Below are 57671 nucleotides of genomic sequence, written 5' to 3'. Positions count from 1 at the left end.
AAGTCCACGCAAATTTGGAAAAGTACTTTTCGCTCCAAGACCTCTGCAATCAAAAACAAAATCAAATGGATAAGATTTCTCTCCTGTTTCTATCTCACCTGGATGAACACGGGAAACAAAACTATGATCTCGCCAAATAGCGCCGTGCTGGCAAAGATGCTTTTTAAGTTCCAGCAATAACGTCTGATTATCAAGTTGTGCTTCTTTGGGAAAATAATAAGCCATTTTCAACTGACCCAGTTCTGGTTCCAGTTGGCTTAATTCATTTTGAGTCAGCAACTGATAACAGGAGTCACTTAATTTATTCACAATTCTGCCACTAAATTGTTGCCATTCAGCTTTATCTTGAGGATGGTGTACCACAAGACATCCTTTTTGGCGAAAATAGACGGGGGCAGCTAATTGATTCAGAACAGATCTCCATAAGGTGTCAACTGACTCCATTCCCAAATTAAAAATCACTTGCTCCGCTTTATCGAGTTCTGACATTGGTGCCAAAAGGCCTGCTGCTGCATTACTGCAATTATTGAAAAAGGATTCTGCCTCAAATAATGTCACTTGCCAGCCTTCGTTTTGTAAACGTAAAGCCAATAGACACCCCATAATTCCAGCACCAACAACAGCAACATTTTTCATGTAATTAGAATCACCTTTCTCAATATATTGGTAGCCTGTTTGCAACTGCATCCAGGCTACAATCTTAATTTCATTCACTAACACAACACGCAATAGGTTCCAGATCCGAATGAGGTATCTTAGGGAGCAACTCATTCGTATAACAGGCATTTACCGCAAATGACTCATCGATAATTCCCAAATGCTTGCCGAAACGACCTACTTTATTCCAATCACGCTCCACATTTAAAAGAGTACGCGAGAAAAAGGGTAAACTGCGGATGAAAATTGTATGATACATAGGAGTTCGCAATTGAGGCTTCATCCTGCATAAAAGTTCATAAGCTTCATCGGGATTTTCGGTGGTAAAAGCAGCACCCCGTTGTGTGGCATTGAGAAATCCTTTAAGAGTTTCAGTTTTTTTGAACATGCGTTCTGGCACAATAAATTGAATGGAACAAAAGCAGCAACAACCTAAGCCAGCAAGCTGATCGATGCGCAGAAATACCGTTTCACTTCTTAAATGTTCTAATTCAACTTTTTGAAAATTAATAAAACCAATCCCTGTATCAACGATGTCACGACAAATCGCATCAGTAACATTCATGCCGATGCGAACTGTTTCATAACTTGAGGGATCAATGCCAGCTAATGTTGCCAAATTATCGATAATGATTTTGCCAAACTCACCAATATAACCAACTCGTTTACCAACAATATCCTGAAATGAGCTAATACCACTGGATTTAAGTGCAATCAGACCTGTAGGAGGTTCATCCAATAACGTACCAATTGAGGTAACAGGATAGCCTTTTGCACGAGCCGCTAAGGTATGAATCATGGCTTTGACCCCAAAATCAACATGCCCCATACCCACAATTTCAGTCACATCGCTTGGATCGCTAGGTTCTAAAATTGCGAGTTTTATACCTTCTTGTTGGTAATAGCCTAACGCCTGGGCAACAAAAATAGGGGTATGGTAAGGGTTTGCATACCAATTAAGTAATAGGGTAGTTCTCGTAGATAACGCGCTCATGCCATAGCTCCTTGTATTAATTAATAAAATAGGATGGCTAAAGATATCGCGTTAAGACTTAATAGAAGAAATGAATCTGCATTGAGCAAACAGTTAAATAACTCTTAAAGACTGGTATACCATACGGTATAGAGTACTCCAGGAGATTAGCTGTTTTAAAAATGAATACAGATTTAAGGCGTTCTTACGCTGGTATGAACCAGATCAAGTTCAACGGGTATTTCTCAGACGTTTATCACGACACCCCGCGCCATCAAATTGACCGTAATGCTAGCTGGTATGGGAAAAACTGTCAAATATTATCAGAGGCCCCTCATCCGCCCTAACGGGCACCTTCTCCCCAAAAAGGGGCGGAGAAAGGAGAATGATTGCTCCCCTCACTATTCATGGAATAAGAATACCCCATATCCCCTCTCCCATTTATGGGAGAGGGCTAGGGTGAGGGTTAAAAAGTCCTCAACTCACCCCAAATTCTGCACATAAAACACATTATGCTGGATCAAAAATCGCTGACATAATAAAGGAGTATGTTGCAATAGATGATGCAAATAAGCCCGAGTAAATTGTTGCGAACACGTAGGGCAAGCACAATTCGCATCGATCATTTCAAATTGCATTTGTGTTTTTGAATCCATTAGATCCACAGTACCTGTCTTGCTGTATACTTTTCCTTGCATTGCTGCCTGAGCTGGCTCATCCGTCTCAATAAATCCTATTCCCCGATGACGCAAACGTTGGATTATTTCAGACTCAAAACATCCCATAACATAACGTGGGATATGGGACCATTGCTCCAATTTCACCCAATTTGACTCATTCAAAATCTTAAAATATACCCCATGCGGTCTCATAACAACATGCTGTTCCAAGTCATCACCATGAATAAATGGAACAATTGCATCATCCCAATCATCCCAAATTTGTGGAAAATCCCGCATGATATTTTGGGGTAATAGTACTGCATCGGGTTTCAGATGCTGGATAAGTCCGATGAGTTCTTCTAGGGTAATTTTGACTCGGGAACCATCATAGGGAGACTTGAGAACATAAACTTTTTCTTTATTGGCAACAAGTGACGCTGCATTGATTATCATCCTCCCAGGACATGCCAGATAATGGGCTAAATCAGATATTTTTTGAAGCGCAACCTGACCAGGTTTATACAACAAACGCTCCAAAGAATAGGATGCGGCAGATACCTTTACCTCTTGCCAATTTGCCGTTGTAAGGCACAAACCTGCTTCTGAAGTTAAAACAGGTATAAAATTTTGTACTGCAGCCAACATTACTGATCTCCTGATTTACAGCAATAAACTTGTGTCGCCATAACTAAAAAACCTGTACCTTTTTTCAATTGCTTCCTGGTAAAGCATCATTGCTTGTTTATGGCCTATAAAAGCAGAAACCAGCATTAATAAGGTGGACTCAGGCAAGTGAAAATTAGTCATTAATCCATCGCAAATCTTAAACTCATATCCTGGGAATATAAAGATGTCTGTATCTCTGCTACATGGGGTCAGCGCCCCATTTTGCGCAGCACTTTCTAGACTACGTAAAGTGGTTGTACCTACTGCAATTACTCGATTTCCTGCAGCTTTAGTGGCATGTACTGCCTCACATAATTCAGGGCTAATTGTAAATCGTTCACTATGCATTTTATGATCTTTAATATTATCACAACGAACAGGTCTAAATGTTCCAGCTCCTACATGCAAAGTAAGATACGCTACAGTAACTCCTCTTGAGCGTACGCTGGATAATACATGCTCATCAAAATGTAGACCAGCTGTGGGAGCAGCAACAGATCCCTCATATTTTGCATAAACCGTTTGATAACGATTCTGATCCAAGGTTTCATCACTTCGGGTAATATAGGGTGGTAATGGAATATGCCCTATACCATTCAATAAGTTCAAGACATCCATATCCGCTTGGCAAAGAAATAAATCATCCTGTCGATCAAGGACTTTGATTTCCTTACCCTGTTCCAACTGAATCGTTGATCCCGATCTCAGCGCTTTACTGGCCTTAATATGAGCTAGAAAGGTAAACTCGCCAGTAATACGCTCAACCAATAACTCCACTTTTCCTCCAGTAGTTTTATGGCCATAGAGTCTGGCTGGAATTACCTTGGAATCATTCATTACCAATAAATCGCCAGGGTTTAAAAAGTCAGCAATTTCACGAAACTGGCGATGACCATATTCACCGTTCTTACGATTATAGATTAAAAGACGTGAGTCACTGCGATTAGCTAAGGGATACTGCGCAATGAGTTCTGGCGGCAAATCAAAGTAAAAATCTTGTTTATTCATAGAGCAACCTGAAAATAAATTGCCGCTATTATACACGGATTACGACCATTCATCACTCCTGACGAACAAGAGTCATAATTAAGGATTCAATGAATGGTTTTGGGTTCTGCAACCATGAACCCAAAACCTGCTATCTACATTTTATTGAGATAACTCAATAGCAATACTTTGTCTTTACAATTTTACAACAGGGTATAAGGGAGTAAACGATGTCTGGGAGTTTAAAAGATGGAGATCCTGAACTTCTGAAGAATCATCGGAAAATACCTTAGAATGGATTGGATTAGTATCTTTCCCATATGTAGCTTTCTTTTGGGGAAGGAAGTCACTGCCCATTTCGGAATAAGAGCCTGTTATTTCAGAGCCTACATCCTGCTTTTCTGAACCCGAAGATTTTGAAGTACGAGCATTCACCGCTGCTTTAACTCCCATCCCAGCCAAACCACCAATGAGTAAAAATGGTGAACAAAGTACAGCGCCTATAGATTTCATAACGCCTTTAAAACTCAATCCATCTTCATTAACAACTCGTGATTTAATCATGTCAAACACATTTTTATCACTGCTATAGCATTCTTTAGCGCTAGAATACAAAGAAACCAAACCTAAAGCCCCATATAAGACAAGGGCACCGATTCCAAAAGTTGCAGCATTAAGAGCAATTGCACTCGCAGCACCTGCTCCTGCAACTCCTGCAGAAGCAGCCATTGCCCCCATAGAAAACTTAGCTATCAACGCAAAAATGATAATTGGAAGAATGATAAAAGAACCTATGAGTAGTGCCCCAGTGCCTGCGTAATTGCCTTGATTATAGTGATATCTATAACGGCCAGTATTGGAACTTGATACCGGAAATCGAGGAGCATGCGGTGTTGTGACTTGAACATGAGGGGTATAAGATCTAGTAACAACGTTGGGGGCATGATGATGATTATGATGATGACCGCCTCCCGAATGAATAACACCAGTAAATTGATCATGACGATGATGATTTTGATACGCCACTTTTATTCTCCTTTTGTTTTTATTAAATTCCAAACTTGAGGCAAGAAGTATAAAAAAGAAAACTTAAGGTTTTATTAATAAAATCACCGAATCTTTACAAAATAATTACATTTCTTTACATAAAGATTATATGATGATTAATAGAAAAACAGACAGTATCCAAATTAATCCACTCGCAACATAAGGATGCTGATATCCCTTAAAATTTTTTCTTCGGGACAGAACATCAAGAATAAGAACCGGAACCACAGAAAGAACAGTTAACATAAATACCAATACTACTGACACCGCGCCCTTCTCAAAAGGCATTATACGCACTAAAAAATTTAATACATCATGTAATATTTCTCGTGCGTAAAATATTCCCCATAAAAACCAGAAATTAAAAGTATAAATAAACCAGGATGCAACAAACATTGGTATTAATAATTTGGCTCCTTTTATAGCAAAGAGTTTTTTAAAGGCCTTGATAAATTCTTCTGAAAAGAAAACCGTAATGGCACTAAAAAGAACAACCAAAGCTAAGGTTAATAACATTTATCTGTTCCTTTTCTCAACATCTTCTAATACCTCCCAGCGCTCATAAAGCTGGGCTAATAAAGTTTCATCTTCAGCCAATCCTTGATTTATCTTTGTAATCACTTGAGCATCTTGTTGGTAAAATTTAGGATCAGCCATTTGTAATTGTAACTCCGCTATTTTTCCTTCCAATTGCTCTATTTTTTGTGGTAATTGTGCAAGCTCACGTTGCTCATTAAAACTTAATTTATTTGTTGCCGTAGTTCGTTTTACAACCGGTGCTTTTGTTACCTGATCACGCTGTTGTTGTTTCTTATGCATTTTATATTCATCATAACCACCAACAAATTCATTAAACTGCCCGGCTTCCTCATAGACCAGAACACTGGTAACGACCTGATTAATAAAGGCTCTGTCATGGCTAATTAATATTAACGTTCCAGGATAATCAGCTAACATACCTTCCAGGAGCTCTAAAGTTTCAATATCTAAATCATTAGTAGGCTCATCCATCACCAACAGATTGACCGGTTTAGCAAATAGTTTTGCTAGTAATAATCTGTTTCGTTCGCCGCCTGAAAGCACTGAAACCGGTTGATTAAAACGCTCGGACGAAAATAAAAATTCACGCAAGTAACTGGCAACATGCTTTTGTTTGCCATTAATCGTTACATAATCTGCCCCATCACCAACATTAAACATGACGGTTTGATCCTCATGTAATTGCCGGCGTAATTGATCGAAATAAGCCACACTCAATGATGTACCAAGCTTTATCTGGCCAGAATCTGGTTGTAGTTCTCCAAGCAATAGTCGCACTAAAGTCGTTTTACCACATCCATTAGGACCAATGATTCCAAGCTTATCCCCCCGGTTTAACAATAAGGAGAAATCACGTAAAATTGTTTTTTCTCCCAAGGTGTAATTAACATGGCTTGCTTCAATGACTACCGAACCTGAACGAGTTACATCCAGAGAAAATGCTTTGACCTTACCTAATTGGTTACGACGTGCTTTATATTCTTCACGCAATGCCTTCAACGCACGAACTCGCCCCTCATTTCGAGTTCGTCGTGCTTTGATTCCTGTACGAATCCATACCTCTTCCTCAGCCAGCTTTTTATCAAATAAATCATTTTGCTTTTGCTCGCTTAGACGAATAGACTCCCTTCTATCCAGATATGTTTCATAATCACAATCATGCTGGTACAACTTTCCTCTATCAATTTCTACAATCCGATTGGATACTTGACTTAAAAACTCTCTATCATGAGTGACCAACAGCACTGAACCTTTGAAACTTTTCAAAAATGACTCCAACCATTCAATTGCTTCAATATCCAAATGGTTTGTCGGCTCATCTAATAATAATAAATCTGGAGTAGCGATAAGCGCAGCGCCTAAAAGCACGCGTCGCTTCATACCCCCAGACAAGTTACTCATACGCTCGCGAGTATCTATGCCTAAACGACTGGCCATAGTCTCAATTTGTGGCAATTTGTCCCATGCATGTAAATTATCCATTTGTTGCTGGCAGATGGCTAATTTATCCATATTACCAAATTGGGATAATTCATTAAAACGGGATAAAACCTCACCTACTTCACCAAGGCTTTTCACTAGAAAATGATAGACTGATTCTTCTTCTGCAATTGGAACTTCCTGCGTAAGTCCAGCAACACGCAATCCAGAAAGTTGATTGATTTGTCCATTATCAGGAATCAAATCTCCCTGCAGGAGTTTAAGCAGAGTGGATTTACCCGCCCCATTTCGTCCAACTAATGCGATACGATCCTGAGGTTGGATCTGCCAATCTGCATTATCCAATAACTGATTACCCGCAATATTGAGGGACACACCATGAAGGGAAATTATACTCATACACTAACTCTGACTCTAAAATATCTAGCCTGTATGAAGCGAAGCAGAGCTCGGTTTTCTTATTATGGATTTCCCGGGTTACAACTTGCGCCTCGTCGAGGCTACTTTATAAATGAATTACTTCGATGATAAAACCATTATACCATCCATCTCAACTTGTGCCCCGCGTGGCAATGCAGAAACTTCTATCGCAGCTCTTGCTGGATAAGGTGCAGCAAAATAACGACTCATTGCTTCATTAATTAGTGGAAAATGACGTAAATCAGTAAGATAAACATTCAATTTCGCTATTTGCGCCAAACTGCCGCCAGCCGCTTCGCAAACTGCTGATAAATTTTCCAAAACCTGAGTAATTTGCAGTTTAATATCTTCACTACATAGTTGCATCGTTGCTGGATCAAGTGGTATTTGTCCTGAAAGATAAACTGTATTACCACACTGGATGGCTTGTGAATAGGTTCCAATAGCCTCAGGAGCCAATTTTGTATTTACAGGTCGCATTAAATATCCCCTTGTTTTTTTCTATAAAGACGCATTACTACTTTATTTGCTCGTAATCGACGCATAACACGAGCCAAATGCGTTCTATCGACAACGCTAATTGAGAAGGTTACCGCATTATGTCGACCATCACGCGGATCGACATTAATATTTCCAATGTTTGATCCTGCTTCAGCAATAGCAGTTGCCAATGCCGCCAATACTCCACGCTCATTCACTACATCAACAGTAATATCAACCCAGTATTCGCCTTCAACCTTCTCATCCCAACGCAAGGCAACAAATTGTTCTGGATTGGTTCGTGAGTTTTTTAATGTAGCACAATCGCTGCTATGAACGATAATTCCTCTGCCTTGTTGGAATTTTCCAACAATGTTATCACCAGGAATTGGCTGACAACACTCACTAAAATGCACCACCATTCCTTCTGTTCCCTTGATTGCCAATGGTCGTGTTTTAATTCCTTTGTCCAACTCATTGGAATCTTGAGTAACCACCAATCTTTTAGCAATTACCATCGGCATTTGATTGCCTATACCAATCGCATAAAGCAAATCATCCATCATTTTATAATGTAAATCGCTTAATAGTGCCTGTAGGGACTCTGGTGGTATTTTAGCATAATCACTAGATAATTCGTTCAATGATTGCTCAAGAAGGCGTTTGCCTAAACTAATTGATTCTGTATTTTGTTGGCTCTTCAGAAAATGACGGATATTTGATCGTGCTTTTCCAGTAACTACAAAGTTTAGCCATGCCGGGTTAGGATGCGCCCCCTGCGCGGTAATAATCTCAACTGTTTGTCCATTGGATAAGGGGATGCTGAGTGGTACCAGTTTTCTGTTTACTTTCGCTGCGACACAACTATTACCTACTCCAGAATGGACTGAATAAGCAAAATCAACTGGAGTCGCCCCTTTGGGTAATTCCATAATATGGCCCTTAGGGGTAAATACGTATACTTCATCGGGAAATAAATCAATTTTGACATTTTCGATAAATTCCAACGAACTTCCCGTGCTGCGTTGCATTTCCAATAAACTTTGTACCCACTCTCTTGCGCGTAATTGTGCTTCATTTACTTCGAGACCGGATGATTTATAAATCCAATGTGCGGCGACTCCATTATCAGCTACTTTATCCATATCACGAGTGCGAATTTGCACTTCCAAAGGGACCCCAAAAGGTCCGAATAAAGTTGTATGCAGCGATTGATATCCATTCGCCTTTGGTATTCCAATATAGTCTTTAAAGCGTTGGGGAACTGGTTTATAAGTACAATGCAACGCACCTAAAATACGGTAACAGGAATCTATATCTTCTGTAATAACACGAAAAGCAAAAACATCGGTAATCTCGGTAAAAGAGGCTTTTTTCTGACGCATTTTTTTGTAAATGCTGTATAAGTGCTTTTGTCTACCAAAGACTTGTTCATAAGGAATATTTAATTGTGCCAAAGCCAGTTGCAAATCACGTTCAATAGTTTGGGTCAATTCACGTCGATTACCGCGAGATTTTTCAACTGCTGATTTAATTGCCCTGTAGCGCATAGGATATAAAGCCTGGAATCCCAAATCTTCCAAGCCTACATAAATTGAATGCATCCCCAAACGGTTGGCAATCGGTGCATAAATTTCCAAAGTCTCTATGGCAATACGCCTGCGCTTTGCATAAGGCATTGCACCAAGAGTTTTCATGTTGTGCAGGCGATCTGCCAGCTTAACGATAATTACACGAATATCTTTGACCATGGCCAAGACCATTTTACGGAAATTTTCCGCCTGGGCTTCTGCCTTTGATTCAAATTTGATTTTAGTTAGTTTGGTAACACCATCTACCAGAGAAGTAATTTCTTCACCAAATTGGCGTGTTAAATCTTCTTTACTCACTGAAGTATCTTCCACCACATCGTGGAGTAAAGTAGCCATTATTGTTTGATAATCAAGTCGCATTCGAGCGAGAATAAGGGCTGCTGCTACAGGGTGGGTAATATAGGGTTCGCCAGAACGACGCATTTGCCCTTGATGCGCTTTCTCAGCAACCAAATAGGCTTGGTAACACTTTTCAATTTGCGACTGCTCAAGATAGCATTTCAGCTCTTCATCGAGCTCCTTAAAGTAGCTCACGCAGTACTCCCTAGTATCTAACATGACCATACCCCTATACCCCTAAATTCACCCTATTAAGGCATCCCCGAATAATCATTATCCTCTCTATGATTCGTAGCTAGGGTGAAAAAGCGGAATCCTGGAATTTTTAGTTACTCAAAAACCTGGGCTTCGCGTCGCTTCGCCCAAGCTAGATAAATAGTTTACCAGTATCCCTAAAAATTACTCTTTATCCAAAATTTCTGGGGTAATTAAACCTTCTGCTATTTCACGTAAAGCAACGACTGTAGGTTTATCATTTTCCCACTCAACCATGGGTTGATCTCCTCGAACTGCAATTTGGCGTGCACGTTTCGTGGCTACCATAACCAGCTCAAATCGATTCGCAACATTCTTTAAACAATCTTCAACTGTAACTCGTGCCATAAATCATTCTCCGGTAGCAAAACCTTGCATTTTACTGCGATGATAACAGGAAAGAAAGTAATTTTGATTGTTTATTTATCTGTCGCTTAATACATAAGCGGTTTGCAATCACAATCGCCCCTAGCTCCATCGCCGCTTTTTCAAAATTATCATTAACAATTAAGTAATCAAATTCAGGATAATGACTCAGCTCATCTTGAGCCTTTTTCATTCGGTCACTAACCACATCATCTTTATCTTGTCGTCTATTTAGTAATCTTTGTCTCAAGACTTCCAAAGAGGGTGGCACAATAAAAATACTTACTGCCTCAGGAAAAGAACGTCTGATCTGAGCCGCTCCTTGCCAGTCTATATCCAGAACCACATCGATACCATTTTGCAATCGTCTTGTAATTTGCTCCATCGAGGTTCCATACAAATGATTGAAGACCCGGGCATGCTCTAAAAAAGCACAATCATCAATCATACGCATAAATTCATTTTCATCAGTAAAAAAGTAGTCCACTCCATTTCGTTCTCCAGGTCGCATTGCTCGCGTTGTATGCGATACGGATACCTCAATGTCGTCCATAGTCTCAATTAACCTTTTTACTAAACTTGTTTTGCCTCCCCCTGAAGGTGCTGCAACAATAAATAAATTACCCGAATAATCACCCACAATAGTACTCACTCAATATTTTGAATTTGCTCACGCATTTGCTCAATTAAAACTTTCATTTCCACCGCACTCTTGGTCAATTCTACAGAGTCAGATTTTGAGCTTAGCGTATTCGCCTCCCTATTTAATTCTTGCATTAAAAAGTCAAGACGTCGTCCTGCGATTTTATTGCAATTTAACGTTCGACTGACTTCATCAAGATGAGTCTGTAGTCTATCTAATTCTTCGCTGACATCAATACGCGTCAAAATTAAAGCAATTTCCTGCTCCACACGTGACTCCTGAACTTCAAGCTTCACGGAGTGCAATCGAGTCAACAGTTTATCTTTTACTTGTTCTGTTTGCGTTAGTACTATAGAGCGGGCTCGCTTAACTTCTTCACCTAATTCACTTAATCGTGCTTCTATATGTGCTTTTAGTGCGCTCCCCTCTGTTATACGCATTTGTTTTAGCTGCTCAATTGCGTCCTTAAATAAAGAAAGCGCCTGCTCTCCTAAAACATCCGCATCGGGCACACTGGCTTGCACCACACCAGGCCAGGATAAGACACGACTAACACCTAAATCATTCGGCAAATGATGTGATGTAGAAAGTTTTTCACTTAAAGTTACTAATGCATTAACCATGCCTATATTTATAAGCATAGACTGATTATTAGAACTTGTATCTTGATATTTCAGCTGACACTCCAATTTGCCACGATTGATTACATCTCGCAACACATGACGCAACTGAGGTTCAATAAATCGGAATGATTCAGGTAAACGAAATGAAACATCCAGATATCGATGATTAACAGACTTGATTTCCCAACAAAAATGACCTTCTTCGATTTGCTTTTGCACTCGTGAGAAAGCCGTCATACTTTGAAGCATATAGAATACCAATGAATAAACCTTGCGCGAATATACCCCAATTTAAAGCAATTGGACAGAGAAAAACCTCTTGATATATACCTTAGCTGAGCGACCTTAATGACCAATATTAAATCAGTTTGGCAATTAATTAAAGTCCTTTGCGTGAAATCCCTTCGAGATTTTATATCCAATTTATCCCGGATTAATCTTTTTTAATCCGGGATTAAAGAATTATTTACTTGGGGATGAACCTGTACTTGATTCCGATTGCTGATTTTGGGACAACAGCTCGCTCATTTTCTCATTCATCCAACTCATCAGCGTTACTGCAGACATTACCCGTAACCCTCGGGGCAGTCCACCATTAAAAAAACCATAAACGCCATATTCTGCATGGATTTTTTGAGTCGTTTTGAAAAAACCTGACGGATTTTTAGCAATTGATGATTGCTGAACTGTCTTTATCACATCAAACTTTTGTGAAGCAAATGTTGCACCTATTCCTGCCAATATACCTGCAAGTGAAGAAGCAACAAAATCATTTGGGCAATACTCTTTTATCCTGACTTTCAATGCAGGAGTTACCGCCAAAAAAAATGTAGAAAACATCCCCTCTCTCAGCATCGTTGCCATCATTCCAGTATAAAGACGAGACCATCCACCTTGCTTTACCAGCTGCGTACTCGCTGAAATAAAACTCGTTTTTTGATGGGTCATAACCATTTCAGTTGGACAACTAATTACCGCAGAACCAACTCCCGCAGCAAATGCACTGATCAGTTTTTGAGTATCAGATAGTTCATATTTATTCTCAAAAAACCATTTTTGGAAGAAACGGTTCAAACCTACTTGTACTGCTGTAATTGGGACCATGCTGGCAGCATTTGGCAATATACCTCGATACAATACTTGTGGATTTAGAGTAAAAGACTCTCTTTTCTGCATTCGAGTTTTTATCGACCACAAGGGGTGATCAACGAACACTTCAAAAGCCCCAGTAACACTTCCCGAGAAAATGCTTTGAACTACACTTAGATTGTTTTTCTTTTCTTTAAAGCGCAACTCTTCTTTATGCGCCTCAAATTTAGTTTGAGTCATAATATTCTCCGATAGCTTATGTCAAATTGAATTCATTACCCGCTCACATCCTCCCTAGAGAGGCGCGGATAACAAAAAGACCGCTCTAGGGGAAAAGGGGTAAGAAAAGAATCACTAATAAAGAGGAAAGGTTTTGAGAATCTACTAAATCGCAGACAAACAGCGCATTTGCAGATAAATCTGCAGATAAAGCCACACTGTGTTCATGACTGCGGTTGTACATAATGAGATTTTTTTATAAAAGAGAATTCAAAATAACATAATGAATCAATGTTAATCAATATGAATATAAATAAATTTTTGGCACTGAATTGACGCTTGATGTAGATTATTTGGTCGATACCTTGCCTATAATTTTCAACCTGCTGCTACCTGGAAAAATCCATGTTCAGCCTAATCCATGTTTGTTTTATTACATACTTTAGGATGCAACTCACGGAGTTAAGCGTTATAATTCCCAATTTTTAACGAGGATTATCCTATGCGCCCAAGTAACCGAGAAGCCAATCAACTACGTTCTGTTAAAATAACCAGAAACTATACAAAGCACGCTGAGGGTTCTGTCCTGGTTGAATTTGGACAAACCAAAGTATTATGTAACGCATCGGTAACCGAAGGTGTTCCCCGTTTTATTAAAGGTAAAAACCAAGGTTGGGTTACTGCTGAATACGGGATGCTTCCACGTGCCACACACAGCCGTACTGAACGCGAAGCAAGCAAGGGTAAACAAGGCGGCAGAACGATGGAAATTCAACGTTTAATCGGTCGTTCTCTAAGAGCCTGTGTTGATCTAAAACTCTTGGGTGAAAATACAATAACACTTGATTGTGATGTAATCCAGGCTGATGGAGGCACAAGAACAGCAGCCATTACAGGTTCCTGTGTCGCCATGAGAGATGCAATAACCTGGATGGTCGAGCGAGAAAAAATTCGCAGAATGCCTGCATTTAATTATATCGCTGCAGTTTCTGTGGGACTCTATCGAGGTCAAGCCGTACTTGATTTAGATTATGCTGAAGACGTTCTTGCTGAAACAGACATGAATGTAGTAATGACCGAAGCCGGACATTTCATAGAAATTCAGGGAACTGCCGAAGACAGACATTTTAATCGCGATGAATTAAACAACATGCTGGCACTTGCCGAAATTGGTATTCCTCAACTAATTGAACTACAGAAAAACGCATGAAAGCCTTTTAGAACTATCGCAGTCTCACTGCAATAAAGTTAAGGATTTTTTGTCATTCCCGCGAAAGCGGGAATCTATTTCTTCATGAAAAGCTAAGCCTCTCTAAAAAATGGATCTCCCTCTTCGTGTAGATGACAAGGGGGGTAGTTAAAATCGCTTAACTTAATGGTTCTTCCTCCTTGCCTTCATGAGGCCAATACTTTAAAACAACGATTTATCAATAGCCACTTCATGCGCTGTATGAGATGAGATAATATTTTTTTTCACCAGTTCTGTTAAATGCTGATCCAACGTTTGCATTCCCTTGGCTTGACCCGTTTGAATGGAAGAATACATTTGCGCTACTTTATCTTCACGAATCAAGTTTCGTATCGCCCCCGTACAAATCATAATTTCCAAAGCAGCAACCCGTCCCCCACCATTTTTTTTCAATAAAGTTTGTGCTACTACAGCTTGCAAAGATTCAGACAACATGGAACGAACCATAGATTTTTCCTCAGCGGGAAACACATCAATAATTCTATTGATGGTCTTGGTTGCCGAATTGGTATGTAAAGTGCCAAATACTAAATGTCCAGTTTCCGCGGCAGTCATTGCCAAACGTATGGTTTCCAAATCCCGCAACTCCCCTACCAGAATGACATCTGGATCCTCACGTAATGCAGAGCGCAAAGCAGCATTAAAACTAAGCGTATCACGATGAACCTCACGCTGATTCAGCAGACACTTCTTACTTTGATGTACAAACTCAATCGGATCTTCAACCGTTAAAATGTGATCATAACGATTTGCATTGATGTAATCGATCATGGCAGCCAAAGTCGTACTTTTCCCAGAGCCTGTTGGACCAGTAATCAGCACTAACCCTTTAGGATAACTGGCCATTTCTTCAAAAATGGATGGCAATCCTAGATCATTCATGCTTAAAATATCAGCAGGAATAGTCCGAAAAACTGCTGCGGCTCCGCGTAATTGATTAAACACATTCACCCTAAAACGGGCTAAATTTGTTATTTCAAAAGAAAAGTCGACTTCTAAAAACTCTTCAAATTCTTTTCTTTGCCTGTCATTCATTACATCGTAGATAATTTTCATTACCTCTTTATGCTGCATGGCAGGTAAATTGATTTTACGCAAATCCCCATCCACTCGAATCATAGGGGGCAAACCCGCGGAAAGATGTAAATCTGATGATTTATTTTTTACAGAAAACGCTAGTAGCTCTGCTATGTCCATTGCTTAATTCATCCTGATTAAATCAATATTAGATTGGACTTTGATGACCAATCTCAAATCCGATGTTATTAGATTAGCTCACGAAGTGGTACTCGGCAAACATTGTTTCTTTTGCTATTGTTGAGATTTTCCAAGGTGTATCAAGAGATCATGAATTTTTATCAAAATCTAAATCAAATTAAACAATTAATCGCACAAACTGAACTTGAATGTGATAGGAACCCCGGGAGTATTCTATTGCTCGCTGTCAGCAAACAACAAAGCATCGAGGCAATCAGGGAGTTATTTCATCTTGGAGTCACTCACTTTGGTGAAAGCTATTTCCAAGAGGCACAACAAAAAATAAATGCATTAAAAAACATGCCTATATGTTGGCATTTTATCGGCCCCATTCAAAGTAATAAAACCAAAGGGATTGCCAATTCGTTTAGCTGGGTTCACAGTATTAGCCGCTTCAAAATTGCTCAATATCTGAATGAATACCGCCCAATCGAATTAGGTCCGATCAATGTTTGTTTACAAATTAGCCTGATAGAAGAAAAAACCAAATCAGGAATCCCCCCAGAACATGCTGCAGAGTTAGCCTTGGCAATCAGCCAACTTCCCCATCTCAAACTAAGAGGGTTAATGACTATTCCTCCCCCACAACATGATATGCGTACTCAATATGAGTTATTTATGCAGCTTAATCAATTGATGCATTCGCTCAATCAGGAACTTGGGCTAAACATGGATACCTTGTCTATGGGAATGAGCGATGACTTAGTCCCCGCAATTAAAGCAGGTGCAACTATTGTTCGCGTTGGGCGAGCATTATTTGGTGAGCGACAAAAATAAAGCGACACGATATAATCCTGAAAAATTAGTTGAATGAATGCAGTATAGGGGAAAATATATGTCTGGGATTATCGCAGTAATGATCTTCGTTGTTTCTTTATTTTTTTCACTAGTCATTTTCAGTTTATGGCTTCGTATCGCCCTACGCTATTTACGTGTTAGCGCCCTTCACCCAGTACACCAGCTTATTTATAAAGCGACCAACCCCATAGTCAATCCCATTCAACTGATATCGAAACAACCCTATAAACCGGGACAAAAATATGATACGTCCGCTATTATTACTCTAGTTCTGGTAGAACTGTTAAAAATTATCTGCATTAGCCTTCTTGCTTTGCATGGAATAATTCCTATCGTCTTCATATTCATTTACATCATTGCAGACTTAATCATTCAACCTTGTGATATTTTATTTTTTGCCATCCTCGTGCGCGTCATCATGAGTTTTGTTAATCCAAATTGGCAGGGCCCCGTAGCTGATCTTTTACGCTTGCTCACAGAGCCCTTGTTAAAGCTTGGTAGAAAGATAGTTCCAGATATTTCAGGTTTTGATTTTTCACCCTTTATCATCCTGGTTTTATTAAAAATTATTACTTTATTTATTAGCGCGAACCTACCCTGGAGATTATTATAAAAGCGACTATACTTAATTTTAAGCAGAGGATTATCAGGATTAAATTATGAAATTGACGCTCCTCAGTAGTACTGGCTTAGGATTGCTCCTCGTACCTTTTAGTCTGTTTGCTGATACACAATCTTATTACTGCCCACAAAATCATGGATACATTAATGTAGGAATGACTCCTGATGAAGTGATCGCAGCTTGTGGACAGCCTATAAGCCAACAGGAATCCAATCAACCTGTTATGCAAAAAATTCCCGTACAGCAACTGATTTACAATAATATGGGTACAAGTACTGCTTTCTATGGAGTATGGAATGTACCTACAGGTAGTGGCGGAGTGCAGCTTGAAATAGATATTGTGAATCAAAAAGTACGATCCATTAAAATGAATGGTTCTGATAGCAACGCGATTTCCGTTTGCCAGGGAGCAAATATTCAAGCCGGTGACCCAGTACAAAAAGTATATTATGCTTGCGGTAGTCCTTCTATAGTAAATAATTCTTTTATCAATGAAATCGTACCCACAGCAACAAAACCTGTAGTTTGGATCTATCAGCCGGGGCAGTATCAACCAACTGTGTCTATGACTTTTGTTAACGGTAAACTACAATCCATTCAATAGAACTACGGCACAAGTAATTCAATGCTTTAAGTTTACTTCAGTTGGTTTTTCTATTTTTTGACAAATACCAATTCAACACTATGGTAAGTTACAAAAATAAGATAAACTCTCAAAATTTTAGTGCAAAGACGCATTATTATTGATACGTTCTTTGTTTTTTCGAATATTTATTGGGGTAAGGCTCGAAATGACGGCAAGTATAGATGAAATTACTATTGCATATGGCGAAAATGGAACAGAAACAGTTAAAGAATTGGATAAGAAAGTATTAACTCGTGGGGCATGGACTACAATTATGTTCAAGTATCAAGATTGGGATAATGCCCAAAATGACTACGGCCCAGTTAAATTTTCAATTCGACGTTATCAAAAGCGTAACAATCAATACTGGCAAAAATCTAAATTTAATATTTCCAGCACCGAACAGGCACAAAAAATCATTGATATTCTTGGTGATTGGCTGAAATAATTCACACCGTTGATTTTCCTATTTGAGTTTTAAAAATGTAGTACATTTAGACAAAAGATTCCTCTACCTCCAGATTGTATTTCGTTTTCTGCATTAATGATGCATTTCTTATGTAACATCCTGTAAATATAATATTTTCCCTTAATAAAAAATCGACCTGCTGGAGGTTTTGTTTGATTGGAATATCCGTGTGCCCACAAAACAACCCTAAAGAATTTTTTTTGTTCTAATTAATCATATTTCTTAAGGTTCAGTTAATTTTTGGTCCGTATAATGAGCTCTCATATTCAACAATTAATATAAGATATAGCTATGCAGTCTAAAAGAGAGTCTTCAAATACAAAATCTAGGCAAACTATAGTTCCATCTATATGGAATACGATAACACCAATGGATTTAATCAAGCAAAGAATGCAAGACGTAAAAGATGGCAAAGCCCCCTCGGTTATACCATTATGGAACTTACCAGCTGTAGGTAAAAATTCCTGGTTTCCAACACCGATGGATTTTATAAGAGAACAAATGAAAACCTCGCAAAACGGGCAAACAATAACTACAAAATGGTTCTCCAGCCTTTACACCACTACTGCTACGTGGTTTGTAACACCAATGGATATAGTAAAGCATAATCTACAAGCCAAAGCAGTGAAAACACCTATGCCGGTAACAACCCCTGTTGTTTCAACTCCAGTTGCCTCAGCTCCTATTGTTCCACCTTTAGGAAAAAAAGGTAGTCCTCTTCCTAAATGGATGCCTGAAATGGATCAGATATACCAAAAAGCTTGGGATGGACTTAATTTTTCAACTGTTGCATTATTCACCAGTTTGAGTATCGTAGTGCTTCAAAGTCCGATAAAAACGATGCTAGTTAATTTAACCAAGAACGGCACGATGATTCCTCCTTACAAGGGTGGAGTTATGGGATTCTTCAATGCAATGTATGCCGGGACTTCAGCCTCTATTTCAGGCTCAGTAATTCGAACTGGCTATGTTACTGGCGCTAAAGGGGGCAGTAAGCCTGTAGAAGAAGGAATTCTAAGAGACGAAGCAGCTAAAGAAGAAGTGAAAAAACATTCATTAGCAAGTTTTCATTATGTCATGGCTATGGCATTAGGCGATATTTTGGTAACCCAAATACCTGAGTCTTTATCTACACTGAGAAAGGCTAATATTCTTCCTGAAAATTTTGTGTGGAAAACACCTCATAACGCGATGAGTTTGATAACAGGAGGCTTTATACCAAGATATGCAGCAGGAATGATTAATTTTGGAGCTTTATGCATTCTTGAGGACGTAATCGCCAAAAACCTGCCATTTAAAGGCGACAAAGCACATTTTATAGGCGGAGGAGTCGCAGGAGCACTTGCTGGCGGTATTGCATATGCACCTACGGTACTTAAAGATTACTTACTCGTACAATCTACGGTTACTCCTGATGGACGCCTGCACAATGCGAACACGTTTAAAATAACCAAAGAGTTATTTTATTGCTTCCTCGGCGATCCAAAAGCTTCCATGAAATCCTTTGGGCAGATGGCTCTGAAACAAGTTCCTATGCGCATGGGCTTAACTGGAGTCATATTTGCTCTTGTTGCTGGTGTTGGGGAAACTATGGGTGCTGAACCGCTGAAAAAAGTTGTTCCAGAAAAATATCAACCTTCACCTGGAAAATCCAGACATAGCATGTTTGCGACCAAAGAAACAACGCCTCGAATTGAAGAAGTGGTTGAAGAGCAAACCAATGAAAAAGAACAAAGTAAAAGTTCCAAATTAAATTAGTGATTAAGGAATATTGCATAATAAACCATTTAATTTTCAAAAAATGATTTGTTATGAATAAATATAGTGTATGATAAATGCTGTAATGTGCAATTTTAAAGCATATTACAGCATTTAACGTTATTAAAAGGATTAAAAATGATGTCACGATTTTTTTCTGGAGTTGTTAAACCAGCTTTTGAAACCACTGGCTACACTATTGCAGCCGCAGTAGTAGGCTCCACAATTCATACACTCACGACTATGAATGATAAAACCAAAGAAGAAAAACCAGAATCTCTTGATGCAGAACAAGATAATTCATCAAGTAACGTAAAAATGAGTTTTTAATTCAAAATCATCATTTAATTTCAATAAATAACCTAAGGATGGTGTTGTCAAAATTGATACCAACACCAATCCAAACAATTTTATAAGAAATGGAAGCTCTATATCCACTCCACACCAGGATGTGAGCGTTCAAAGTACTTCTGAACCATTTGCTCTGAAACCAAATCCAAACGAGCCGGATGCCATTGAGGATTCTTATCTTTATCAATTAATAAAGCTCGAACTCCTTCATAAAAATCGTGGCCATGCATAAAATGACTGACCATGTCATAGTCCATTTGCAAACATTGTGCTAAGGATAATCCCCTGGCTTTTTGTAATTGCGCTAAGGTGACTTTAAGACTCAAAGGAGATTTCTGCGCCAAAGTATTATCAACGGCTTCTGCCCATACTGTATTAGCACTTTGTAATGACCCGCGAATCATCTCAACTGTTGGATGCGCAAAACAGACATCAATCAAGGGTTTAATTTGGCTTACCTCATCAGTAGAAGATGTACTGGCAAAGGCTTGCACACATCGATTGACTCGTTGTATAGCATCTGTTGATAAATCTTCATTCATTAATGCATCATACAAAGCAGGCATTTGTTCCGAAGAGATTATTTTTTTAACCAATCCAGCTTTCATCGCATCATGTGAACTCAAACGATTACCTGTTAACCCCAAGTAAACCCCCAAAGATCCTGGGCATCGTGTTAACAAATAACTGGCACCAATATCAGGAAAAAAACCAATACCGGTCTCAGGCATAGCGAATACGAAACGCTCACTAGCTATAGGGTGACTTCCGTGCATGGAAATTCCTACCCCCCCTCCCATCACAATACCATCAATTAAAGCAATATACGGTTTATCAAAATGATGAATAAAATGATTTAAGCGATATTCATGCCAAAAAAACTGCATTTGTTCCGCATCATTAACTTGACCAGAAAAATAAAGCGAACGAATATCTCCTCCGGCACAAAATGCACTCCCGGGAACTGCTCGCACCACGACAGCATGAATAGCGGCATCATCCTTCCAAAGACTTAATTGTCTTTGGATGCTAAGAATCATATTCAAAGTCAACGCATTCAATGCGCCGGGTCTATTTAATGTGATGACTCCTAATGAACCTTCTTGATTAAAAAGTACTTCGTCAGTCATAATTATCTTCCTTCGAACTGAGCAACTCGTTTCTCTAGAAATGCAGCAACGCCCTCTCTCTTGTCTTCAGAAGCACATACTTTGGCAAAGTGGATTGCTTCTAGATGTAACGCATCAGTTAAAGACAAATCATAACCATGATCAATAACTTCCATAATACTCGATACAGCAAGAGGCGCCATAGTCAATATTCCATGCAATAATGCTTTACCACGTTCTATCAATGCTTCTGGTTCAACAACCTCACTAACCAATCCCCAATGTAATGCAGTTTCTGCATTGATAAATCGACCAGTCAAGCATAAATCCAGAGCTCGCCCTTTACCAATTAAACGAGCTAATCGTTGTGTGCCGCCATAACCTGGAATAACCCCCAGTTTTACTTCAGGCTGACCAAACTGAGCTTTTGATGAGGCAATTCTTAGTGTTGCAGAAATAGCCAATTCGCAACCACCACCGAATGAAAATCCATTTACGGCTGCCAATGAAGGTTTACCCAAAGTTTCCAAATGTCGAAACACTTCTTGTCCACGACAAGCAAATTCATATCCTGTTTGTGCCGTACATTCAGCCAAGCGATTAATATCTGCCCCTGCACAAAAGGCTTTACCATTACCAGTAATCATCAATGCCTTAACTTTTGGATTTGTTTTTGCATAATGAAATAATTCTTCTAAAGCATCTAATACTTCGGAACTTAAAGCATTTAACTTCTCAGGTCTGTTTAAGGTTAAAGTTAAAATTCCTTGATCATCCAAGTCTTGTTCAATTAAATTCATTCATTTACTCCCTTTCTATTGAAGAACATACCGTAGCCTGGGTGCAGCGAAGCAAAACCCGGGATAGTATTCGTGCTAAAACCTGAGTCCCGCTTCGCTGCCCCAGGCTACAAATTACAACCACGTTAATCAGCACAAAAAGTGCTCTTCATCCAATGTTGCCTTCGCTACAATTTCCCGCATAATTTCGTTAGTACCTTCAAGAATTTGATGTACTCTTAAATCCCTGAATATTCGCTCAATCTTATAATCACGTAAATAACCATAGCCACCATGAATTTGCATTGCTTTATCGCAAATGCGGAAAGCAACATCCGTAGCCAGACGTTTCGCCATAGCACAGTATATTGGGACTTGAGGATCATTTTTATCCATAGCATTCGCTGCTCGATAAACCATTAGGCGTGCTGCCTCATAATCTGTTAACATATCAGCGAAATAAAAACGCAATGCTTGCATATCGGTAAGGGGCTTACCAAATTGTTTACGCTCATGCATGTAGCTTTGAGTTAATCGTAAACAAGCAAGTGCCCCACCTAAAGAACATGAAGCAATATTAATCCGTCCTCCATTTAAAGCACTCAAGGCAATTTTAAAGCCCATTCCTTCTTCACCAACACGATTGGCAACAGGTACGCGACAATTTTCAAAATATACCATACAGGTAGGTTGACTATGCCACCCCATTTTTTTCTCTAATTTGCCAAAACTCAATCCTGGAGTATTCTTTTCGATCAACAAACAACTTATTCCATGATGTGATTCATCACCAGTACGAACCATACATAAATAAACATCACTTACAGAACCTCCTGAAATAAAAGCTTTAGAGCCATTAAGAATGTAATGATCCCCATCTTTTATAGCTCGAGTTTTTAGAGAGGCTGCATCAGAACCCGATTCAGGTTCAGTCAAGCAATAACTGCCGAGTACGTCCATAGAGGTTAATTTAGGTCCCCATTTCATTCGTAACTCAGAGTCGGCATACCGGTCAACTAACGATGTAACCATATTATGAATAGAAAGATAAGCACTGGTACTGATACAACCAGTTGCTAATTGTTCAAACAATAATGCAGAGTCCAAACGAGTTAATTGCGCTCCGCCAATATCCTCACGCGCCATCATCCCAGCCATTCCTAATGCAGCAGCTTCACGTAAAACCTCAATAGGGAAATAATCATGCTCGTCCCAACTGTCGGCCATAGGCGCTAATTTATCGCGTGCGAAATCAGCTGCCATCTCACGAAAAGCTAAATGCTCCGCTGTGAATTCAAAATCCATAAACTATCCTTAGAAAATTTATTCAAATATATTATTATTGCGAATTTTTATCATCCGTGAAAGACATATGTTCCGAAAATTATCCAAAACATTTTATGAACGGGATACTATTATTGTTGCCAAAGAACTTTTAGGCAAATACATTATTCATAATCAAGCCGGATTGGAATACATAGGAAAAATCGTCGAGGTCGAAGCGTATCTGGGACAACATGATCTGGCATCTCATTCATCCAAAGGCCTTACTCAAAGAACAAAAGTCATGTTTGGACCAGCTGGTTACGCCTACATCTACTTAATTTATGGGATGTATTACTGTACTAATGTCGTTACTGAAAATGAAGGCACGGGCTCGGCAATATTGCTGCGCGCTATCGAACCCATCAAAAACATTCAAGGGCGAACACAAGGACCTGGTTTACTCTCTAAGGCGATGCATATAGACAAACAATTGAACCAACATGATCTAACTAGTGATACCTTTTACATTGCCGAAGCAGAAGATCAACAGCCGATTTCCATTGTGGAAAAACCAAGAGTTGGAGTTCATTACGCAAAGGATTGGGCAGAAAAATTACTACGCTTTTATATAAAAGATAATGCTTTTATCTCCAAGCCATAATCCCTAGAAAAGCGTAGCCCTCAAAGTGCAAAGGCGGAAATCAATACATAAATCAAACACATTGACAAGTTTAAGAATAGATTACTGACTTCGAGGGAATGATATATATCCAGTTTGGTTGTTATATTTTACAAACTATTTATTCAACAAAGCATAGTGAGAATAAGAGATCTACTGCTTTTTTAAGGATAGTGATATGATTGCAAATTTTCTGCGTCCATGAAAAGAATAAGAATAACCAATGGAAACTCTTGCAGCACCTGTAACTCGCAATATAAACTCACTTGCTGTACTCAAAGAATACTTTGGTTTTGACTCATTCAGAACACCACAGGAAGACATCATTAATGATGTTATTGCTGGGCATGATGTGCTTGTTTTGATGCCCACCGGCGGTGGAAAGTCTCTATGTTATCAGATACCCGCCCTCGTAAGACCAGGTATAGGCATTGTTGTTTCTCCATTAATCGCCTTAATGGAAGATCAGGTAACTGCGCTTAGATTACAGGGAATTCGTGCCGCTTATTATAATTCCGCGTTAACCAGTGACGAAGCAAAGAACGTATTAAATCAATTACATCAGGATGAATTGGATTTGTTATACATTGCTCCTGAGCGCTTGATTAGCACATCATTCCTGGAACGATTAAAAGAGTGTCATATAGGACTTTTTGCTATTGATGAAGCCCATTGCATCTCCCAATGGGGCCATGATTTTCGCCCCGAATATTCCGCTTTAGGTATTTTAAAAAACGAATTTCCTGATATTCCTATTATTGCTTTAACAGCGACCGCAGATAAACAAACGCGCCAAGATATTGTTGACAAATTAAACTATTCACCAAAGAAATACATTGCTTCATTTAACAGACCCAATATCCACTATAAAGTAATTCCTAAAACCAGTGCCACAAAACAATTAAATCAGTTTTTACAAACAGTAGAACAACAATCAGGAATTATTTATTGCGGGACTCGGACTAGTGTAGAGAATCTGGCGCAAAAACTACAAGAAATGGGATTCAAAGCCCGTGCCTATCATGCTGGTCTTCCTCATAAAGAGCGTCGAGAAGTGCAAACTTTATTCAGGTATGATCGCATCGATATTGTTGTGGCTACAATCGCTTTTGGAATGGGGATTGATAAGCCGAATGTTCGTTTCGTTGTACATCACGATCTACCCAAGAATATTGAAGGTTACTATCAAGAAACAGGACGTGCCGGGCGTGATGGCTTACCTGCTCAAGCACTCTTACTCTATGACGCAGCTGATAGCGCCAGACTACGTTCGTGGATCATGAATAACCCGCTCGATGAACAAAGACGAGTTGAAACCAACAAACTCAACCATATGCTTGCTTTTGCCGAAGCATCTCATTGCCGCCGCCAAATTTTATTACGCTATTTTGATGAAATCTGTGATACTGAATGTGGGTATTGTGATGTATGCGATAATCCGCCAATAACTGCTGATGCTACAGAAGATGCGCAAAAATTTTTATCCTGTATTTATCGATTGCGCCAAAATTATGGTTTAACGTATACCATAGATGTATTGCGAGGTAGTTCTTCAGATAAAATTAAGCAATATGGCCATGACCAACTTAGTACCTTCGGCATTGGTAAAGACAAATCAGCCCACTACTGGAAACAACTAGCCTGGCAACTCATCCATAAAGAGTATTGCCTACAAGATATGAATCAGTTTCATGTTCTTAAACTGACACCCAAGGCTATTCCTTTGCTTAAAGGTGAAGAACAAATATCACTTACCATACCTAATAATGATCTTCAAGGTAGTAAAAAGAAGGGCAAAGAACGACGCTCCATTCATGCCACAAATAGTCCTTTATTCGAATTGCTTCGAGCATTGAGACGTCGGTTAGCAGATGAAGAAAACAAACCACCATTTATGATCTTCAGTGATGCAACCTTGCATGCAATGACCGAAATAAGACCTCAAAACCTGGAACAGTTACTTGCAGTGCCCGGCGTGGGACAACATAAATTGGCTCATTATGGAAGTCAGTTTCTTACCGTGTTGAACGAATACAGTGAATGAATCAATCCAAATCTAGAGCAAAGATGATGGAACAATTAGCTTGGACTCTGGAGGTATCAGAACAGACGCCGAGATAGATAAACCCAAAGAACCAGATTTCGCTACTCCCCGGCTATGGTAATATCAATTCCCCTAGAGCGTTAAAGCGATATCTATTTTGCTCCCAACCTTCACCATAAAGTCTTAAAACTGAGCTGTAATAATCATTATTAGTAAATTCTACTGCATCAATACGTTGTCTTTGAATTATGAGTTGAGGGCGGTTGTTTGCTAATAGAGGCAATAACGCAGCGGCAAAGCCAATGGGACTTTTACCTTGTGTTTTACCGCTGACAATATCAATTTTTTCTGGGGGGCTCCCCAATTGTTGCGTCAGATTAATAATGGGCAAAAAGTGTTTTATCAATTCTGCAGCTTGAGGCGCATCAGGGGCTAACATCCCTACCCAAAGATACACACGAATTGCATCATAGCTGCCTAAGTAAGGGTGTTGTGGATCAGGCTGCCACCCCATATTTTTTTTCCACACAACCCAATCTGGAGCAAAACCCTTTGGAGATGTTTCTAATAACAAACGCCTGCTATTGCGCTCTATAATACTCCATTTGCTATCCAGTGCAGCAAATCGAGCAAACAATTGCAGGGGTAAATAACTGGGGTTAAAGCGCCAGGTATTTTTAAAATTAAATCCGAATTTACCTGGAAGCAACATAAGACCAAAATCCGGAATTTGAATGACTTCTTCCTTGAGAATGCGTTGAAGAAGCTTTTTGCCAAGAGAATCATAGTGCTTATTGTTCCAGAGACGTCCCGCTTCAAGTAAATCATATGCAATCCATAGATCAGCATCCGCTGCAGAATTACTATCTAATACAGTCCATTTTCTTTGGGCATTTTGTCCCCATGCCCATGCGGGTAAGTGTTTTCTCAAATCACCTGCAGCAAGATTATTTTCAGTCCAATGTAATAATTTATCAAACATAGGTTTATCATCAGCAACCAAGGCAAAGAATAATCCGTAACTTTGCCCTTCTGATGTAGTCTTTCTTTCTGGAAGTTGAGGATCAATGACTCGTCCATCCATACTGATGTAATACTGCTTAAATTTCTCCCAAATTGGCCATTGTGTACCGGCAACGACAGTACCAATACTTAATGCAAATAAGATAAAACCAGACAAGAATTTCTTATTTCTTAATTTTAAAATCACGTTTTATCCTGTTGCGAACTATTTAAACGACGCTTACTTATTCGTAATAAACCATTCCAAACCAAAAATGTGACAATAACAGCCGCCAAAAGAGAGATCAGAGCTAAACTAATTGGATGCTTTTTCAACGAATGCCAAAAGCGCTCCCAAAATGGTAAATTTCCTACCTGATAGGTATTACCTACCCGTAAGCTGTTAATACCAGAATCCCGGATTACCGCTACCGAACCAAAGACTTTGTCTACATTTTTATTATTGGTTAATGCCCTATTGAGTAAGCTAAAACCTTGTTGGTTTTCTGCCAATAAGGCAATAATGCTGCGTTTTTTATAATAGGGTGATTGAATACCGAGAATAGCTGCTACAGAACCCATAGCACTAACAGTAGTTTTACTCTCAGCAGCGGTGAAAGCAGTAACTCGGTATGTATCCGGCATGGCATTTCTATTTAATGGTTTCTTAATCCAATCTTGAGTTTTATTGATCAATAGATTGAGATCATCATTATCATGAAGCTCTTTAGGCAGAACACCAATAATCAAAAGATCGGCGTCTTTATTTTTCACCTGAGACCAGTCATCTGTCAATGTCATCGCCAAAACAGGATAACCTGTTTCTGCACCAATATTACCTGCAACATTAAGTAAGGTACTCACCGCTTCAGCTTGTGACCGTTGGTCGATGTACACAATTGTTTGCGACAGATCAGCCATAATACTAAAAGGAAAACCAGCGCTCATAAATGCATTTAAATTGGGCATCGTAATAAAATGAGAATAATTAGATAAATTTAAAGTTGAAGAACCATCAATAACTCCCAAATTATTAATTACCTGATAAGTAATGCACTGCTGATTTTGCAGTCCTCCAGCAATCTGTGTTCCATATGCAAAGTCAAAAGTAAATTGATTATGTACTCCTAATTTTGCGGGGATATATAGATTTTTACTTGTTACATCTATATTTTCTATAAGCGTTTTCTCACCTTTAGGTTCCAACTTATAGCTTTTCACAAAAGAATTATTCAGACTAATATCCAGTTGTGACCTACTGGCTTCTGGTGGTAAGGAATAACGGTATTTTAACCGTAAATCAATACCTCTGCTTTGATTAAGATACAAGTCAGGGGGAACATTAAATCTCAGTGACACTGGATAAGGAGTATATCCTTTTGTTTGTAGTTGCCCCTCAGTTTCTTCTAATTTCGCAAAAGGCACTGGCTTATCTGTAGGAACCCAATTTGGTGCATCATAAGGTTTTCGGACCTCTAACATTTTTACGTTTTCGATGGTGACACGAGGCCCTCGGAAAAGAACATTACCTTGTGCAATAGCGTGAACGGCAGTCAATAAATCCTGATCATCACGCCCCAAAATCAACAATAATTTGATATAGGGATTATCAGGATGACTGATCATTTCGACTGTAGGCGCCTCAACAGTTTTATAATTTTTCAAGAAATCCGGTCTTTGTGAATTTGTAGCAAATACTACAGCATGACTTGTGGGTAATTGATCATTTAAAACAGGAAAAAAGGCACCACGCCATAATGCTTTGCTACCAAACCAAGAAGTCAAAATTGCTGCTGCTCGTTGTTGCATTAAATCAGGTTGACCAGCAAATATTATGGGTAAATTTAATTGATTATTATCAAGAGAATCGAAGAAAGGCTCAGGGAAATGTGAAAGATCATTTTTTAAAAGTAACGTTTGAAAATTCAACTCAAGGTAGCTATGTTTATCAATATCTATCCATATTGAACTGTGTGCCGGATTTTCACAAATCGCTTTGTAATGACCAATAAACTCCAGCTGGAGACGATTGAAATCATTGATAAAACGAGGATCGATCGGTACCTCTATGGAATTTAATTTACCTAATTGTTCGGCACTAATTGCGATAACATCAACCAATTGATCATTAACATAGATTTTAAGTTGTGACAGTAAAGGAATCAGTGCTGGTGATGGAGTAAACTGGAGATGCAATACCGCCCGAAATACCAGTTCATCTTTACGTATACTGAAATCGATATTTCTTCCTGAACTAAAGCCACCTAAAGTAAAGTTCCCCTGCTGCTGATTTAAATTATTAAAATACAACTGCACATTTCGTGTTGGAACATTGGCTGGAGCAGATAATATAGGTTTTTCAGGAATGGGATTTGCCGAAACGTCAGGAGCAGCGTATAACCCAACGCTCCCACCGCCTAAGGCCAGCAATGTAATCCAGATTATTCTTCTTATCATTATCTCATCCATTAGTTTTTAAATTTTATTTCAATTCAATAATCCATGATTAGAGATTACTCTTTTAATTGAGGCTTATGAGGAAGAAATGTCCCTATCCAAATAATTGCATTGGTAAAGCCTAGGAGTATTTTTTGAATTCTACGTGGTGTATATCCTATGATATCGTAATAACCACGCAAGTCCAGAGCAAATACATCGCGCATACTTTTAAGAGGCCTATCATGGCTAAACTCTTCCTGCCACGATGACCAAACATCCGCTCGTGCGAAAGTACATTGTATAAAGTCAATGTTTTGTCTTAGAGATAACTCATGTAATCGAATACCTGCCATACGATGAAATATATAGGCAACGGTTCCTGGGAAGGCAAATTCATCTTGTCCCTGTTTAAGGAGAAGAGTTATCTCTTCTCCTTCGTCAAGCAAGTCCTCCTGCTCCATTTTTATCCCTACCCCTTTATCGGAATAATCCCTCAAAGTGCATTGAAATAGATGACCATCAGCTCGCCTGATTGCTGCAGGCATAACAAAAGTTACGCGAGGTGCTTTGCGTCTTTGCCTTGCTTCAATACTTACCCCAAGAGCCCCTCCAAGAATAGCTATATTATATAAAGACCACGTTGCAGTTATAAGCACAGCTAAAATTGTTGTCCCAGGATCAAATGTCAAACGAAAGCCTACCGCGATCAAGCCAGCAATATTGATGCATAATAATGTGATATAAGGTCGTGCAGTCATCCAATCTACATGCGTTTCTGGAGTAGTATCTCCTTTGGGAGTGACGTTAAATCGACCCTTATGTGGATTGATTAAAGCCATGGTTGTAGGTACTGCAATATACCAGGCCATAACAGTTTCATAGATTTCATTCCATAGGAAATGACGGAACCGTCCTTGAATTTGGTTATTCGTCAATACTGCATGAACAATATGGGGTATAGCATAAAGCAATATCATCACTCCAGATGCATAGACTACGTAAGCGTTGAAAATTAAAAATGCCGCAGGGGTGATGTAAAAAATTAAGCGAGGAAGACCAGAAAGAAAATGCAACATTGAATTAAAATAGCAAAGTCTTTGCCCTACGGATAATCCTTTACCAAACAAGGGATTATCCATACGCAAAATCTGTATCATGCCACGCGCCCATCGAATACGTTGAGCGACATGATTCGCAAGGCTTTCCGTTGCCAGGCCTGCCGCTAATGGAATTCGAATGTAAGCAGAGTTATAACCGAGACGTTGCAGTCGTAATGAGGTATGAGCATCTTCGGTCACACTTTCTACTGCCATACCACCAATCTTTTCCAATGCCGAACGGCGTAAAATACCACACGAACCGCAAAAATAAGTTGCATTCCACGTATCATTTCCATCTTGAACTACGCCATAAAATAAGGCACTTTCATTGGGTGTTTTGCGAAAAGATTTCAAATTGCGCTCAAAAGGATCCGGTGAGAAAAAGTGATGTGGGGTTTGTAAGATGGCAAGATTAGGGTCTTTTAAAAACCAACCTACAGTCAATTGCAAAAAAGGATTGGTAATCACGTAGTCGCAATCAAAAATTGCCACCAGCTCACCAATCGTCTGCTTCAGAGCATAATTGATATTTCCTGCTTTTGCATGTTCATGGTAAGGACGCGCTATATAATGTACACCGACTTCCTCAGCAAATGCTTTGAATTCGGGACGATTACCATCATCCAGAATATATATATTAAGTTTTTCTTTAGGCCAATCCACACCCAAAGCAGAGTATATCCCTGGTTTTATTATACTAAGATCTTCATTATAAGTTGCGAACATAATATCTACAGTAGGCCATGTAGAATGATCAACGGGCAATGGTACAGGCTGGCGATGCAATGGCCAAAGACTTTGAAAATATCCCAACACCATCACAAGCCAGATATACGTTTCAGCCAAGATAAGCAAGCTTCCAAATACAACACTTGCGGTATCATCCCAGACCAATGTATATGCGTACCTCCACCACAAATAACGACATGAAACAATCACAGAAAGAACCACAAGCATAACAGTACTTACACGACCAGGAATTTTACGGATACTCATAGCCATCACCCATAGGAGCACTACGAAAATAAACTGTGCTATTGGTGCAAATGGTTGAGTAATACAAATTAATAGCAACATGGCTGAAAAAATACTCAATGTAATAAACAATACACGGCGTACAATATTATTTGCTTGTCCAAAATGCTTTACAGTTTTCTCCGTCACTTTACTGGCTTTAATCTTTGAGGGTAGTTGTTCTATCCGGGAATAGTAATAATCAAGGATTCTTTTCAAAAAAGTATTTGTATCATAAGACGTTTTTCTACTTGATACTGGAAAGAACAAAGTGAACCATAAGATTTGAATTAAATAACGAAACATGTCTCCGGAACGAGGATGTTTCCTTGAAATATGTGGGAACCAATAGTGATGATTCTTGCGTATCATTTGCCAACAACGTGACTCCAGTCTTAAAAAAGTCCAGCCTATGAGTTGGGATAAAATAATACACGTTGTAGTAAAAAATGAAGTTTGATGTCGCCGAAAATGATGGTAAATTTTTTCAACTTTTTTATATGTATTATGAGATAAAAGTAAATACAAGACGTTACTCATTTTGTATTTCCAAAATCATAGCTCATGCACCAATTGGCTAATGCATTGATTTCCTGATAAGAATGCACGCAAGTCAGGCCCACAGCAATCGAGGTTACCGATTCCTCATCAAACATAGCCTTCTTTGAGAAAAAAAGCAATTTTATCCAGTATGTTACGTTGAATTTATTGTGGTCTGAGTTCTACAAAGCGAAACAGGAGTTTTACTGTTCGATTTCTCGAGCAACGATATGTATTTCACTCAAGCTCCCCCCTGGCATCACTTTAAGTGCGTTAAGGATGTATGAATTGCCTCCTGCCTATTTTCAATGAGTTCCTCAGCTTCAACAATGATTGGATTTTCCTGTAAGCTCTCCCCTGGATGAGTTAGTTTATGGAGTTCTTTATAGTGTTCTAACTCCTGTTCTCGCATATAGAGTTCAAACTCCTTGTAAAAGGCTCTTCCCTTCTCATCGCCTAGAATTTCAATAAATTGCTCATATAAACCTGTTTTGGGATTACTATAAAAACAAATATCCATAAATTTTTTCTGATAAATAGAGGAGAACTGATAGGGTTCGCCTACAAATTCAGGTATTTGCTTAAACAGAATATCCACTCCTTCTGCCTGTGGTGAGTTTTTGGCTTGATATAAAAGCTCAATCACTTGCTGACGTTTTTCTTTAGGAACGATAATAGAGCGAACCGCTGCAAATTTTTTGCTTTCATCATTTAAAAAAGGAGCGCCACCTACCCGAGCACCTCGCTCAGCAAGCGATAGTTTCATATGTTCACCTGACATATTTTTCAAAGTGGCAAGAACACCATGACCAGTAAAACCCGTTGCCTGAAAAACCATTTCTTCGCTATTTAATTGATTTAATATATCCTCAACTGTGGTATCAGATTGCAGTTTATCTAACGCAGCCAATAAAGGTTTGAATTGTGAAGCATATTCTGGATGTTTGTCTCGAATAAAATCATTTAAATAGCCATCAAGAATCCGAACCCCTTCATCGAATAGACCCGAACCAAATTTGACATCCGCGTTAGGAAATTTAAGAGCTTCATTCAACTTTTCTCCACCGAAAATAAAGTATAGTCTTCGCCTGGCATAATATTCTCTATAATCAAGATGATACGCATCAAAAAATAGTTTAAGTGTTTCCTGAGGGAAGGTATTCAATGGTGTAATGGTAATAACCGATTGACCTTTATCGTTTTTGGCTAAGAGATCGGCTTCTGCTTTCCTCAAGATTGGTATGGCCTCAAAATTATGAGATTCAACAGCCGACAACAAAGCGGTGTTCCCCTGAGCATCTCTTAACTCAAGCAACTCTGTTCTTTTCTCAGGCTCTAAACTGACTAAACCCAGTATTCTCTCTATTTCATAACTGTGCTTATGCCTAATCGCTGTATGTATGGGTGATTCTCCTTTATGATTTTTTTTCAGGAGTAAATCAGGACTTTGAGTATAAATGTAACTCATAGCATTTCCCAAATACTCTTTAGCGAGCAACAAATGAAATGCTGTATTTCCTTCTTCATCCTCTTCTTCCAATGAACTACCTTTTTGGTGCAAGAGCTCGACAAGTTCCTCGGAATTGATTTCTGCGGCTACTAATAATGGAGTTTTTCCTTGAGAATTTCTTTCTTCCAGTGAAAAAAGACCTTCTGTAACTAAATGTTCTACAAGAGAAGTATGACGACTTTTTATTGCCACAAACAATATATTATCACCCTCACTATCCTTATCATGAACAGGTGAAGGATCTAAACTCAGAAAATAATCAACTAATTTTATATTACCCATGTGGGCCGCTAACAGCAGAGGAGTCATCTGAAATGTATCCATCGCCGCCAAAGAAGCGCCATGTTCCACTAGCCACTGTACCGCTGCTAAATCTCCTCTATTTACGGCATCAATCAAAGCATGGTCTTTTTCATTTGAAGTACTACCAGCCACTAGTAAATCAGCGATCTCAAGTTGAGACGTCTCTAATGCAAGTTGAAAAGCAGTTTTCCCTTGGTTGTCTTTCAAATCTGCAGAGAAACCACGATCCAACAGATACGAGACACATGCTAAATGACCATTTTTTGCGGCTACGAGCAAAGGATTTTCACCCTTATTATTCACAATTGTCAGGTCTACACCTTTTTCATCTAAAAATTTAAGTGTATTTAATTGTCCATTTTCAACAGCAAAAATAACGGCACTTTCACCATGATTATTGCTTTGATGCAGGTCCGCCCCTTTTTCAAGTAGATATTCGATAATGTTTAAATTTCCCCTTCCAGCAGCAACCATTAAAGGAGTATTACCATCATTGTCTGTAACTTTCGCGGCAAATTCTTCAGGAAATAATTTAATTATATCTAATCGATCATTAGATGCGGCGAAATGCACTCCAGACCAACCATCTTTAGTTTGATAACGAAGTAAATTTTCTTTGTTTCTTGTTATATTCAAAAGGATCTGCATTGCAGTAACATCGCCTAATGCACTCGCAACCAGGGCAATTTTTTCGAGCCCTTTCCTATGCAAACCACTTGGAGGCAAGCCCTTCAATCTATCATACTGTTTTGAGACAATCAGGTTCGTAGAGGAACTTAGTTGAGAATTAGATTCTAATAATAACATCGCCTTTAATGATGAATGCAAATAACAACACTCAAGAGGGGTAAATCCATTGCTATTGGTAATTTCAAATATTGAACTATCTAATTCCTCTGCTTTTCTGATAAGCACTTTGAGAATTTCCGGCTGATCATAAATTGCAGCCAGATGCGCAAGTGTATTGCCGTTTTCATCAGTCATTAGAAAATTTTCTTCATACACGCTGGACATGAGCTTCGCGAATTGAACCAAATTTCCCTGTTTTATTGCGGCTTTGAATAATTCTTCTCTACCCATTCAATACTTCCTATCTATCATTCTATTAATGAAAGTATAGTTCGTTTGCATAAAACAATAGGATCAAGCTATAAACAATTCTTGCTATAAGAGCCAAATCAAGAATAAATCACTTCTTAGCTACCCCATAGATTATCCACTCTGATAAAGAGTTAATTCACGTAATATGGCTGTGGCATAAGCTCCGGCAGGTAGGCTAAAAGATAACTCCGCCCAATTATCTTTGAGCAAACAGCTAAGATGCTTTACATGGAGGATATTAGCACGCCAATCCTCCTCCAAGCCATAATGCTCCAAACCTGCTAACCAGGGTTGCCAATCGAGATAAATTTTATTAATCAATTGTAATGCTTCACCTTTGACTTTGTATTTACTTTTTCCAGGTAAGGGGCTCGCAGGAGAAATATCTTTATCTTGAATCCTTTGAATGATTTGATTATCAACACGATCGATAACAAAAATACTGTTTGATCCTTGAAGTTGCATCACATCACCAGGCAGGGGCCTATTCCAGCATTGTTCCATAACACGATGCGATAAAATCAAATTGTAAATCCATGAACGTGCGGCAGAACAATACATGCCCCGTAAGAATCGGTCTTTGACTTTATGCCCCCGAACAAGCATCGCTTCTGCTTTTAATATATTGCCTGCATTGTGACCAAATCGCTGTTCTCCAAAGTAGTTAGGAACACCATGCTTTTTAATCCGTTCGATGCGTTCGAGTAAATCTTCTTGATGAGAGATTTCGCGCAAACGCACAATAAACTGATTTCCAGTTAAAAAACCCGGTTTCAGTTTTTTATGATGGCGCGTGCATTCTAAAATGCGCCAACCAGGTGCCGCAAGTTGTGCAATTTCTGGAATCAGCTCCCCCGGAGCGTGAACACTCAACCATTGGGTAGTCAGTGCTTGTCTGTCTTTTAAACCCGCATAACCAATTGATTTTTCTGGCTTATGAACCAGTTTTGCCAATGATTTAACCACTTCTGTAGTAGTTAAGCCTTTTTTTTCTATTTTCAGGACAATATGTTCACCTTCTCCAGAAAATGGACTATCAAAAAACTCATTTACCTGGAAATCTTCTGGAGTACATTTAAAATATGAAGTGGAATTTGGGAGTCCGTTAACATACGACCAATCTAAAGAATTCATTGACAACAACCCTTGCTGAAATTTACTCTACCTTTTACCAAAAATTTGATAAAAAACTATATAAATCAAAAAATATTAAGTGCATACTTAAAATTTTTCTGCACAATTTATATTAATTGTTACAAAATGGATAGATTAGCAATGAATGCAACATTTCCACGAATACGAAAAGCAGTATTTCCTGTAGCTGGTTTAGGCACGCGATTTCTACCCGCAACAAAAGCAGCTCCCAAAGAGATGCTAACTGTAGTCAACAAACCCTTGATTCAATATGCAGTTGAAGAAGCTTATGCTGCCGGGATACGCCAAATGATCTTTGTCACGTGTCATAATAAGCGTGCCATTGAAGATCATTTTGATCTTGCCTATCAGCTTGAAAATGAACTAGAGCTTCATCATAAAAATGAACTTTTATCAATAGTTAAATCAGTAACACCTGATGACATGGAATGTTTTTATGTGCGTCAGGCAAAACCCCTTGGTCTGGGACATGCCGTTTTATGTGTTGAACAAATCGTTTGCAATGAGGCGTTTGCTGTAATTCTGGCTGATGACTTAATGACAAATACAACACCTGTTATCCAACAATTAACCCGAATGCATGAGCGATACGGTCATAGTATTATCGCAGTAGAAAATGTCCCTCAAGAATTAACAGAGTGTTATGGTATTATTCAAGGTGCGCCTTGGGAACAAGACCTTTTGAGCATACACCATCTGGAGGAAAAACCTAAACCTCACCTTGCTGCATCAAATATTGCGATCGTTGGCCGTTATGTTTTAACCCCAGGTATTTTCGAGCAAATCAGAATGTTGCCCCGAATGGGACATAAAGAAATTCAATTAACTGATGCAATTAATGGTTTAGTAAAAAAGGAAACTGTTTTAGCATTGCCTTATGAAGGAAAACGATATGACTGTGGGAGTGTCCTCGGTTTTCTTAAAGCGAATGTAGACTTAGGAAAAGAGCACCCTACTGAGGGGAAAAATTTTTCCGAGTGGCTTTTAACTTAAATAATTTTGATTGAGAATGTATATGGAACAACTTACGAAAATGAACGCCTGGAAGAAACTTGAAAAATTGGCAAAAACATACAATAGTCAAAATCCAGAAGCAAAAATTTTCTCTATATCTAGTGACAACATGACTCTGGATTATGGTGGACAACACATCAATCCCCAGATTATGGATTCACTTGTTGAACTTGCCAATGAATGCAATCTGCATGAAAACATTAATGCCATGATGAGTGGAAAGCCTATTAACAATACCGAAAATAGGCCAGCCTTACATACAGCTCTTCGTGCCCCGGACAATAAGGTCATATTAGTTAATGAGCGAAATATTGTTGCTGATATAGTCAATGTTCGTAACACGATGAAGCTTATTTCTACAAAAATTAGAAATGGAGAGTGGCTTGGCTATTCCGGAAAACCTATTACTGATGTAGTTAATATAGGTATAGGTGGCTCTATGCTTGGCCCATTTTTTTGTATCAATGCATTAAGTGATTTAGTAACGGACAAATTAGAGTTTCATTTTATTTCCGATTTAGATCCAAACGCATTTGCACGTGTGACTAAAAAACTAAATCCCGAAACCACGCTATTTATTATTTCCTCGAAGTCATTTACCACACCGGAAACATTATCTCATTTCCAAAAGGCCTTATCGTGGATTAATCAAAAACAACATTTTAATCAACATTTTATTGCAATCACCGCAAATGTTAAGAAAGCAGAAGAAATAGGGTTTGAAACCATTCTTCCTATATGGGATTGGGTTGGAGGACGCTATTCATTCTGCTCGGCAATTAATTTAATTTCCTGTATTGCCATCGGTTTTGAACATTTTTCAGAAATCCTTGCTGGGGCATACCATATGGATATGCATTTCTGTACGGAACATTTTACTAAAAACCTACCCGTTCTAATGGCATTGTTAGGAATATGGAACATTAATTTTTTAAACATTCATAACTTGTTAGTTATGACTTATTCCCAAGACTTACAATATTTTGTTCCCTATCTTCAACAACTTGATATGGAAAGTAATGGGAAATCTATAAACAAACAGGGTCGTAGAGTAGATTACTCGACAGGCCCCATTATCTGGGGTGGCTTGGGTAATCATGCACAACACAGTTACTACCAGCTATTGTGTCAAGGAACGAATAAAATAGCAGCTGATTTAATTTATCTTCGTGCTTTCGATGATAATGTTATTAATAAAATATGTCATGCTCACAAAGAAGTATTAATAAAAGGTGGTAATCATAGTGAGAATCCTCACAGTTACATTCCAGGAGAAATCCCTGTAAATCTTCTCTCCATGAGCGATTGCTCTCCGCGAACTCTTGGCTCACTAATTGCTTTATATGAACATAAAATTTTTGTCCAGGGTGTTATTTGGAATATAAATTCATTTGATCAGCCTGGAGTCGAAAGCGCTAAGGAACTATTTAGACAGAATCAATGGATTAGTTAATGCTTATAGCCAGGTTTGCTTTATTTTTGTTTAGCTTAATGGTTTTAAAAGCGCATGCAATTGATATTAATCCGAAACAATTTCTATTGAATCAGGTGATTTGGGGTGAAACCTATTATCGTGATGATTTTGTAAAGCATTCACTAAATCGCTTACAATTGATCGCCCCTAATGACCCAGATGTTCTTGCAGCGCGAATCAGACTTGCTATACGGCAAAAAAACCTAATTCTCGCTGAAGAGCTGCTAGAGGAATTAAAACAGAAAGCACCTAATTCAACGGATTACAAACAAGCTCAAATGAGCTTATTTCTAACTGAAGATGATGCAAAGCAAAAACTTCAGAAAGCAAGAGTAATGGCGATGTCTGGGCATCTCGATTTGGCTAAAACCCAATACGATGAACTTTTTCATGGGGTTTTTCCCACTCCTGAATTAAGTGCTGAATATTGGCGCATCTTATCCAGAATTCCAGCTCAACGCCAAAATGCGTTCAATCACCTGCAAGAAATCTATAATTTTTTGAACGAACATCAAGTTTATTCCAGTAGTAACAATCAAGACAATTGGTCCTATGCCCTCAAAAAAAACCTTTCAGACTTATGGGTTTCTAGTGGAGAAACAGCTTTTCAATCGGGTAATATGGATTCGGCTCAAAAAAAATATCAGCAAGCACTCCTTCTTGATAAGACGAATTATGATGCTTGGATAGGAGTTGGTGAAGTAGCATTTGCCCGTAAGAATTTTGTCGATTCAGAAAAAGCATTTAAACGAGCTTTACTCGTTAGCCCGGGCAATAGTAGTGCAGTCTACGGGCTTCTTGGCATCTACAAACGTCAATCATTACAAAAGGCATTAAATTACCTAAACAGTTTGCCCGAAGAGCTAAAAGTCAAATTTAAAGATGCAAAGTTCGATTTGGAGAGTTCCTCATTCCAAGAACAAGCAGAACAACTTGAAAAAGCAAATGAATGGAAAAAAGCGATAGAGAAATACAGCCAAGCACAAAAAATTGCTCCAGATGATGTTTGGTTAACTTATCATCTCGCCTTAGCATTGAACCATATTGGTAAATCCCAAAAGGCAGATGAGTTGTTTCAACAATTGATATCAAAACAAAAAAAGAATCCGGTTCAGGTATATGCTTATGCACTTTATTTATCGAACACAGAGCAGTTGCAAAAGGCACTGGCTCATCTTCATACCATTCCACAAAAACAATGGAATGTAGGCATGCATCAGTTGGCAGAACGAATATCTGCTGAATTGATTTTACAACACGCTCGACAATTGCGAGATAGTGGCAATATACAAGGTGCAGAAGCTTATTTAATGAGTCAATCACAAACTAGCCCCATTAAGCTCACTTTAGCAGATTGGGCTTTATTAGATGGTAAATTTGCAAAAGCACTAGACTATTATCAAGATGTGAAAATTCATGAACCACTTAATGCTGAAGCAAATCTCGGGGTTATAGAGTCACTAGTCGCTTTAGGTAAAAAGAACGAAGCGCACCAATTGCTAGAACAACTCCCCAAAATGGAATTAACGTTCAATCCTAACATGCAAAGAAGAATAGCCAATGCTTGGAATGCTGTAGGAGAGTCGAAAAAAGCATTAACTATGTTTCACCAAATCAAACAAAAAAGCGTTCATGCGGCACCCAGCCAAGACAGTGCACTTATCTTTCGGGATGCAGCCCGCTTGGAAACACAACATAGAATGCCAAAGTTGGCACAGGAAGATTACAAAAAATCCATGATGCAAAGCAATATCACATCAATATGGCCAGCCAGTAACGACTATTATACCTGGTTAACCCGTATTCATGCAGAGGATGATTGGCTTAAGCGCAGTATTCGTTCTGAATCAGCCCTACTTTATCAGCAACAAGAAACGCGCATCACTGTAGACGAAGATTATTGGCAATTGACAGATAAAGCTGGAACTTCTGAGCTGCGAGCCGAAGATAGCATAGCTCAAGCAGATTGGGGTTATGCCAACGGCCGTGCATTTTTAAGAGCGGATAAAGTCAACATAGGTGCAGGAAGTTTTTCTACATTCAATGGGGTTTATTTTGATGATTTTGGCACTTGTGCGATTACTGGATGTACTACCGGCATCGTACAACGAGCAAAGGGGATTGGCTGGGATGGAGGATGGCAAAATCCAACCTGGGGATTTGATATTGGCGAAACACCTATTGGATACCCTGTAGGAAATTGGATTGGAGGCATCAATTATCGCGGTGAAATACGACATATTGGCTGGACAATTACCGCATCACAACGCCCTATGACCAACTCCCTACTTTCCTTTGCAGGAGCAGTAGACCCAAATACAGGAATTAAATGGGGCGGGGTTGTTGCTACGGGACTTACTTTATCGCTCAGTTATGATCGGGGGGAAGCAAATGGTTTCTGGGCTAATATCATTGGTAATGAATTAACCGGGAAGAATGTTGAGTCTAATACCCGTATTCTTTTGTTGGATGGTTATTATTACAAAATAATCAATGAAGATAATCGCCGTTTTATCATCGGACTTACAAATATGGTCTGGCACTATGATAAGAATTTATATGGCTTTAATCTTGGACAAGGTGGATATTATAGTCCAGATTTTTATTTATCATTTACAATCCCAATTAATTATCGACGACGAGTCGCAAACTGGTCTTATGAATTAGGAGCCACAGTAACTTGGTCTCGTCAAGTAACCCAAGACCTGGTTTCATATCCATTACCCAACCTTATTCCAAATTTCGACAATACACAAAACTCCATTCAAGCTGGCACATCCATCATAGGCTACGGTTACTCATTTCTTGCATTATTAGAACGTCGGATGGGTTCACATTTTATTATAGGGGGACTGGTAGATATTCAACGATCAACAGATTTTACACCCAGCCATTTCTCCCTCTTTCTTCGTTATTCATTCGAAGGTTGGCAAGGTGATATGGACATGCCTATCGTCCCATTAGTACCCTACTCCAACTTTAGATGATATACGTTTAATCATTACCTGGTACGTTGTTACTTGGTTCTTTAAAAATGAATACAACCCTCAATCCCGGTTTTATGTTAGCAACGTCTTTATTTAATAGGCCAATTAGAAGTCGCTAAGAATAAGGTACCCAATTACTGTCACCTTTCAATAAAATATAAAATTTATCTTGATATTTCACCACGGTTACTCCTTGATTCGATGAAACAAAGGAGGTTTTTGGCAAGTTTTGTGTTAGTGTTTCTAAACTAACATTATCCTGATTAAAGATTTGTCCATCAACCAAACGAGCAATTAATTCTGAAACAGCCAAATAACTGCTTGGATCTTTTATTTGGATTGGGGCGGGCTTTGCATTCATCCCAATAAATTTAATACCAACAGGAACATGCGTAATACTCGGGCCAGGAATATCACGTAACCCTGGCATTTGTAATTTATCACCCGCAAAATTAGTTCCTTGATTCGGGATAAAAACCACCATCACCTTACGCCCTGCCTTTTCCAATGCCGTGAAAAAATTCATCACTTGATCTAAAAGTTTTTTTGCTCGTGGTTCATATGGGGCTTTTTTATTTACGCCAATAAAGGTATTGCCATCATGGAGCGAGATATCATTATAATAGGTAGCATTTCTTTTCATACCTGAGGTACTTCGTTGCTTAAGCCACCGCTCCTGTATTTGACCATCATCTAAAAGCTCTTTCCCATCAAATGAAACTAAATCAGGAGTGATACCCACTCTTGACATTAAAGGTACATTAACTAAACCACCATATTCTTGTATTTGTTTGAGAAAATTATCAAATAAACCGTCATGATCGAGCACTATCTCCGGAGAAAATCCAAGCTTAGCCAGGTTATTAAAAATATAACAATTTTGAGCAACTGGCTTATAAAGATCCGCATGAGTTGTCTGGCCGCAGCTCGCACGTAATAAACGTATTGCTGCAGGTCCACTATACGATGAAACCGAATTAAAATTATTAAACAGAATATCAAATTTATTCCATAGAGGATGATCTCCTAAATGCACAGCCTCTATATCAGCCCAAGCAAGCGAATCAATCTGAATAAAAATTATGTCAAAAGGTTGTGCGTCATTAGAAAGAGCACTGGGGAAAGAAGTACGTAATTTTTTTTGCTGCTCATAAAATTGATTTAAATACGAATTTAGATTTTCATTGGTAGGTGGCAAATTACTACTGGGCTCTCTCCCACTAGTTTTAACTTCTGCCTCAGCTGGTACGTTGCCTGAAACTATCTTGTTTTGAATAGGCGAGAGGTTAATGCTTGGAGCGGTCAGTGTGAGAATATTTAGCCAAGTTAAGGCGATTACAGTAAACGACGTAATTCGAATCCACTGACAAAAAAACAGATAGGCAACTAAGAGTACAAAAGCCATTCCTACCAATTCCCAGTTAATAGTACGATTTATTAATTCAAGAAGGTAGCTGAAGTTGAAAACAAAAAGGTTGTTTGTCCACTGACTCGTAATTGTACTTAAACCAGGTAGCCAAGTATCATTGTAAAATATCGCAAGACCTATTGGAACAGCTATCCAATTACGGCAGCGATGAAGTAGTATTGAAGGTAAAGGAAACAACAAAAACGCAAAAAAAACCAGATTAATAAAAGGATGAAAATTTAAATATCCAGCCCATAATAGAGCAAATTTCAACAAAAAATAATAGTTCCAACCATCTATATCACGCCACTTGGAGTGGATTTCTTGTTGTAGTTGTACTTTTTCCATCATTACTATTCTTTAATCCATAATAACCGATAAATTAATTTATCTAACTAACCTTATCAACAAGTGTTTCGCAGCAGATAGGACAGAACCTAGAGGATAGGCATTTTTATTTTTTTCAGTTTAACAGGATGAGCAAGATATTCAATGTAAAATAGTTATTTTTGATTTGTTCTATCTCAATCCTTTCTTGACATCTACCCCTTCATCTTGGTATTTTCGGATTAAATTTAAAATATAAGACAATATGATCAAAATACATACTATTTCTATCATTGGTGCAGGTCATTTAGGAAGTGCTTTAGCACGTGGTCTCATTAAGAGTGGATATCCCTCAAGTTCCATAACATTTAGTAATCGTGACCCCAGTAAATCAGAGCGTTTAGCTAAGGAACTAGGTGTACTATCAGTAAAGACCAATACTCAGGCAGCTCAAAACGCAGAAATCCTTATTCTTGCTGTAAAACCTCAATTTATGCAGGAGGTATGTCAGGAAATTGCTCCAACCCTGCAATCAAGAGAACCTGTGATTATTTCTTTGGCAGGTGTGATTGACATTGATAACATAACTCGTTGGCTTGACAAGAAAAGGTTAGGGGTTATTCGTGTAATGACCAATACTCCCACCGAATTTTGTAAAGGAACCTCAGCCTTATTTGCTAATTCTTTCGCAACATCTAAACAAAAACAATTGATTGAAACTCTTTTTAATCAAGTAGGATACACTTTTTGGGTGGAACAAGAATCCATGCTTGACACACTTACTGCCCCAATTGGTTGTGCTCCGGCTTATGTCTTTCTATTTCTCGAAGCGTTGCAAAAAGCGGCAATAAGTCGAGGAATCCCAGAAGAACTCTCAGAAAAGATCGCCTTGGAGTCTGTCTTTGGAGCAGCAGAATTAGCCAAAAAGTCTGGACGATCTTTTGCTCAATTAAGAGCAGGTGTAAGTACTCCTCATGGCGTGACTGCCCATTCTTTGGAGAAACTGTCTTTTCCTGATTTTTTTGATCTCTTTAAACAAATCTATGAAGCAGCAGAGGAACGTATTGAGCAAATAACTGAATCATTAAATGCTCAATAGTATGAATGTAGCCTAGTCTACTCGTAAATATTTATTGGTGGTGCCCCAGGAGGTTACGCTGAGCTACGCTCAGGCTTCAGGCATAACCGTTCAGGAATTATGCTTGAACCTTGAGAAACAGCTAGATTTGAGCGCAGGTTGTGCGAACATGATGCTGAGGAATGTAGCATACATCAGTATGTGAGTCTTCCGAGTTATGTTCGCGCAAGATGTACCAAATAGAGCCGTCCAGTCAATAGACCATATACACTTACTGCAGTTCTTTTGATGTTTGATGGTTCAACCCTAAGCAACTTATCCAAGGCTTGATACAGGCCTAACCCAAGGATTTAATTTAGTTATAGTTGCTGGTAACTTACCTATGCTACGTTGTGCTTCATTTCTGGTTTCATACTCTCCCAGAGTCAACACATACCAAACCCCTTTAGCATTAGTAAAATGTCTTATTTTAGAGTTTTCTGCAAGTAACTTATTATTATGCTGAAAACGTTCTATATCTTTTTTATTATGGCTCGCAGCGACTTGTATGGTATACAGATTAATGGTTTTATTATTACTTGAAGATTGATCTTTCTTATCTTTATTCTGTTTTGTTGCTGGAATTTCAACTAATTTTGACTCACGCTTGAGATCTGACTCTGGGTTTTCACGTTGAAACTCCGACTCAGGAATTCTGGCCTCTTGCTCTGCAAGATTCTGCATTTGCAATTTAGGAATCACAACGACTTTATCAATAATTGCTACAGGAGGCTCATTGAGCATCTCATCGCTGATGTCATCTAAAATTTGCTTTTTGGGTAAGGAAGAGTATACCAATTGTCGAGTTGAAGAATCCTGCCAAGAAGCAATTTGGCTTTCAAGCACTTCAGGTTGTTCCTGTTGCTTTATTGCTATCTCTTCTGCATTTTTATCTTGGCTAGAGCCAATCATTGAATGATAAAATGATGAAAGATCATAATTTTGAGCAAAATAAAACCCCACAAGCCCCCCAATAAAAGCCACACTCGCAGCAATACTTGCTTTTTTCACCAATTTTAAAGGCTCTTTTTTCTTTTGGGTGGCGCACTTAAATACAAATGACTCCAGATGGCTGTTAATCTTTGCCAGATTTCCTTTAGTTAATTGATAAAACTGCTTAAACTGCGCTTCAGTTAATGGTTTACTGATCAAATGTGTAGCCATAGCGCGTTGTAATACATAAGTCCTTGTTTCGCTTTCATTCAATGAACCCAATTCAATAGTGTGGACTAAATTCTCAAAAAAAGAAGCGACTAAATTATTAAGCGTTGCAACAATAGAATAATCAGATATTAAACAAAGGTGGAAAAAACTAAAATTTTCCTGGCTCTTTATTGCTAACATTGCTTCCTTGATAAAAGGCTCCGGCAAATGTTGCGCATCATCGATCAGTATCAACACATGTGCTTTTCGTTCATTTATTTGTGCCACTAAGGAACTAATATCAGTATGTTCATCGTAGTTAAGATGTAGCTGGGTTGCAATGTCTTGAATGATGTTTTCCCGATTGCAAGGCGGCTTAACTGTAATAAAAATTGATTTGATCTGTTGATCTAAATTGCCTTGCAACAAAGTTCCAAAAGAAGATTTACCACCCTCTTTTTCGGATAGAACCGTAACGAGCACGTTATTAAAAAGAATCAAATGATTAATGAAATCAATCTTAGCGAGCCACGATCCTGGTTTAAATAATACTCTTGGTTGAATAACAGCCGCTACATCAGACTGAATCATTCCCTCTTTCATTTTTATTCTCCTCTTACAGCTGCAACGAGTGCATTATACAAACAATCCTCTGTTACTTCAGATTCGAGATAACAATCGCCAGGCTTATTAATGAGCACAAAGCGTAAACGGTTATTTTTAATTTTTTTATCCGATTGCATCAATTCTTTGAGTTTTTCCAAATTGATACTTCTTGGAATTTTATGTGGTAAACCCGCCAGTTGCAGAATTTGCTCTACTTGTTCGACCAACTGTTCATCAACTAAGTGCATTTTATACGACAGAACAGCTGCACAATATAAGCCAATTGCTACAGCTTCGCCATGCAGCCATTGTTGATAATTAGTATAAGTTTCAAGTGCATGTGCAAAAGTATGGCCAAGATTCAATAAAGCTCGTTGCCCAGATTCCTTTTCGTCAGTTTCAACATATTGAGCTTTAATACGGCAGCACTCAGCTATTAATTGAGGTAATTGCGAGCTCTTGGTAGTTAACCCCTGTCGGAGTGCCTCACTAAGGAATTTGAAAAATTGATCTCCTGCAAGCAAAGCATATTTTATCATTTCCGCCAAACCCGCACGAAATTCTCTTTCAGGAAGAGTATTTAATGTATTTAAATCAATAACCACCGATTGTGGCTGGTAAAAACTGCCAATCATATTTTTGCCCAAGGGATGATTGATTCCTGTTTTTCCACCCACAGAAGCATCAATTTGCGATAATAAAGTTGTAGGAATTTGAATCAGTTTTACTCCACGCTGATATGTTGATGCTGCAAATCCCGTCATATCACCAATTACTCCTCCGCCTAAGGCTATAAGTGTCGTATCTCTATGGTGTTTCTTTTGGATTAATGCATCATAAATAGCAAATAGGCTTTGCTGATTTTTATATTGTTCCCCATCTTCTAAAATCAACACGTCACACTGGTTTTTGGTAAAAGCAGACTGCACGTACTTTAAATAAAAAGGAGCTATTGTTTTGTTGGTAACAATTAAAATTTGCGAAGAAGTTACAAGAGATTGCAAAAAATGCGGATTTTGCAAACCATTGCGACAAATAACAATAGGGTATTGATGTTCCGTTAAAGAAACATCAACCCGATCATAAATCTCAAAGTTCGCCATAAATATATTTTATTATATTGTTTGCAACTGCCTTGACTGTTAATTTATCTGTTTCAAAACTAACATCAGCTAACTCATTGTAAAATGGCTCACGCTCATCTCTCAATGATTCCAATCTTCCTTCAAGATCAGTTGTTTGCAGCAAAGGACGCTTGGTATCTCGCTTAGTTCTTTCAAATTGTTGTTGTAATGAGGTTTTAAGATAGATTACGGTGCCACGCCCTGCCAATGCATTTCTGTTTTCAGGAGTAATCACCACACCACCACCCGTTGCCAAAACAATGTTGGTTTTTTGCGTTAATTCTTCTATAACTTTTTGTTCGCGACGTCTGAACCCCTCTTCTCCTTCAATATCAAAAATCCAAGATATATCGGCGCCAGCACGCTCTTCAATAACTTCATCCGAATCAAAAAATTCTAATTTGAGCTCCTTTGCCAAAGCACGACCTATAGTGCTTTTACCTGCACCCATGGGTCCGATGAGAAAAATATTTCGTACTTTAACTATGCTCATTTTTTATCACATACCTCTTTAACTGAAATGTCATTAATTAAAGATCGAGTCCGAAATAACTTCCCATTTTAGCATTGGACTAAAATATGATTCAGTAGCCAAAAGTGGGGGATATTTGGGGCTCAACCCTAACTGTATTTTTCGCAGTTAGAAATTCCCGCCCATTATTCTACAACAAATGAGCATATTTTATAACTATTTACTCTTATTCATTTATATTATATCACTTCATTAATAAAATAATGCCCTGTTAAAGGCAAGTTATAAATAAAACAAACTCTAATTTCGTTGAATTTACAACCTGAAATAAGGTTTGCACAATATCATCAACTTTAATTATTGCCTGAGTGAAGCCAAATCCGGGAAACTTTTATCAATAAAACTCGTGGTTCGGTTCACCCAAGCGATTCATGTTGTCATTACGTGAGCGACCACTGGGGCATCGATTTAGATCGAACTCATGAAGTACACCCATCGCGTGCCCAGATCTGCTTCTAAATAACTTATACCAATTTCTCAAATCACTTGATAAATTTTATTTTTCATCAAAACGAACTGCTTTTCTTCCCTCAATTGCCGTAATTGATAATGAGTTTGTTATTATTTTTGGGGTTATAAAAATAAGTAACTCATCATTTTGAATACCAATTTGCGTGTTTTTGAATAAATTTCCAACTACCGGTAACTGACCAAAAAATGGCACTCTCGTAATAGTCTTGCTTTTATCTTGCTGATAAATCCCACCAAGCACTATGGTTTGTCCATTACTCACCAGAACATTCGTCTGAATTTCTTTAGTTGCAATTGCTGGCACCCCATTAAATGTCAAGTTGGGTAATGCCCTATCCTGATTAATCTTCAATTCCATAAGTATCTTGTTGTCTGGAGTAATTTGTGGTGTTACCTTTAGGCTTAAAACAGCCTTTTTAAAGGCCACTGCCGTTGCACCACTTGAAGTTGCTTCCTGATAAGGAATTTCCTGCCCTGAATCAATTACAGCAGGTTGTTGATTTGCTGTAATGAGCCTGGGACTGGATATCAATTCAGCAAGTCCCTCACTTTCCAACGCCGAAAGTTCTAGATCAAGCAAAATATTATCGCCAAGCTGTGCTAATGCAATACCAACAGAAGCTGGAGTAGCGCCGGTTATTGGGGCAGCCACTAAATCCAGGTTTAATCTGTCGGTAAAGGGTTTGACATTTGCAGGAGCAACTCCCTGCGCTAATTGATTTGCCCCCTCTAAAGTACCACTGAGATGAGTAGGTTTAGAAACCCCCCAACGAATTCCAAGATCTTGCGCAAAATCTTTTGTTACTTCGACGATACGTGCCTCAATAAGCACTTGTTTGACAGGTATATCTAACTGCTTAATCAAATCTCGAACTTCATCAATTTTGGAACCAATATCTTGAATCCAGATGGTATTTGTACGTGTATCAACACTCACGCTCCCCTTCTCAGATAAGAGCGAATTTTGTTTGTCTTTAATCAAAACTGCAAGATCGGTTGCTTTAGCATAATTAATTTGGATTAGCTCAGAACGTACAGGCTCAATTTTTCGGATGTTTTGTTGGGCCTTGAGTTGTTCTGCCTCCATTTTCTCAAAAATCCCTTTTTTATCAATCAGAATTACATTACCTGTCTGCCGCTTGTCCAGGCCTTGAGTAGTTAAAATAATATCCAATGCCTGATCCCAAGGGACATTATTTAATCTCAGTGTAATATCACCTTGAACCTGATCACTTACTACGATATTAATTCCTGTAAAATCAGCCAGCAACTGTAATACAGCTCGTATACTGATACTTTGAAAATTTAAGGAAAGTCTTCTTCCAGAAAACACTTTCTTTTTCAATTTGCCCTGTTGCATCTCCTCTGGAGTTAAAGGAATTACGTCAATCATAAATTGTTTATTAACCTGATAGACATATTGGCCAAACCCTCCCTTATTGAATAAAGTCATATGCGCATTTTTACCTACTTGTTGAAAAGTAATTATTTGCACAGGGCTGTGAAAATCCGAAACATCGAATCGCTTCCTTAAGTTCGGAGGAACTTTTGTATTTAAAAACTTAACTAGAACTTCCTTACCATGCTCTTCAACCTCGGTCGGAACACTCGTGCTGGAAACATTTACTATTGCGCGACCACCCTGTCGTTCAATTCCTCGGAAATCAAAATGATTAATTACATAATTTGTCTTGGCTGGGCGATGAGTGATAATAAGTTCTTGGGGAGGTTGGAATAACTCATTGCTTTTGCCATTCAAAATAAGAGTATAAACTTTCCCAGAAATTGTACCTGAAAATGGCACTGAATAATTTAACTCCAATACAGCCCGAACACGCGAACCCACCGCAACAACAGAATACCTATTGAGCGATCCCAATTTAATTTCTTTGGCTTTTTGTTGAGAAGATAACTGCAGATTCGAATCGATAAAATCAAGAACTATACGTGCTGGGCTTTGGGTCACAAAACTTGCAGGATCTTGCTTTATCGGTTGAGTAAACTCGAAATCCATACGCAGCTTATCCTCCGGTAAAGGAATTACCTTGACTGAAACCAAAGGATTATTCTGGGCAAAAGCCATACCAAAGCTCATGCCAATTAAAATGAATAAAATAGCTATTTTCCGCACTTTTACTCCTACTTCCCAGTCTATAATTCAAGTGTGGTAGTATGCTTTTCCCACTTTCCTGAAGTTTGTGTTGTTTCTATTAATTGAATTGAACTGTTCTTAATTGAAACAATACGACCATAATTTTGCCCCATGTAATTACCTATTCGGACATGAGTAATATTCTTGTCAGGTAGTTTAATCAATGCCCATATTTCATTTCCTTGAGTTAAAGTGCCTACAAATTTTAATGCGTCTAAAGGATAAGCCTCTAAAGGTTCTTTAGGCCTATTTTTATCTGGGGCATTAGCATCAACTTCCGTCTTTTTTTGAGCCATTGGCTTAAATGGATTTCGTCTATTACTATTATCAGGAAATTTAAAAGTAGGTAAAGGTGTAAATGATGGGATTGGTTCAATATCTCGTGTTTTTCTAAATTTTACTTCATGAATGTATCGCACCAAATCATCATTGCTACTCGAACAAGCAGCCAATAGTAAAGATAATAAACAGATAGAACTAATCCCTAGTATTCGTCTCATCATTGTGTGCGATATCGATATATTTTGGCAGTGATGCTCATTATCAACTCATCCTCCGAAACTGCTTTATTATCTTTGGAAGACACCCTTTCAATAGTAAAGTCATGTAACGTTACAATACGATCCATCTCGGCTACACGACTTATAAACATAGCCAATTGAAAATAAGTACCTACTACTGAAATTTTTATAGGTAACTCAATATAAAAATCGTGCAGTACTTCAGGCTGTGGTGCAAATAATTCAAATCTTAGGCCTGATGCGACCCCTGTTTTGGAAATTGCTTCCAACAAACCAGGCATCTGGTTTTTTTCTGGAAGCTGTTTAAGCATTTGGGCAAATCGCTCCGTCATAATCTGCAATTGTTGCCGATAAGCTGGCAAATTAATTAACTGGCGTTGCTTGCTTTCAAAATCTGTTTTTAATGTGACCTCCTGAGCTTGCAATTGGTCAAACTGAATGAAATTATCTTTGATAATCAACCAATACCCGAGAGCAATAATCAAAATACTAACACCAATAAGAACACAGCCCTTTACTAATAATGGCCATTGTCCCAAGTTTTCCAGAGTTAATTCATTCAGATTAATACTGTTCATAGTTTTATCCCAATCTGGAATTGAGGAGCAAGCACAAAAGTTAACTTAAACTCATTCTCTGCTGATTCCTGTTTATTTTTATCTTTGTCTTTATCTTTATCTTCTCGTTTAATTTCACTTAGAACAGGATCATGAAGCCATTCATTATTTTCAATATTTCTCATTAACATGGAAACAAAAGTGTTTGATTCAGCATAACCAGTAACTGAGATAACATCATTTTTTCCCTCTATCTGAGTAAAATAGATACCTGCGGGGATTACATTGATCAACTCATCAAATAAATGAACCATTAATGTTCGCGTAGACTGTAAATGCTGAACTATAGACATTCTGGAAATAAGCATTTCTCTTGTTTTTTGTAAATTTTTTATTTCCTTTATTTGCGCATCCATAGCATTAATTTCTTTCTGAAGCATTTGATTCCGTAGAACTTGATTGCTTACCAAACCCGTGGCATAAGAATTAATTAAAAATACAACAAACGCAGCGAAGACGATGCACACAAGCAGCATAGTCATAAACAGCTTTTTATCCTGCTCACGCTTGAGTTCTCGCCAAGGAAGAAGATTAATTTGCGTCATATGGGTCTCACTTAATTTCCCTAAGAGCCAAACCACAAGCTACCATAAGTCCTGGAGCATCATTATTTATAGAATCTAAATGTACCATTTTACCTGGAGTCATATGTGAAAATGGATTGGCGATCGTGGTACTCATCCCCAATCGCTCTTGAACCAACGCAACCAACCCTGGCAGCCTGGCTAATCCTCCAGCTAATAAGATATGATCTACATCTCCATCCTGACTTGTGGAATAAAAAAATTGCAAAGTACGTTTGATTTGCAACAAAATGTCTTCTTTAAAAGGTTCTAGCACTTCTTTTTCATAATCCTCAGGTAACTCTCCACTATCCTTAGCCTGCGCAGCTTGCTCCAGAGACATTTTATAGTGTTCGGCAGTCGAGTCTATTAATTGCTTTCCTCCAAATTTTTCTTCTCTTGAGTACACTAATTTCATTCCTTGTAATACAAATAAATGCGTGTAGATTGCACCAATATCAATGATGGCAATTGTTTTATCTTGTCCAGATGCAGGTAAATCTTTAGCAATTTGTTGCGCTGCTCGTTCCACAGCATAAGATTCTACATCGATTACTACTGCATCCAAACCTGAATGAACCGCGATATCAACACGTTGATTCACATTTTCTGCTCGTGAAGCCACAATAAGCACGTCGAGCATATTCTGGTTTTTTTCAGAAGGGCCTAAAATTTCGAAATCGAGATTGATTTCATCAATTGGATAAGGAATATATTTATCTGCCTCCGTAACAATCAATTCTTCCATCTCTGCGTCATTTAAACCCTCATTGATTTGTATTACTTTGCTGATTATTGAAGAGTCAGGCACAGCTAGAACGGCTTGTTTACATGAGGTATGCAAGCGGTCAATTACTTTTTTAATACACTGGGATACTGCATCAATATCTTTAATAGTGTTTCCATCCATTGCATTTGCAGGCAATACTTCACGATCATAGTTTTCGACAACAAGTTCATCGCCTTGACCTGAAATTTCCAAGATTTTAACTGCTGTTGATGTAATGTCTATTCCGAGAATTGAACGATGCTTGGGCTGAAACAATTTGAGCATGTTTCTTATTCCCTTGAGTCTTCCATGCATTCAAAAAATACTCCTTTAGTATCATATGCAGATGTTAACGTAACCTATTAAAAAATTACAATGTTTTATACCTCGTTAAACATATTAAAATGATTACATGTTGCCAAATTCGCCATTCAGTTAAAACAACTTGCACCACTCAAAAACATTTAATATAGTGAAAGACCAACTTGTAAGGGGATTTCGCATTTATGCTTTGAAAAGGAGATTTTCATGACTAGGTTAGAAGAGTTAATTTATGCATTGGCAACCGTTATAGTTCGTTATCATGACAGCCAAGACAATATCGAGGCTAAAGATAAACTAGTTACTGCAGTTGACCCTATAATACACAGAAAAAAATCTCATGAGCGTGCAATAGAAATAATTCAAAAAGAAAATTTTGTTTCGTACCTGGAAGGAAGGATCGCTGCGTGTACAAAGGGTTATCATGGTCGAGAAGAGTTCTTGATTTTCCTTTTAAATAAAATTTGTTTTCTAAAGGGACAACTCGACATTAAAACTCCATTCAAGGAACATGAGTTAAAGGCATTTCAAGAACAGTTAACTCAATTATTCATTGATTTTAGGAAGTTATTAAACATAAAAAAGGGCTTTAAGCATCCAGTATTACTCCAAGACTCTAAAGTTAAAGAGTTATCTGGTTTATTAAATGATCGATATATAGGTAGTAAATACTGTAATTCAGGTCAACTACTGATTGATGAAGTTCTTTTTGTACTTCATATGACGCCTGATGATTCTAATGAAGAACTCAAAGATATTGCTGTAAACATCTGTTCAGAGCAGCAAACCCTTCTAGAGTTGCAAAGTGCAAAATTAACAAAATCAACTGAAGAATCAGACAAAGAAGCTGAAAAACTAGAGTTAGAAAATCTAAAATTATTAGTTGAGACACAAAAATCCGAGTTTGAAACCCGGATAGTGGAGTTAACAGAAAAAAATAAAGTACTGCTTACTAGTATCGATGCATTAACTAGTGAACTGGAAAAAAGTAAAGCAGAATTACAAAAAGTGCAGTCAGAATTTGAGAACTTAAAAAGACAAAACGAAGTGGAAGCACCCTTCAGGCGTTTCCCAGCGTACTCCCCTATTTTTGGTTTTGCTGGAATACCGGCATTACAAAGGCAGGGAGTAGTTAATTCTCGATTTTTTTCACAATCAATTCAAAATCCATCTCTCTCATCACAAACTGTACCAACAATGGATGATTTTGATGAAAATCCTTCAAAGGTGACAATGGAATAAGGCATCTATATATTTTAGGTAACGCTCTCTGTTTCATTGGATTTTCACTGAAAAATTCAATGAAACATTAAAAATCAGTGTAAAATTTCCCTCTTTTTTGCACAAAACTCGCATTCCTATAGAGAATCACTGTATAATACTCGCCAAATTTCATTAAAATCACATGACTCTATGAAAATGGCATACTTCTGGCGTAAAGGTCTATGGGCGCTGATGAGCCTGTCTTTCGTTTTAATAGTAGCAGGCTGTCTGTTGTACCTCTATCTTGAAAGTCAACTCCCCAATGTAGATTCGTTGAAAACAGTACAATTACAAGTACCTTTACAAATTTTCAGCAAGGAAGGTCTGCTTATTCAGGAATATGGCGAGAAGAAACGAATCCCCGTTACTTACGATGAAATACCACCTATGTTGATCCATGCTTTGATTGCCACTGAAGATCAACGCTTTTTTGAGCACCCAGGTGTGGATGTTCTCGGTCTTGGCCGTGCGGCAGTTCGTATGGTGAAAACTGGAACAAAATCTCAAGGTGGAAGTACCATTACCATGCAGGTTGCGCGTAATTTCTTTTTAAGTCGTAAAAAAACCTTTTTGCGTAAATTTAATGAAATTATGCTGGCCATAAAAATAGACCGAGAATTGAGCAAGGAAAAAATTCTCGAGCTATATCTTAACAGAATCTATTTAGGCAATCGCGCTTATGGCGTTGGTGCAGCAGCAATGGTTTATTTTGGAAAGCCACTCAAAGAATTAAATCTAGCAGAACTAGCAATGATTGCAGGGCTTCCGCAAGCCCCTTCAACACAAAATCCCATCGCAAATCCACTTGCGGCCAAAAAACGTCGGGATCACGTCTTAGAACGCTTGCTTGAAGAACATTATATCAACGAAGAACAGTATCAAAATGCCGTAAATCAACCGATTACTGCTAAGTATCATGGCAGTCCTATTGAAGTAAAAGCTCCTTACGTTGCTGAAATGATTCGTCAATCTTTATACGACAATTTCGGCCCTGATGCATACACTAAAGGCTACAAAGTTTATACAACTATTGACGGAAAATTGCAAAATACAGCCAATGATGTTGTCGAAAAAAATTTGATAGCCTATGACCACCGACATGGTTATCGAGGACCTGTTGCCACTATTGGTGAGAATGACAGCAAGTCCTTACACTCAATTCAAAAAAATCTTGAAAAATATCCAGAGCTCAATCATCTTTCCCCAGCAGTCGTCACCGAAGTTCAAGAAAAAGAGGCAACAGCCACCTTACAAAATGGCCGCACTATTATTATTCCTTGGGCAGGTTTATCATGGGCTAGACCAGCACTTAAAAATGGCTGGGTAGGAAAATCGCCATCTAAAGCCATGCAAGTTGTGGCTGTGGGAGATATTATTTATGTTCATTCAACAAAGGATCAATGGGAGTTAGCACAAATTCCTGAAGCTGAATCAGCAATGGTAGCACTTAATCCTAAGAACGGTGCTATAGAAGTTCTGGTTGGTGGATTCAATTTCCAAAAAAGTAAATTTAATCGTGCCACTCAATCAAGTAGACAACCAGGCTCCAGTTTTAAACCTTTTGTCTATGCCGCGGCATTAAATAATGGTTATACACTAGCAACATTAATTAATGATGCGCCTATTGTCGTTGATGATCCAAGCCAACCCAACTTATGGCGTCCTCATAATGTGAATCTTAAATTCAATGGACCAACACGTTTAAAACAAGCTCTGGTCCAATCTAAAAACCTTGTGTCCATACGAATCCTTGATGATATCGGGATTAATTACACAATTGATTTCCTGGCTCGCTTTGGATTTAATAAGAAAACTCTTCCTAGAGGCTTATCATTGGCTTTAGGTAGTTTGTCAGTCAGCCCCATGGATCTTACTGCTGCTTATGCAGTTTTCGCAAATGGTGGTTATAAAATTGAACCTTATCTCATCGACCACATTACTGATAAAGATGGTAAAGTTTTATTACAAGCCAAACCAACTGTTGTTTGTAACAATTGTGATAGCAATGTAGATCATTCAACTTTGGCACCACGAGTCATTCCTGAAGATATTAACTTTTTAATGTATACCGCTTTAAAAGATGTGATTCAGCATGGCACTGCTCGTGCAGCCAGAGTGCTTAATCGTCAGGATATAGCAGGTAAAACCGGAACAACTAATGATCAAGTAGACGCCTGGTTTGCTGGGTTTAATTCTGACCTCGTGGTAACAACATGGGTTGGTTTTGATAATCCTAAATCCTTACACGAATATGCAGCAGGACTCGCCCTGCCCTTATGGATCGACTTTATGAAAGTTGCTTTGAAAGGAAAACCTGAGAGTGAAATAAAACAACCCGAGGATGTGGTCGCAGTTCGTATTGATCCGCACAGCGGTTTATTAGCACATCCAAATCAGGCAAATGGTATTATCGAATATTTTCGTAATAAAGAAGTTCCATCAGAAGAAGATCCAACCCCTATCTATAATGCGAATAATGATCAGCAACCACTTCCAATGGGCGAAGATAGTTTATTTTAAAGTCAATGTAGCCCGGGGGCAGGGAAACGCCCCCGGGTATCCTAATAAAATATCGCAAGCGACTTACGCCCTTCACTCAGACTAAAAAACACTCAAGTGATACTATTTCCATCTACTAATCTGGTCAGAATGAGCCTCTGTTACGGTTAAAATCTTGCCATGGTATGAGATCCAATACCAATATTATCACTCCAAAAATAATTCTCACTATGCAGGCAACATTCGTAACCTATTGCCTCAATGAAAGGTGTTGCCGAAGGACAAAAAATATACTGAGTCGTTGCCTCAAAATAGGTGTTGCTTTTGAGAGGTTTTGTTGCAGTTAATAAATAGTTGCTATTGAGCCTGGTGGATATGTGGACGAGAAGCCTGTGAGTGTGAGCAATAGCTGTGGGTAACGTCTTTTTGTTATCCATGGCTTTGTTCACACGTCCCATAGGGCACAGGCAGGTCCGAAGGACTCGTCCATCATATCCCCAGGGTTTATCCCCAAACAGGTCTAATGCACTGTTTAATCTTTTCATTAAATAGCCTTTCTCTGTTTTGTATTCTGAACCGGAACCAATCTAAATAC

At 38.5% G+C, this 57671-nt stretch carries 47 protein-coding genes and 1 riboswitch (1 of these 48 running past the window's edge); of the genes, 15 read left to right on the top strand and 32 right to left on the bottom strand.

Annotation, left to right across the window (positions count from 1 at the left end; genetic code table 11):
* The 13 genes from BW930_RS12925 to BW930_RS12865 form a co-directional block, all read right to left on the bottom strand.
* On the bottom strand, positions 1-636 hold the 5' portion of the coding sequence (locus tag BW930_RS12925; protein WP_058468043.1) for an FAD-dependent oxidoreductase. Its footprint begins 429 nt before the window's first position; the window shows 636 of its 1065 coding nt (coding positions 1-636); its start codon is at positions 634-636; its stop codon lies off the left edge, out of view.
* A 70-nt stretch (positions 637-706) separates the two neighbouring features.
* Positions 707-1651, bottom strand: coding sequence for an ABC transporter substrate-binding protein (locus tag BW930_RS12920; protein ID WP_058467769.1), 945 nt, complete (start codon positions 1649-1651; stop codon positions 707-709).
* 164 nt (positions 1652-1815) lie between these two features.
* A riboswitch (TPP riboswitch) is annotated at positions 1816-1909 on the bottom strand.
* 203 nt (positions 1910-2112) lie between these two features.
* Positions 2113-2937: a tRNA-guanine transglycosylase gene (locus BW930_RS12915; protein ID WP_058467768.1), complete on the bottom strand. Its 825-nt coding sequence runs from the start codon at positions 2935-2937 to the stop codon at positions 2113-2115.
* 15 nt (positions 2938-2952) lie between these two features.
* A complete protein-coding gene (gene queA, locus BW930_RS12910; RefSeq protein WP_058467767.1) occupies positions 2953-3966 on the bottom strand; it encodes a tRNA preQ1(34) S-adenosylmethionine ribosyltransferase-isomerase QueA in 1014 nt (337 codons plus the stop codon).
* A 174-nt stretch (positions 3967-4140) separates the two neighbouring features.
* Positions 4141-4971 (bottom strand): hypothetical protein, encoded by an 831-nt coding sequence (locus BW930_RS17195; protein WP_058467766.1) that lies wholly within the window; start codon positions 4969-4971, stop codon positions 4141-4143.
* A 126-nt stretch (positions 4972-5097) separates the two neighbouring features.
* On the bottom strand, positions 5098-5508 hold the full coding sequence (locus BW930_RS12900; protein ID WP_058467765.1) for a hypothetical protein: 411 nt from the start codon (positions 5506-5508) through the stop codon (positions 5098-5100).
* A complete protein-coding gene (locus BW930_RS12895; protein ID WP_058467764.1) occupies positions 5509-7371 on the bottom strand; it encodes an ATP-binding cassette domain-containing protein in 1863 nt (620 codons plus the stop codon). It abuts the gene before it with no gap.
* 117 nt (positions 7372-7488) lie between these two features.
* Complete coding sequence (locus BW930_RS12890) at positions 7489-7872, bottom strand: RidA family protein (protein ID WP_058467763.1); 384 nt, start codon at positions 7870-7872, stop codon at positions 7489-7491.
* Positions 7872-9998, bottom strand: a complete 2127-nt coding sequence (spoT, locus tag BW930_RS12885; RefSeq protein ID WP_058467762.1) for a bifunctional GTP diphosphokinase/guanosine-3',5'-bis pyrophosphate 3'-pyrophosphohydrolase — start codon at positions 9996-9998, stop codon at positions 7872-7874. The genes BW930_RS12890 and spoT overlap by 1 nt, the downstream gene beginning before the upstream one ends.
* Positions 9999-10202: 204 nt before the next feature.
* On the bottom strand, positions 10203-10406 hold the full coding sequence (gene rpoZ / locus BW930_RS12880; RefSeq protein ID WP_010653170.1) for a DNA-directed RNA polymerase subunit omega: 204 nt from the start codon (positions 10404-10406) through the stop codon (positions 10203-10205).
* 31 nt (positions 10407-10437) lie between these two features.
* Complete coding sequence (gmk, locus tag BW930_RS12875) at positions 10438-11067, bottom strand: guanylate kinase (protein ID WP_172461612.1); 630 nt, start codon at positions 11065-11067, stop codon at positions 10438-10440.
* A gap of 5 nt (positions 11068-11072) precedes the next feature.
* Positions 11073-11939, bottom strand: a complete 867-nt coding sequence (locus BW930_RS12870; protein WP_058467760.1) for a YicC/YloC family endoribonuclease — start codon at positions 11937-11939, stop codon at positions 11073-11075.
* A gap of 213 nt (positions 11940-12152) precedes the next feature.
* Positions 12153-13019, bottom strand: coding sequence for an MC/SLC25 family protein (locus tag BW930_RS12865; RefSeq protein ID WP_058467759.1), 867 nt, complete (start codon positions 13017-13019; stop codon positions 12153-12155).
* Between the two features lie 481 nt (positions 13020-13500).
* Here BW930_RS12865 and rph point away from each other — a divergent pair, with 481 nt between their 5' ends.
* Entirely contained in the window at positions 13501-14208 is a 708-nt protein-coding gene (gene rph, locus BW930_RS12860) for a ribonuclease PH (RefSeq protein ID WP_058467758.1), read from the top strand.
* A gap of 201 nt (positions 14209-14409) precedes the next feature.
* Here rph and BW930_RS12855 read toward each other — a convergent pair whose 3' ends face one another.
* On the bottom strand, positions 14410-15444 hold the full coding sequence (locus tag BW930_RS12855) for a type IV pilus twitching motility protein PilT (protein WP_058467757.1): 1035 nt from the start codon (positions 15442-15444) through the stop codon (positions 14410-14412).
* A 150-nt stretch (positions 15445-15594) separates the two neighbouring features.
* Here BW930_RS12855 and BW930_RS12850 point away from each other — a divergent pair, with 150 nt between their 5' ends.
* The 6 genes from BW930_RS12850 (at position 15595) to BW930_RS12825 (ending at position 20106) form a co-directional block, all read left to right on the top strand.
* Complete coding sequence (locus tag BW930_RS12850) at positions 15595-16281, top strand: YggS family pyridoxal phosphate-dependent enzyme (RefSeq protein WP_058467756.1); 687 nt, start codon at positions 15595-15597, stop codon at positions 16279-16281.
* Positions 16282-16339: 58 nt separating this feature from the next.
* Positions 16340-16915: a YggT family protein gene (locus tag BW930_RS12845; RefSeq protein ID WP_058467755.1), complete on the top strand. Its 576-nt coding sequence runs from the start codon at positions 16340-16342 to the stop codon at positions 16913-16915.
* Between the two features lie 46 nt (positions 16916-16961).
* Complete coding sequence (locus BW930_RS12840; RefSeq protein WP_058467754.1) at positions 16962-17528, top strand: DUF2845 domain-containing protein; 567 nt, start codon at positions 16962-16964, stop codon at positions 17526-17528.
* Between the two features lie 187 nt (positions 17529-17715).
* Positions 17716-17997 carry a hypothetical protein gene (locus BW930_RS12835; RefSeq protein ID WP_058467753.1) on the top strand — a complete coding sequence of 94 codons (282 nt, stop codon included), beginning with the start codon at positions 17716-17718 and terminating at the stop codon, positions 17995-17997.
* A 312-nt stretch (positions 17998-18309) separates the two neighbouring features.
* Positions 18310-19776: a hypothetical protein gene (locus tag BW930_RS12830; protein WP_076547547.1), complete on the top strand. Its 1467-nt coding sequence runs from the start codon at positions 18310-18312 to the stop codon at positions 19774-19776.
* Between the two features lie 138 nt (positions 19777-19914).
* A complete protein-coding gene (locus BW930_RS12825; RefSeq protein ID WP_131756877.1) occupies positions 19915-20106 on the top strand; it encodes a hypothetical protein in 192 nt (63 codons plus the stop codon).
* Between the two features lie 98 nt (positions 20107-20204).
* On the opposite strand, the gene BW930_RS12820 is transcribed toward BW930_RS12825, so the two are convergent.
* The 3 genes from BW930_RS12820 to BW930_RS12810 form a co-directional block, all read right to left on the bottom strand.
* A complete protein-coding gene (locus BW930_RS12820; RefSeq protein ID WP_058467750.1) occupies positions 20205-21257 on the bottom strand; it encodes an enoyl-CoA hydratase/isomerase family protein in 1053 nt (350 codons plus the stop codon).
* A gap of 2 nt (positions 21258-21259) precedes the next feature.
* Entirely contained in the window at positions 21260-22036 is a 777-nt protein-coding gene (locus tag BW930_RS12815; protein ID WP_058467749.1) for an enoyl-CoA hydratase/isomerase family protein, read from the bottom strand.
* A gap of 129 nt (positions 22037-22165) precedes the next feature.
* On the bottom strand, positions 22166-23320 hold the full coding sequence (locus tag BW930_RS12810) for an acyl-CoA dehydrogenase family protein (RefSeq protein WP_058467748.1): 1155 nt from the start codon (positions 23318-23320) through the stop codon (positions 22166-22168).
* 67 nt (positions 23321-23387) lie between these two features.
* Between BW930_RS12810 and BW930_RS12805 the strand changes: the two genes are divergently transcribed.
* Together BW930_RS12805 and recQ are read left to right on the top strand one after the other, a co-directional pair.
* Positions 23388-23942, top strand: a complete 555-nt coding sequence (locus BW930_RS12805) for a DNA-3-methyladenine glycosylase (protein WP_058467747.1) — start codon at positions 23388-23390, stop codon at positions 23940-23942.
* 241 nt (positions 23943-24183) lie between these two features.
* Positions 24184-26004 (top strand): DNA helicase RecQ, encoded by a 1821-nt coding sequence (gene recQ / locus BW930_RS12800; RefSeq protein WP_058467746.1) that lies wholly within the window; start codon positions 24184-24186, stop codon positions 26002-26004.
* A gap of 112 nt (positions 26005-26116) precedes the next feature.
* Here recQ and bcsZ read toward each other — a convergent pair whose 3' ends face one another.
* The 5 genes from bcsZ to truD all read right to left on the bottom strand — a co-directional run bounded on the left by bcsZ (position 26117) and on the right by truD (position 36147).
* Entirely contained in the window at positions 26117-27214 is a 1098-nt protein-coding gene (bcsZ, locus tag BW930_RS12795; protein WP_238587848.1) for a cellulose synthase complex periplasmic endoglucanase BcsZ, read from the bottom strand.
* A complete protein-coding gene (gene bcsB, locus BW930_RS12790) occupies positions 27211-29463 on the bottom strand; it encodes a cellulose biosynthesis cyclic di-GMP-binding regulatory protein BcsB (RefSeq protein ID WP_058467745.1) in 2253 nt (750 codons plus the stop codon). The genes bcsZ and bcsB overlap by 4 nt, the downstream gene beginning before the upstream one ends.
* A gap of 56 nt (positions 29464-29519) precedes the next feature.
* Complete coding sequence (gene bcsA, locus BW930_RS12785; protein ID WP_058467744.1) at positions 29520-32099, bottom strand: UDP-forming cellulose synthase catalytic subunit; 2580 nt, start codon at positions 32097-32099, stop codon at positions 29520-29522.
* Positions 32100-32358: 259 nt separating this feature from the next.
* Entirely contained in the window at positions 32359-34992 is a 2634-nt protein-coding gene (locus BW930_RS12780; RefSeq protein WP_058467743.1) for an ankyrin repeat domain-containing protein, read from the bottom strand.
* A gap of 132 nt (positions 34993-35124) precedes the next feature.
* Positions 35125-36147, bottom strand: a complete 1023-nt coding sequence (gene truD, locus BW930_RS12775) for a tRNA pseudouridine(13) synthase TruD (RefSeq protein WP_058467742.1) — start codon at positions 36145-36147, stop codon at positions 35125-35127.
* 141 nt (positions 36148-36288) lie between these two features.
* Here truD and galU point away from each other — a divergent pair, with 141 nt between their 5' ends.
* The 3 genes from galU to bcsC are packed head-to-tail and all read left to right on the top strand — an operon-like array spanning position 36289 to position 41643.
* The gene (galU, locus tag BW930_RS12770; protein ID WP_058467741.1) at positions 36289-37161 is read left to right on the top strand and encodes a UTP--glucose-1-phosphate uridylyltransferase GalU; all 873 of its coding nucleotides are present in this window, start codon (positions 36289-36291) and stop codon (positions 37159-37161) included.
* Between the two features lie 22 nt (positions 37162-37183).
* On the top strand, positions 37184-38635 hold the full coding sequence (pgi, locus tag BW930_RS12765) for a glucose-6-phosphate isomerase (protein WP_058467740.1): 1452 nt from the start codon (positions 37184-37186) through the stop codon (positions 38633-38635).
* Positions 38635-41643 (top strand): cellulose synthase complex outer membrane protein BcsC, encoded by a 3009-nt coding sequence (bcsC, locus tag BW930_RS12760; RefSeq protein ID WP_058467739.1) that lies wholly within the window; start codon positions 38635-38637, stop codon positions 41641-41643. The genes pgi and bcsC overlap by 1 nt, the downstream gene beginning before the upstream one ends.
* A gap of 115 nt (positions 41644-41758) precedes the next feature.
* Here the strand turns inward: bcsC and bcsG are convergent, their stop codons facing one another.
* On the bottom strand, positions 41759-43402 hold the full coding sequence (bcsG, locus tag BW930_RS12755; RefSeq protein WP_058467738.1) for a cellulose biosynthesis protein BcsG: 1644 nt from the start codon (positions 43400-43402) through the stop codon (positions 41759-41761).
* A 241-nt stretch (positions 43403-43643) separates the two neighbouring features.
* Between bcsG and proC the strand changes: the two genes are divergently transcribed.
* Positions 43644-44477 (top strand): pyrroline-5-carboxylate reductase, encoded by an 834-nt coding sequence (proC, locus tag BW930_RS12750; protein ID WP_058467737.1) that lies wholly within the window; start codon positions 43644-43646, stop codon positions 44475-44477.
* Between the two features lie 294 nt (positions 44478-44771).
* On the opposite strand, the gene BW930_RS12745 is transcribed toward proC, so the two are convergent.
* The 8 genes from BW930_RS12745 to BW930_RS12710 all read right to left on the bottom strand — a co-directional run bounded on the left by BW930_RS12745 (position 44772) and on the right by BW930_RS12710 (position 53278).
* Complete coding sequence (locus tag BW930_RS12745; protein WP_058467736.1) at positions 44772-46241, bottom strand: SPOR domain-containing protein; 1470 nt, start codon at positions 46239-46241, stop codon at positions 44772-44774.
* Positions 46242-46243: 2 nt separating this feature from the next.
* Positions 46244-47347, bottom strand: coding sequence for a 3-dehydroquinate synthase (gene aroB, locus BW930_RS12740; RefSeq protein ID WP_058467735.1), 1104 nt, complete (start codon positions 47345-47347; stop codon positions 46244-46246).
* The gene (gene aroK, locus BW930_RS12735; protein WP_058467734.1) at positions 47334-47861 is read right to left on the bottom strand and encodes a shikimate kinase AroK; all 528 of its coding nucleotides are present in this window, start codon (positions 47859-47861) and stop codon (positions 47334-47336) included. Before aroK ends, aroB begins: the two co-directional genes overlap by 14 nt.
* Before the next feature lie 535 nt (positions 47862-48396).
* Entirely contained in the window at positions 48397-50502 is a 2106-nt protein-coding gene (locus BW930_RS12730; protein WP_058467733.1) for a type IV pilus secretin PilQ, read from the bottom strand.
* A gap of 20 nt (positions 50503-50522) precedes the next feature.
* Positions 50523-51026, bottom strand: a complete 504-nt coding sequence (locus tag BW930_RS12725) for a pilus assembly protein PilP (protein ID WP_058467732.1) — start codon at positions 51024-51026, stop codon at positions 50523-50525.
* Complete coding sequence (locus BW930_RS12720; RefSeq protein ID WP_058467731.1) at positions 51023-51622, bottom strand: type IV pilus inner membrane component PilO; 600 nt, start codon at positions 51620-51622, stop codon at positions 51023-51025. Before BW930_RS12720 ends, BW930_RS12725 begins: the two co-directional genes overlap by 4 nt.
* On the bottom strand, positions 51619-52206 hold the full coding sequence (locus BW930_RS12715; RefSeq protein ID WP_058467730.1) for a PilN domain-containing protein: 588 nt from the start codon (positions 52204-52206) through the stop codon (positions 51619-51621). The genes BW930_RS12720 and BW930_RS12715 overlap by 4 nt, the downstream gene beginning before the upstream one ends.
* Positions 52207-52213: 7 nt before the next feature.
* On the bottom strand, positions 52214-53278 hold the full coding sequence (locus BW930_RS12710; protein ID WP_058468041.1) for a pilus assembly protein PilM: 1065 nt from the start codon (positions 53276-53278) through the stop codon (positions 52214-52216).
* A 243-nt stretch (positions 53279-53521) separates the two neighbouring features.
* Here BW930_RS12710 and BW930_RS12705 point away from each other — a divergent pair, with 243 nt between their 5' ends.
* The gene (locus BW930_RS12705; RefSeq protein WP_058467729.1) at positions 53522-54556 is read left to right on the top strand and encodes a hypothetical protein; all 1035 of its coding nucleotides are present in this window, start codon (positions 53522-53524) and stop codon (positions 54554-54556) included.
* Between the two features lie 171 nt (positions 54557-54727).
* Positions 54728-57097, top strand: a complete 2370-nt coding sequence (locus tag BW930_RS12700) for a penicillin-binding protein 1A (RefSeq protein ID WP_058467728.1) — start codon at positions 54728-54730, stop codon at positions 57095-57097.
* 146 nt (positions 57098-57243) lie between these two features.
* On the opposite strand, the gene BW930_RS12695 is transcribed toward BW930_RS12700, so the two are convergent.
* Positions 57244-57621: a hypothetical protein gene (locus tag BW930_RS12695; protein ID WP_076547546.1), complete on the bottom strand. Its 378-nt coding sequence runs from the start codon at positions 57619-57621 to the stop codon at positions 57244-57246.
* Positions 57622-57671: the final 50 nt, after the last annotated feature.

It is taken from the genome of Fluoribacter gormanii (genome assembly GCF_900156395.1).
In the GTDB taxonomy this organism is placed as follows: Bacteria; Pseudomonadota; Gammaproteobacteria; order Legionellales; family Legionellaceae; genus Legionella; species Legionella gormanii.
This window is presented reverse-complemented; position numbering and strand designations above follow the sequence as displayed.

Coding starts and splice junctions, on each gene's coding strand:
- BW930_RS12920 (WP_058467769.1), bottom strand. CDS start 1,651: ATGAGCGCGTTATCTACGAGAACTACCCTATTACTTAATTGGTATGCA.
- BW930_RS12915 (WP_058467768.1), bottom strand. CDS start 2,937: ATGTTGGCTGCAGTACAAAATTTTATACCTGTTTTAACTTCAGAAGCA.
- queA (WP_058467767.1), bottom strand. CDS start 3,966: ATGAATAAACAAGATTTTTACTTTGATTTGCCGCCAGAACTCATTGCG.
- BW930_RS12900 (WP_058467765.1), bottom strand. CDS start 5,508: ATGTTATTAACCTTAGCTTTGGTTGTTCTTTTTAGTGCCATTACGGTT.
- BW930_RS12895 (WP_058467764.1), bottom strand. CDS start 7,371: ATGAGTATAATTTCCCTTCATGGTGTGTCCCTCAATATTGCGGGTAAT.
- BW930_RS12890 (WP_058467763.1), bottom strand. CDS start 7,872: ATGCGACCTGTAAATACAAAATTGGCTCCTGAGGCTATTGGAACCTAT.
- rpoZ (WP_010653170.1), bottom strand. CDS start 10,406: ATGGCACGAGTTACAGTTGAAGATTGTTTAAAGAATGTTGCGAATCGA.
- BW930_RS12870 (WP_058467760.1), bottom strand. CDS start 11,939: ATGCTTCAAAGTATGACGGCTTTCTCACGAGTGCAAAAGCAAATCGAA.
- BW930_RS12865 (WP_058467759.1), bottom strand. CDS start 13,019: ATGACTCAAACTAAATTTGAGGCGCATAAAGAAGAGTTGCGCTTTAAA.
- rph (WP_058467758.1), top strand. CDS start 13,501: ATGCGCCCAAGTAACCGAGAAGCCAATCAACTACGTTCTGTTAAAATA.
- BW930_RS12855 (WP_058467757.1), bottom strand. CDS start 15,444: ATGGACATAGCAGAGCTACTAGCGTTTTCTGTAAAAAATAAATCATCA.
- BW930_RS12850 (WP_058467756.1), top strand. CDS start 15,595: ATGAATTTTTATCAAAATCTAAATCAAATTAAACAATTAATCGCACAA.
- BW930_RS12845 (WP_058467755.1), top strand. CDS start 16,340: ATGTCTGGGATTATCGCAGTAATGATCTTCGTTGTTTCTTTATTTTTT.
- BW930_RS12840 (WP_058467754.1), top strand. CDS start 16,962: ATGAAATTGACGCTCCTCAGTAGTACTGGCTTAGGATTGCTCCTCGTA.
- BW930_RS12835 (WP_058467753.1), top strand. CDS start 17,716: ATGACGGCAAGTATAGATGAAATTACTATTGCATATGGCGAAAATGGA.
- BW930_RS12830 (WP_076547547.1), top strand. CDS start 18,310: ATGCAGTCTAAAAGAGAGTCTTCAAATACAAAATCTAGGCAAACTATA.
- BW930_RS12825 (WP_131756877.1), top strand. CDS start 19,915: ATGATGTCACGATTTTTTTCTGGAGTTGTTAAACCAGCTTTTGAAACC.
- BW930_RS12820 (WP_058467750.1), bottom strand. CDS start 21,257: ATGACTGACGAAGTACTTTTTAATCAAGAAGGTTCATTAGGAGTCATC.
- BW930_RS12815 (WP_058467749.1), bottom strand. CDS start 22,036: ATGAATTTAATTGAACAAGACTTGGATGATCAAGGAATTTTAACTTTA.
- BW930_RS12810 (WP_058467748.1), bottom strand. CDS start 23,320: ATGGATTTTGAATTCACAGCGGAGCATTTAGCTTTTCGTGAGATGGCA.
- BW930_RS12805 (WP_058467747.1), top strand. CDS start 23,388: ATGTTCCGAAAATTATCCAAAACATTTTATGAACGGGATACTATTATT.
- recQ (WP_058467746.1), top strand. CDS start 24,184: ATGGAAACTCTTGCAGCACCTGTAACTCGCAATATAAACTCACTTGCT.
- bcsB (WP_058467745.1), bottom strand. CDS start 29,463: ATGATAAGAAGAATAATCTGGATTACATTGCTGGCCTTAGGCGGTGGG.
- bcsA (WP_058467744.1), bottom strand. CDS start 32,099: ATGAGTAACGTCTTGTATTTACTTTTATCTCATAATACATATAAAAAA.
- BW930_RS12780 (WP_058467743.1), bottom strand. CDS start 34,992: ATGGGTAGAGAAGAATTATTCAAAGCCGCAATAAAACAGGGAAATTTG.
- truD (WP_058467742.1), bottom strand. CDS start 36,147: ATGAATTCTTTAGATTGGTCGTATGTTAACGGACTCCCAAATTCCACT.
- galU (WP_058467741.1), top strand. CDS start 36,289: ATGAATGCAACATTTCCACGAATACGAAAAGCAGTATTTCCTGTAGCT.
- pgi (WP_058467740.1), top strand. CDS start 37,184: ATGGAACAACTTACGAAAATGAACGCCTGGAAGAAACTTGAAAAATTG.
- bcsC (WP_058467739.1), top strand. CDS start 38,635: ATGCTTATAGCCAGGTTTGCTTTATTTTTGTTTAGCTTAATGGTTTTA.
- bcsG (WP_058467738.1), bottom strand. CDS start 43,402: ATGATGGAAAAAGTACAACTACAACAAGAAATCCACTCCAAGTGGCGT.
- proC (WP_058467737.1), top strand. CDS start 43,644: ATGATCAAAATACATACTATTTCTATCATTGGTGCAGGTCATTTAGGA.
- BW930_RS12745 (WP_058467736.1), bottom strand. CDS start 46,241: ATGAAAGAGGGAATGATTCAGTCTGATGTAGCGGCTGTTATTCAACCA.
- aroB (WP_058467735.1), bottom strand. CDS start 47,347: ATGGCGAACTTTGAGATTTATGATCGGGTTGATGTTTCTTTAACGGAA.
- aroK (WP_058467734.1), bottom strand. CDS start 47,861: ATGAGCATAGTTAAAGTACGAAATATTTTTCTCATCGGACCCATGGGT.
- BW930_RS12725 (WP_058467732.1), bottom strand. CDS start 51,026: ATGATGAGACGAATACTAGGGATTAGTTCTATCTGTTTATTATCTTTA.
- BW930_RS12720 (WP_058467731.1), bottom strand. CDS start 51,622: ATGAACAGTATTAATCTGAATGAATTAACTCTGGAAAACTTGGGACAA.
- BW930_RS12715 (WP_058467730.1), bottom strand. CDS start 52,206: ATGACGCAAATTAATCTTCTTCCTTGGCGAGAACTCAAGCGTGAGCAG.
- BW930_RS12710 (WP_058468041.1), bottom strand. CDS start 53,278: ATGCTCAAATTGTTTCAGCCCAAGCATCGTTCAATTCTCGGAATAGAC.
- BW930_RS12705 (WP_058467729.1), top strand. CDS start 53,522: ATGACTAGGTTAGAAGAGTTAATTTATGCATTGGCAACCGTTATAGTT.
- BW930_RS12700 (WP_058467728.1), top strand. CDS start 54,728: ATGAAAATGGCATACTTCTGGCGTAAAGGTCTATGGGCGCTGATGAGC.
- BW930_RS12695 (WP_076547546.1), bottom strand. CDS start 57,621: ATGAAAAGATTAAACAGTGCATTAGACCTGTTTGGGGATAAACCCTGG.